The sequence below is a fragment of the Flavobacterium sp. genome, from assembly GCF_036405015.1.
GTDB lineage: Bacteria > Bacteroidota > Bacteroidia > Flavobacteriales > Flavobacteriaceae > Flavobacterium.
Genome location: NZ_DASWYK010000261.1, coordinates 1 through 40,737, shown reverse-complemented (window position 1 = coordinate 40,737; position 40,737 = coordinate 1). Strand labels below are relative to the sequence as shown.

At 34.9% G+C, this 40,737-nt stretch carries 34 protein-coding genes; 17 read left to right on the top strand and 17 right to left on the bottom strand.

The features are described 5' to 3' along the window. Both VGE71_RS22875 and VGE71_RS22870 read left to right on the top strand, forming a co-directional pair. The coding region (locus VGE71_RS22875; protein WP_331140397.1) for a helix-turn-helix domain-containing protein at positions 1–883 on the top strand (883 nt) is incomplete at its 5' end. Between the two features lie 95 nt (positions 884–978). Beyond that, positions 979–1,485: a hypothetical protein gene (locus VGE71_RS22870; protein ID WP_331140396.1), complete on the top strand. Its 507-nt coding sequence runs from the start codon at positions 979–981 to the stop codon at positions 1,483–1,485. 41 nt (positions 1,486–1,526) lie between these two features. Here the strand turns inward: VGE71_RS22870 and VGE71_RS22865 are convergent, their stop codons facing one another. The 8 genes from VGE71_RS22865 to VGE71_RS22830 all read right to left on the bottom strand — a co-directional run bounded on the left by VGE71_RS22865 (position 1,527) and on the right by VGE71_RS22830 (position 13,019). Then, the gene (locus VGE71_RS22865; RefSeq protein WP_331140395.1) at positions 1,527–2,309 is read right to left on the bottom strand and encodes a hypothetical protein; all 783 of its coding nucleotides are present in this window, start codon (positions 2,307–2,309) and stop codon (positions 1,527–1,529) included. Between the two features lie 88 nt (positions 2,310–2,397). Beyond that, positions 2,398–3,807: a TolC family protein gene (locus VGE71_RS22860; RefSeq protein WP_331140394.1), complete on the bottom strand. Its 1,410-nt coding sequence runs from the start codon at positions 3,805–3,807 to the stop codon at positions 2,398–2,400. A gap of 2 nt (positions 3,808–3,809) precedes the next feature. Then, entirely contained in the window at positions 3,810–6,965 is a 3,156-nt protein-coding gene (locus VGE71_RS22855; protein WP_331140393.1) for an efflux RND transporter permease subunit, read from the bottom strand. Between the two features lie 33 nt (positions 6,966–6,998). After that, positions 6,999–8,132: an efflux RND transporter periplasmic adaptor subunit gene (locus tag VGE71_RS22850; RefSeq protein ID WP_331140392.1), complete on the bottom strand. Its 1,134-nt coding sequence runs from the start codon at positions 8,130–8,132 to the stop codon at positions 6,999–7,001. 534 nt (positions 8,133–8,666) lie between these two features. Continuing rightward, positions 8,667–9,422, bottom strand: a complete 756-nt coding sequence (locus tag VGE71_RS22845; RefSeq protein ID WP_331140391.1) for a LytTR family DNA-binding domain-containing protein — start codon at positions 9,420–9,422, stop codon at positions 8,667–8,669. A 5-nt stretch (positions 9,423–9,427) separates the two neighbouring features. Continuing rightward, the gene (locus VGE71_RS22840; protein WP_331140390.1) at positions 9,428–10,522 is read right to left on the bottom strand and encodes a sensor histidine kinase; all 1,095 of its coding nucleotides are present in this window, start codon (positions 10,520–10,522) and stop codon (positions 9,428–9,430) included. Positions 10,523–10,556: 34 nt separating this feature from the next. After that, on the bottom strand, positions 10,557–11,603 hold the full coding sequence (locus VGE71_RS22835) for a beta-ketoacyl-ACP synthase III (protein ID WP_331140389.1): 1,047 nt from the start codon (positions 11,601–11,603) through the stop codon (positions 10,557–10,559). Between the two features lie 582 nt (positions 11,604–12,185). Further along, entirely contained in the window at positions 12,186–13,019 is an 834-nt protein-coding gene (locus VGE71_RS22830) for a universal stress protein (RefSeq protein WP_331140388.1), read from the bottom strand. A 234-nt stretch (positions 13,020–13,253) separates the two neighbouring features. Here VGE71_RS22830 and VGE71_RS22825 point away from each other — a divergent pair, with 234 nt between their 5' ends. Next, positions 13,254–13,628, top strand: a complete 375-nt coding sequence (locus VGE71_RS22825; protein ID WP_331140387.1) for a nuclear transport factor 2 family protein — start codon at positions 13,254–13,256, stop codon at positions 13,626–13,628. 6 nt (positions 13,629–13,634) lie between these two features. Beyond that, complete coding sequence (locus VGE71_RS22820; RefSeq protein WP_331140386.1) at positions 13,635–14,702, top strand: nitronate monooxygenase; 1,068 nt, start codon at positions 13,635–13,637, stop codon at positions 14,700–14,702. Positions 14,703–15,236: 534 nt separating this feature from the next. On the opposite strand, the gene VGE71_RS22815 is transcribed toward VGE71_RS22820, so the two are convergent. Continuing rightward, positions 15,237–17,747: a hypothetical protein gene (locus tag VGE71_RS22815; RefSeq protein WP_331140385.1), complete on the bottom strand. Its 2,511-nt coding sequence runs from the start codon at positions 17,745–17,747 to the stop codon at positions 15,237–15,239. A gap of 355 nt (positions 17,748–18,102) precedes the next feature. On the opposite strand from VGE71_RS22815, the gene VGE71_RS22810 reads away from it, so the two are divergent. After that, entirely contained in the window at positions 18,103–19,176 is a 1,074-nt protein-coding gene (locus VGE71_RS22810) for an ionic transporter y4hA (RefSeq protein ID WP_331140384.1), read from the top strand. Positions 19,177–19,301: 125 nt separating this feature from the next. On the opposite strand, the gene VGE71_RS22805 is transcribed toward VGE71_RS22810, so the two are convergent. The 5 genes from VGE71_RS22805 to VGE71_RS22785 are packed head-to-tail and all read right to left on the bottom strand — an operon-like array spanning position 19,302 to position 23,927. Beyond that, positions 19,302–21,065: a hypothetical protein gene (locus VGE71_RS22805; protein ID WP_331140383.1), complete on the bottom strand. Its 1,764-nt coding sequence runs from the start codon at positions 21,063–21,065 to the stop codon at positions 19,302–19,304. Positions 21,066–21,076: 11 nt separating this feature from the next. Continuing rightward, positions 21,077–22,036, bottom strand: coding sequence for a FecR family protein (locus VGE71_RS22800; protein WP_331140382.1), 960 nt, complete (start codon positions 22,034–22,036; stop codon positions 21,077–21,079). A gap of 17 nt (positions 22,037–22,053) precedes the next feature. Continuing rightward, complete coding sequence (locus VGE71_RS22795; RefSeq protein ID WP_331140381.1) at positions 22,054–22,656, bottom strand: RNA polymerase sigma-70 factor; 603 nt, start codon at positions 22,654–22,656, stop codon at positions 22,054–22,056. A gap of 36 nt (positions 22,657–22,692) precedes the next feature. Continuing rightward, on the bottom strand, positions 22,693–22,881 hold the full coding sequence (locus VGE71_RS22790; protein ID WP_186296557.1) for a hypothetical protein: 189 nt from the start codon (positions 22,879–22,881) through the stop codon (positions 22,693–22,695). 17 nt (positions 22,882–22,898) lie between these two features. After that, entirely contained in the window at positions 22,899–23,927 is a 1,029-nt protein-coding gene (locus tag VGE71_RS22785; protein WP_331140380.1) for a sterol desaturase family protein, read from the bottom strand. 410 nt (positions 23,928–24,337) lie between these two features. Between VGE71_RS22785 and gndA the strand changes: the two genes are divergently transcribed. Genes gndA through pgl form a run of 3 tightly spaced genes read left to right on the top strand, consistent with a single transcriptional unit; the run spans position 24,338 to position 28,007 of the window. Further along, positions 24,338–25,747 carry an NADP-dependent phosphogluconate dehydrogenase gene (gene gndA / locus VGE71_RS22780; protein WP_331140379.1) on the top strand — a complete coding sequence of 470 codons (1,410 nt, stop codon included), beginning with the start codon at positions 24,338–24,340 and terminating at the stop codon, positions 25,745–25,747. A 30-nt stretch (positions 25,748–25,777) separates the two neighbouring features. Beyond that, positions 25,778–27,307, top strand: coding sequence for a glucose-6-phosphate dehydrogenase (gene zwf / locus VGE71_RS22775; protein WP_331140378.1), 1,530 nt, complete (start codon positions 25,778–25,780; stop codon positions 27,305–27,307). Beyond that, positions 27,291–28,007, top strand: a complete 717-nt coding sequence (gene pgl, locus VGE71_RS22770) for a 6-phosphogluconolactonase (RefSeq protein WP_331140377.1) — start codon at positions 27,291–27,293, stop codon at positions 28,005–28,007. The genes zwf and pgl overlap by 17 nt, the downstream gene beginning before the upstream one ends. Positions 28,008–28,240: 233 nt before the next feature. On the opposite strand, the gene VGE71_RS22765 is transcribed toward pgl, so the two are convergent. Together VGE71_RS22765 and VGE71_RS22760 are read right to left on the bottom strand one after the other, a co-directional pair. Next, the gene (locus VGE71_RS22765; protein ID WP_331140376.1) at positions 28,241–29,278 is read right to left on the bottom strand and encodes a succinylglutamate desuccinylase/aspartoacylase family protein; all 1,038 of its coding nucleotides are present in this window, start codon (positions 29,276–29,278) and stop codon (positions 28,241–28,243) included. 113 nt (positions 29,279–29,391) lie between these two features. Next, positions 29,392–29,751, bottom strand: coding sequence for a nuclear transport factor 2 family protein (locus tag VGE71_RS22760; protein WP_331140375.1), 360 nt, complete (start codon positions 29,749–29,751; stop codon positions 29,392–29,394). Positions 29,752–29,990: 239 nt separating this feature from the next. Between VGE71_RS22760 and VGE71_RS22755 the strand changes: the two genes are divergently transcribed. The 7 genes from VGE71_RS22755 to VGE71_RS22725 all read left to right on the top strand — a co-directional run bounded on the left by VGE71_RS22755 (position 29,991) and on the right by VGE71_RS22725 (position 38,765). Further along, entirely contained in the window at positions 29,991–30,350 is a 360-nt protein-coding gene (locus VGE71_RS22755; RefSeq protein WP_331140374.1) for a hypothetical protein, read from the top strand. Between the two features lie 258 nt (positions 30,351–30,608). Next, the gene (locus VGE71_RS22750; protein WP_331140373.1) at positions 30,609–31,700 is read left to right on the top strand and encodes an efflux RND transporter periplasmic adaptor subunit; all 1,092 of its coding nucleotides are present in this window, start codon (positions 30,609–30,611) and stop codon (positions 31,698–31,700) included. 51 nt (positions 31,701–31,751) lie between these two features. After that, the gene (locus tag VGE71_RS22745) at positions 31,752–34,868 is read left to right on the top strand and encodes an efflux RND transporter permease subunit (RefSeq protein WP_331140372.1); all 3,117 of its coding nucleotides are present in this window, start codon (positions 31,752–31,754) and stop codon (positions 34,866–34,868) included. Positions 34,869–35,101: 233 nt separating this feature from the next. Then, a complete protein-coding gene (locus VGE71_RS22740; protein ID WP_331140371.1) occupies positions 35,102–36,592 on the top strand; it encodes a TolC family protein in 1,491 nt (496 codons plus the stop codon). Between the two features lie 150 nt (positions 36,593–36,742). Beyond that, the gene (locus VGE71_RS22735; RefSeq protein ID WP_331140370.1) at positions 36,743–37,303 is read left to right on the top strand and encodes a Crp/Fnr family transcriptional regulator; all 561 of its coding nucleotides are present in this window, start codon (positions 36,743–36,745) and stop codon (positions 37,301–37,303) included. 249 nt (positions 37,304–37,552) lie between these two features. Continuing rightward, a complete protein-coding gene (locus tag VGE71_RS22730; RefSeq protein WP_331140369.1) occupies positions 37,553–37,879 on the top strand; it encodes a multidrug efflux SMR transporter in 327 nt (108 codons plus the stop codon). 439 nt (positions 37,880–38,318) lie between these two features. Continuing rightward, positions 38,319–38,765 carry a GNAT family N-acetyltransferase gene (locus VGE71_RS22725; RefSeq protein ID WP_331140368.1) on the top strand — a complete coding sequence of 149 codons (447 nt, stop codon included), beginning with the start codon at positions 38,319–38,321 and terminating at the stop codon, positions 38,763–38,765. 1 nt (position 38,766) lies between these two features. On the opposite strand, the gene VGE71_RS22720 is transcribed toward VGE71_RS22725, so the two are convergent. Then, positions 38,767–39,630 carry a LysR family transcriptional regulator gene (locus tag VGE71_RS22720; RefSeq protein WP_331140367.1) on the bottom strand — a complete coding sequence of 288 codons (864 nt, stop codon included), beginning with the start codon at positions 39,628–39,630 and terminating at the stop codon, positions 38,767–38,769. A 63-nt stretch (positions 39,631–39,693) separates the two neighbouring features. Between VGE71_RS22720 and VGE71_RS22715 the strand changes: the two genes are divergently transcribed. Beyond that, entirely contained in the window at positions 39,694–40,215 is a 522-nt protein-coding gene (locus VGE71_RS22715) for a GNAT family N-acetyltransferase (protein ID WP_331140366.1), read from the top strand. 13 nt (positions 40,216–40,228) lie between these two features. Further along, on the top strand, positions 40,229–40,737 hold a 509-nt coding region (locus VGE71_RS22710; protein WP_331140365.1), incomplete at its 3' end, for a DMT family transporter.

The following is a 40,737-nucleotide window of genomic DNA, read 5'->3' as shown; positions in this document are numbered from 1 at the left end:
AAATTTCCTAAAAGCTTCACCAGAAATGAGCAAAATTAATACTTACACGCTCGAACATCATAAAAGCTTGTTTACCAATCAAAACGACAAGAAAGATTATTTTTATGTACAGATTGAAGATCATCCTTATATAGATATTCCGTATCGGGCTGAAAGTTATGCGATTGAATTTCTGAAAAAAGGAAGCATTATCATGCAAACACGATTGGATAAAATTGTCGTAGAAGCTCCTGCAATTTTGGCGCTGGGTCCAAATGTTATTAGAAGTTTCAGCAAAAACAGCGAAGAGATTTTAATGGATATTATCTTTTTTAAACCCAAGTTTTTTCTCGAAACACAAACCAATGTCTTCTTCCTTTCACAATATGATTTTTTTGAAAAAAGTGAGTTGCATGTATTTCCGTTAGAGAAAAAAACAAACCTAAAATTCGAACAGCTTTTTAATTTAATTCAAGAAAATCTTCAAACAGATCATTTTCATCAGGATTCTATTCTTAGAAGTTATTTGTACATTTTGATATTCGAATTGGATTCGATGAAAAAAAACCTTCCAAACAAAGAAATTCAAAATCCTTTGTTTGAAAAATTTAAGGAACTTTTGGTGAAAGATTTTATCAAACATCGTTCTCCGTCTCATTACGCAGAAAGTTTAAATGTGACAAGAAAATACCTTTCGGAAGTTATAAAAAACTACAGTGGTAAAACCACCCGCGAATGGATTGATGAAATGGTGATTTTAGAAGCTAAAGTTTTACTTCAAAATAAATCTCTAACTATTACTCAGATTAGCGATGTATTGCATTTTTCAAATCCATCTGTTTTTGGAAAATTCTTTAAAAATTATACACAGCTTTCTCCTTTAGAATATCGAAACGATATCTAGAAAACCGACTTTCTGACCAACATTTCAGACTTCTTTCCCTTTTCTTGCCAAACAAATAACCTCAATTTTGTATTGATAATTGAATACCAAAAAACATGTCAAAAAAAGCACAATTTGTCGTTATTGTACAAGATACCGCCACTTGGATGGAAGATCAGGCAAAAAAGTTCTATTCGAATCTATTTTTATCTGAAACAATTGGCGAAAAATATGTTGCCGAAACTCTTTCTATTCCTGCACTTTTTAAAGTTCAAAATGATTTTAATATTGAAGTTTTAATGGTTCATGAAAATGAAACTCCATCGTCTTTTCTGCAATTGAATTCTTCTCGAATTTTAAATGAAAAAATCGAAGCCTCAAAACCTATCTGTATCGAACATATTGTTTATTCAGATGCTGAAGAAATTCAAATACTTTTTGATCGAGCAGAAGTCATTGCCCAACAAAGAAAACACGATTTTATTTGGGTAAAACTCTTCGAATCTGATTTGATTTTGAAAGAAACTCTTATCGGAATGGGATACACTGCATTTAACTTTTCAGAAGCGATGACAGAAAATCTTCCTGTAAAACAGTTGCTTTTAAAAAAGGAAATCAATTAAATAAAAAAACTGCTGGCAAAATACAGCCAGCAGTTTCTATTTTATTCTTCCAGTGCCATTAGTTCTAATTTGGCTACAATTAGTGCCAAATTATCTTCCAACATGATACGTCCATCTCGCCATTCTTTTTTATCGGATTCCTTTGCTATTCTAAAGATAAAATCGCCTGTAAAAACATATTCTGTAGTTTCTCTTAAGCCGTTGGCCGTAATTCGTTTTAAAGCTTCTCTTAAATCTACTTTAATTTCGGTTCCGTTGCTAAAAAAAACGGTATCCAAACCGTGTTCACTTTTTCCAAATTTATGACCGCGGTATTCTATTAATTTTATAAAAGCATTCATAAACAACAAAGCACGATTGATGCTGTCAATAGAAACATTCAAGTCCAAAACATTAGATTTGGCTTCATAAATTCCATCATTTAAAACTTTACTGATCCAATGTTTTTCTGTTGCCGTAACAATAGGAAAAGGATTTTTCAGCTTTTTAGGAACTTGCAAAGGAGCGTTCTCATCGCTTTTAATTTTTTTGGCCAATTCTTGTAAAGGTGTCGGTTTGGATGCAGTTCTAAACTGCATCTCATACCTCTTTTTAAAAATGCTGATTTCATTATTTCCTTTATAATTGAAATCCAATTTTGGAATGCTCATACGCTTGTATTCTGGTCCTGTCCAATGTTTGTTTTTTGGAAGCGGAATTTCCAGTTTGGAACAGGCATTTTTAATTCCCATCGTAGAAATCTCATAATGTTTTGCAATTTGTACGAGTGGAAACTTCCAAACTAAATTATAAAGCTCTGAACGGGTAAAAGTAATTTTGTCCATATCAGTAATTCAAAATCTATTAAAATACAAATTCACCACCTCTCAAGTTTCCTTAAAGAGATAGTGAATTGCAATAAATTATTGGCTTCTACTCTACTCCGCCTCCTAAGGCACGGTAAAGATTAATGGCCGCGTTTAATTTTTCTAATTTTATAGTCACAACATCCAGATCATTTTGAAGTGAACTATTTTGAGCCGTAATTACCTCTAAATAATTCGCCATACCGCTTTTGTAAAGCAGTGAAGCATCTGCAGTAGCTTTGTCTAAAGACGCTGCTTTTTCTTCGGCTAAAACAATTCTTTCATCGGCATATTTTAATCTTGACATGGCGTCGTTTACTTCTCCAACAGCTGTAATAAACGATTGTTTAAACTGAACGACTGCTTTTTCTTGTTCTAAAACCGCTACCTCATAAGCTGTTCGCAATGCTTTTTTTCTAAAAATAGGCTGCGCCAGATTTACTGCTATCGTTTTAGTAATCGATCCTGGAAAATCAAACCATTTTTCAAATTCAAATGAATTCACTCCAATCGACGGATTTAAACTTAAAGCAGGATACATGGAAGCTTTTGCCAATCCTGTCTTTGCAGTGGCAGACATTACCGCATATTCGCTTGCTTTTACATCAGGTCTTCGGCTTAAAAGTGACATTGGAATTCCTGTTGGAAAAATAACGTTTATCTCTGCTGCATCAATATTTCCAGCACGTTCTACTTTATCTGGATATTCACCGCATAAAATCTGCAAGGCATTTTCCTGTACTGCGATATTCGCTTTCGCTAAAGGCACTAATAATTCAGCCGTTTTTTTCTGAGCTTCCGTCTGATTTACAGCCAAAGAACTAATCGAACCTGAATTGTACTGCAATTTCATCATATCCAAAGTACTTGTACTCAATTCGATATTTTTTTCTGCAATTTTAAGCTGTTCGTCCAAACCTAAAAGATTGTAATAAGCCTGTGCCACTTGAACAATAATTCGGGTTTTTAATGCCGAAAGATTTTCTTTTTGAGCAAAATACGCCGCTTTAGCATCTCTTTTCTGCATCGCTGCTTTTCCCCAAATATCAACTTCCCAAGAAAGACGCAAATTGGCACTGTAATCATCCATATAATCTTTACCAATAAACTGCGCACTTAACGATCCGTTTAAAGAGTTTTTTGACTGATAAGCACGACTTGCGCCAGCATCAAAATCAAGTGTTGGAAGTAAGGACAGCTTGGCTTGTTTGTAACTAAGGTCAAGCTGTTCCATACTTTTCATTGCAATAAGCACCTCGTTGTTTTTAACGAGGGCTTTTTCAATCAAATTAACCAACAAAGGATCTTTGTAATAACTTTTCCACGGCAGTAAAACCGTGTCTCCAGTAACAGCCATTTCCTCTCGGAATTTTTCTGGAGCATTCAAATCTGTTCGGGAATATTTTTTTCCTACCACACACGAAGTCATGATCGTTCCGGTAAGTAAAACAACTCCGATTTTATATAGTGTTTTCATTTTTATTCTTTTATCGTTTGAACTTGTGCTGGAATCTTTTTGCTGGATACTTTTTCTTGTAAATATTGGAATACAATGAAAAGTAACGGAATTACAAAAATTCCTAAAATCACACCACTTAACATTCCGATTGAAGCGCTGACACTAATAGATCTATTACCTACAGCAGTTCCTCCAGAAGCAAACATTAACGGAATCATACCTACAATAAAGGCCAGCGAAGTCATGATAATTGGTCTTAACCTTGATCTTGCTCCTTCGATTGCCGCTTCGACAATGCTTAATCCCGCGAGACGTCTTTGTAATGCAAATTCCACAATCAAAATGGCATTTTTCGCTAGAAGTCCGACCAGCATGATTAATCCTACCTGAACGTAAATATTATTGTCTAAACCAACCGCTTTAACTCCTGCAAAAGCACCTAAAATACCTGTTGGAATTGAAAGTAAAACGGCAAGCGGTAATAAGTAACTTTCGTATTGTGCAGCCAATAAAAAGAACACAAACAAGAGACATAATCCGAAAATCGCAACCGTTTGGTTTCCTCCTGCTTTTTCTTCCAAACTTAAACCTGTCCATTCGTAACTATAATCAGCAGGAAGTTTGTCTAAAACTTTTTCCAGATTCCCCATAATCTGACCGTTACTGTAACCTGGTAAAGCCATTGCAGTAATATTTACCGAATTATAAAGGTTGTAACGGTTTACCGATTCTGGTCCGTACACTTTATGGAATTTCACGATTGATTTTACTGGAACCATTTGCATATCAGCATTTCTTACGAAAATTTCATTAAACGCATCCTGATCCATTCTGAAAATTCCGTCTGCTTTTACATTCACTCTGTAAAACTTTCCGAATCGAGTAAAATCTGATGATTGATCTCCTGCAAAATAAGTTTGAATGTTTCCTAAAAGATCTTTTACATTCACTCCCATCTGGCGGGCTTTATCTTCATCTACTTCCAATTCCAGCTGTGGATAATCGGCTCTAAAAGTTGTGTAAGCGTATTGCACACCAGGCTGCTGCATAATTTGAGCAATCACTTTATCAGACATTGCTTTCAATACTTCAGGGCTTCTTGCCATTCTGTCCTGCAATACAATTTCGGCACCACTCGTTACACCAAATCCTTCCACTGGAGGCATTCTGAAAACCATAATCGAACCTTCTTTAATTGTCGATAATTTGGCCGTAACGCTATTCAAAATTTCATCAATATCTTTAACTTCACCTCTTTCTTTTTTAGGTTTTAGTTTGATAAACCCTAAACCATAAGCGGTGCTGGCACTGTTGCTCAAAATATTGAATCCCGTAATACTCGTATTAACATCAATAGCTTTTTCTGTTTCTAATATTTTCTCCATTCTCTCCACCACCGCAGTCGTGCGATCAAGAGCTGTTCCTGGAGGCATAGATAAACTGTACACCATGAATCCGTCATCTTCTAACGGAACAAAACTTTTTGGTGTAGACATCATCATATGAACTGCAAGTGCTGTAACTCCAGTAACTAACCCTGCAGCAATCCATTTTTTTCCGATAAGGAAACGAACGCCTTTAATATATCTTCCCGTAAAATTGTTGAAACTCGTATTGAATCCAATGAAGAAACGGTCTTTAAAACTGGTTTTATGCTCGTGATTTCCATGTTTATCTCCGTGATTCTTTAACAAAAGTGCACACAAAGCCGGAGTAAGCGTCAAGGCATTTACAGCCGAAATGATAATCGCAATCGCCAATGTATAAGCAAATTGTTTATAGAAAATCCCCGAAGATCCTGTCATAAATCCAATTGGAATAAATACGGCTGACATTACTAAAGTAATCGAAATTACTGCACCCGTAATCTCTGCCATTGCACCGTGAGTAGCTTCTTTTGCTGAAATTCCTGCATCTTCCTCCATTTTACTGTGAACAGCTTCGACAACAACAATCGCATCATCGACCACAATTCCAATCGCAAGTACTAAGGCAAAAAGCGTTAAGATGTTAATCGTAAATCCGAAAACCAAAAGGAAGAAAAATGTTCCCACAATTGCAACTGGAACCGCAATAGCTGGAATAATCGTCGAGCGAATGTCCTGAAGGAAAATAAACACTACGATAAATACCAGAATAAAAGCTTCAAACAATGTTGATTTTACCTGCCCAGTTGCTTCGTCCAATCTGTCTTTGGTACTCATTACGTTTACGTATTTAATACCTGGAGGGAAAGATTTCGAAAGTCTTTCTACTTCTTTATTAATTCCAATTTCAATATCATTGGCATTAGAACCAGAAGTTTGTAAAATTGCCATTGTTACAGCATTTTTACTATTCGATTTGTTGTCTCCACTATACGAAATAGAACCAAATTCTACTCGTGCCACATCTTTTAATCTTAAAACATTACTTCCATTATTTTTAACTACAATGTTTTCATATTGTTCTGGTTTGTTCTTTTTTCCTTTGTAACGAATTACATATTCTAAAGCCGCTTTGGATTCTTCTCCTAATTTACCCGGAGCCGATTCTAAACTTTGTTCTGCGATGGCCTGCGTCACATCTGAAGGAACTAAACCTGCATTTGCCATTTTACGAGGATCCAACCAGATTCTCATAGAATAATCTTTCTGACCAAAAATCTGAACTTGTCCAACACCTGGAACACGTTTCATTTGCGGTACAAGGTTTATATTCGCATAATTCTGCAAAAACAATTCGTCGTATTTGCTATTATCATCTGTATACAAGTTGAAAATAACAATCATACTATTTTGCTGTTTCGAAGTTGTAAGTCCCATACGGACAACTTCTTGCGGTAATTTTGGAGTTGCCTGCTGTACTCTATTCTGAACGTTTACAGCTGCCTGATCTGGATCTACTCCTTGTTTAAAAATGACACTGATAGAAAACGATCCGTCATTACTTGCAGTAGATTTAATATACTGCATATTTTCAACTCCGTTAATCTGTTCTTCTAATGGCGTTACCACAGAACGAATAACGGTTTCACTATTTCCTCCTGGATACGAACCGCTTACCATTACAGTTGGCGGCGAAATATCAGGGAATCTCGTTACAGATAATCTGGTAAGACCTATAATCCCCAATATTACCAATACAATAGAGATAACTGTGGCCAATACTGGCCTGTCTATTATTTTCTTTAACATGGAAAATGTTATTTTATATTTTTAAATCAAAAATTATTTGCTGCTTACGGCTTTTGAAGCGGTTTTCGGAACAACTTCCATACTGTCATAAAGAACATCGATAGAATTTAAAGCTACTTTATCTCCCGATTTTAAACCCGATTTTACGAAGTAATCTACGCCTGCGCTTCCTGCAATTTCAATTGGAACCATCGCTACTTTATTTCCTTCTTTTAAAACAAAGACGAAAAATTTGTCCTGAATATCTTTTACACTCGCCATCGGAACTGTAATTACAGATGATAAACTTTTGTTTAAGACAATTCTAGCAGAACCTCCTGCACGCAATTGTTTTTTCGGATTTGGAAAAATGGCTTTTAAAGAAATTGTACCTGTTGCACGATCAATATTTCCGCTGGCAACTTCCAGTTTTCCTTTTTGGTCGTATTCGCTGTCATCGGCCATAATTAAACTTACGGATTGATTAGCCCCAACATCTTTTGAAAAAGCCAGATAATCTGCTTCTGTAAGAGAGAAATACACAAATACATTGTTGATTTCTGAAAGTGTCGTTAACGGAACAGCATCGGTTGGTGTTACTAAGTTTCCAATACGATTCGGAATTCGGCTAATATAGCCGCTTACAGGAGCTTTAATCAAAGAGAAATCGGCATTAATCTGAGATGATCCTAAAGCGGCTTTAGCCTGTGCTACTTGTGCCGTTGCTGCTTCGTAATTGGCTTGTGCTGTTTTTAACTGCATGTCTGAAAAAACTTTTCCTTCTACTAAAGGTTTTATTTTTTCTACTTCCAGTTTAGCATTTGCCTGATTAGCCAAAGCGCTTTTATATGCTGCACGACTGTTGTTTACTTGTTCGGCATAAACATCGCCTTTAATTTTAAAAAGAGATTGTCCTTTGTTTACGTAATCTCCTTCTTTCACATAAATAGCCTCAAGATAACCTGATACTTGAGCTTTTATGTCAACATTTACAGCACCTTCGACAGTTGCTGGGTATTTTTTTTCTACTGCTCCCGTTTCTGAACTGGTTTGTAAAAAGTCTACTTCTGGCTTTGGAGGAGCCATTTGCGCATCTGCACTTTTTCCACACGAAGAAAGGGAAATGATTATCAATAAAACCGCAATCCTGCCAATTGCTTTGTTATTTTGAAAAAACTGTTTTGTCATTTTATTTTTCATTTTAAATGAATTACCTCAAATTTGAGCGCAAAATAACAGCAGAACAGCTCTTTTTTTTGGAAGAAAGTTACCCAAACGTAATTTTTCGATACTGAAACGGATGGGGTTTGTTTTTGCCACTAAGGCACTAAGTCATTAAGTTTTTTTTGCCACGAATTGCACTAATTTTCGCTAATTAGATTCTTATATGGAAATACTGATAGTATAATTTCTCGAATTTTTACCATGTGAAGTTTTTTCTGCCACAGATTAAAAGATTAGAAAGGATTTTTTTTTCGCAGTTTGTCATCCTGAGGAACGAAGGATCACACTAGAAACTCGACACAGATTGTCCGCTATACTTTACGGAATAGCATGTGTTATCCTTCGTTCCTCAGGATGACAATAATAAAATAAGGAAAAAATTCATGTAAATTTGTGAAATTGGTGGCAAACCTCTGAAGCTTTGAACCTTTGTTCCTTTGAGCCTCTGCAACTACCCCCCTTAGAACCTCAGCATCTCAGAACCTCAGCACCTTTACCCTATCTATCCATCCACTGTTTAAAGAAAGGTGTTTTTTCTCTACTGATGATCACCTCGCGTTCGGGATCTAGTTTTAATTGAATTTTTAGCTTTGCGTTGAAGTAATTCGCAATAGATTTGATGCTTTCTGCGCGAATGAAAAACTGGCGGTTGGCACGAAAAAAGATATTAGGATCCAATTCCTGTTCCAGTTCTTCCATTGTTTGGGGAATAGAAATAATTACGCCTGATTTAAGAAACAAATTGCTTGTTTTAAATTCAGAATATATAAAGTCGATATCTGAAACATCTACACTTTTATAACCATCACGATAGGTAACCAAAAAACGCATTCTAAAAACAGGTTTTTCAATCAGTTCTTTTAGAATTCCAGCGATATTGGTAACGCTGGTTTCATTTTTATTTAAAGATTTGAATTTTGTTAAGGCAAATTCCAATTCGTTTTTTTCGATGGGTTTCATCAAATAATCGATACTGTTTACCTTAAAGGCACGAATTGCATATTCGTCATAAGCAGTAGTAAAAATAACCGGACAAGTGATTTCGATTTCATCAAAAATAGCAAAACTTAATCCGTCTGCTAAACGAATATCCATTGTTATTAAATCCGGACATGGATTCGATTTTAGCCATGCAACAGTATCAACCACAGTATCGATAATATCTAAAATTTCGCAATCGGGTTCTAACTCTTCCAACAGTCTTTTTAATCTGCTGGCGTTAATACTTTCATCTTCTACAATTAAAATTTTCATAACTCTTAAATTAATGGCAGACGCACTTCATAATATCCGTTAGACTCACTAAAAATCGGCATTCTTTCGCATAAAATTTTATAGCGGAATTCAATATTCTTATTTCCTATTCCGGTTGAAACCAAACTTTTTCCCGCAGTTCTTTGCAGATTATTTCGAACAATAATATCACCTGAATCCGAAAAAACAGTAATAGTAAGTGGATTTGTCAAAGTCGCCATATTGTGTTTTACGGCATTTTCTACCAATAATTGCAAAGTTAATGGTGGTAAATGAAGTGCCAAAGAATCTGAATCAATCTCAATTTTCAAATCGATTTTTTCGCCCAATCTTTTCTTTAATAAATAAAAATAAGCATTCAAGAATTCTATTTCTTCTTTTACAGTAATCGTATCTTTATTCGAATTTGAAATCATATAACGATATACTCTCGTTATATTTTCTAAAAACGAAGCCGCTTCTTTTTGATCATCATAAATCAACTCTGTCAAAGTGCTGAAGTTATTGAAAACAAAATGCGGATCTAACTGCATTTTTAAAGATTCTAATTTCGAACGTGTAACAGCTTCCTGAAGTTCAGAGGCTTTAACTTTTAATTCGGCAGTTTCGATGGCATTCAAACGCCATCTGTTCAATAGAAATATTCCGGTATGAATGGCACTAATGAAGAGTGAAATAATCGCAGCCATAATTTTAGACTGCCATATTATAACCAAATCATTTTCTTCTAAAGCCGTGCACGGGTATAAATAATCCCAAAGACAGGAAAAGAAGTAATTAAGAAGAATATTTCCGGCAATTAAGCAGATAAATTGTGCTATTGCCCTAAAAGCTGGATTTTGTTCCCAGCGTATGTAATAATTTAATTTTCTGCCAACAAACAAAGTTAGTTCTGTAAGTATGGCACAATATAGAAGAATAATGAAAATATCGAAGGTCTGATCCACATCGAGCAGACCTTCCTCTTCAAAATTTCTATATGGATTTAAAAAATAATAAGATGACAGATAGACCAAGAAAACTGCCGGAATTACAATAACTCTGTAATATTTATAGAAAAAATTCTTGCCCGACTTTTTATTTTGGTTGCGTAACCTCATTTATTTCTTGTAGTTTGAAAAAATGCTGCAACACTTAATGCGCCACTAAAACATTTTCTTCTTCATTATTTGTAATTGTTTTTTCTACAGATTTTCTTTCACGCATTACGCCCCATTTCAAGCACGTAGCACCCCAAGAAAATCCTGCTCCAAAAGTAGTGATCAATACATTCTGTCCTTCTTTAAAATCGTCTTTGAAATCCCATAAACACAACGGAACTGTTGCAGATGTTGTATTTCCGTAACGGTCAATATTTACTTTAACTTTCTCAAAATCAATATTCAAACTTTCGCTTACAGCGTTGATAATTCTCAAATTAGCTTGATGAGGCACAACCCAGTCAATTTGGTCTGCTTCTAATTCATTTTTTACCAAAGCATCTTGCGAAACTTGGCTCATTGCTGCAACGGCTCTTTTAAATACAAAAGCACCATCTTGTTTTAAATAATGTGTTCTGTGTAAAAGACTTTGCATAGAAGTTGGATTTCTAGAACCTCCAGCTGGCACAGCCAAAGAAGAAACACCGCTTCCGTCTGTTTTCAGAATCGTTTTCATTAAACCAACTTTAGATTCTGATTTTTCTAACAAAACCGCTCCTGCTCCGTCTCCGAAAAGAATACAAGTGTTACGGTCTTCATAATCTACGATCGAACTCATTTTGTCTGCACCAACAATAATAAGTTTGCTGTAACGGCCACTTTCGATCATGTTTGCCCCCATTTCCAGTGCATATAAAAATCCACTGCAAGCGGCATTCATGTCAATTCCGAAAGCATTTGTCAAACCGCTTTTATCACATACAATACTAGCAGTTGGTGCTAAAATGTGATCAGGAGTTGCTGTTGCTACTAGCAAAGCTTCAATCTCGTTACGATCTACATTGTAATTTTCGAATAAATTCTCAATAGCAGCTGCAGCAAGATCAGATGTTGCTGTATCGTCGTCTGCGATTCTACGTTCTTTAATTCCAGTTCTTTTGATGATCCATTCCTCCGATGTATCAACTGTCTCTGAAATCTTTTTATTGGTCAGGATTGATGATGGTACGAAACCACCTATAGCTGTAATTACTGCGCTCATTTGTTTTTGTTTTTTTTTAAGCTTTGTACCCTTCGTACCCAATGCTTATTACTTCTTTTCTTCTTTTGAACCGTTCATTATAAATACCTAAAATATGAACCGTAAAAGCGGATTAAATCTTCTGACAAAACTTTTCTCTGAGAAATCTGTTAAAAAACCTGAACAAACTAAAAGTATTATACAAAATCCAATTAAAATAAATTAAAAACCTACACAAAGTGTTTCTCGGTGTTACTTGGTATAGAATTTTTAATTTATCTTATTTTTAAAATCATAAGATGCTTTTAAGCTTGTAGATATTTCCCAATTACAGCTATTGCCATACTGATAAAAAAATCTATCTGCATTAAGTTTTTAGAGTGCCACAAAATTAATTTAAAAAAATCTTAAACTAGCAGGTAATTAAGAATAATTAACAAAACTACCTGAAATGTTAAAATATAATTTTGATATCCTACAACAAACGGCAAAAATTATAGAATCCCTAAAATCAAAAAAGAATCTGTTAAAATTTATTTTGATAAAATTTCTTCAAAAAAACCTTGTAATTTTTATATCATTGTTTTTAAAACAAATTAATTTCTAATAATTTGGAAACGACAATAACGGGATATCAAGCCCTGCTGCCAGAATCCTAGTTTTGCTTCTGTGAACCAAAGAATCCCAAAAACCATATTTTTGAGGCACCATAATCAAAAGATTGGCTTCATAATTCTTGATTTCTTTCTTAATTTCGTTAATTACGGCATTTGATCTTACACTTTTATACAAATATTTAACATCCTCAAATTCTTTTTCAATATTCGAATTCATTAAAATTCGGTGTTGTTCTTCTTTCAAATCATCTAGTTTTTCGTCTACACTAAAAAACTCGATTTCTGCACCAAAGTCTCCTAAAGCATTTTTAATCCAGCTGAATCTTTTAATTGCCGAAAAACTTAAGCTATCGCATGCATACAATACTTTTTTAATATCAATGAAACGTGCATTTTGAGGAACTGCTAAAACTGGAATATGCAGGTTTTTGATTGCCGTTGTTGTCGAATTCCCTAATAATTCCTGCTCAAAAGAACGTTCTGCCATTCCCATTACAACAACATCTGCATTGGTTTGTGTTATAATTCTCGGAAGTTCATCTTCCAAAAAAGAATAAGTACAAATGGCTGATATTTCTATGTTAAATGAATCGGCTGTTTCTTTGGCTAAATTTTCAAGCCTAGAAATTGCTTTTTCAATTTGCTTTTGCATCGCATCTGCGGTTATATGTGAGTTTGCACTGTGCACGCTCAAAGAAAATGAATTAAATAAAATCAATTTTGCTCCGGTAGCTTTTGCAAGTCCAGCTGCATAAGAAACTGCGTTATTTGCAATAGCAGAAAAATTTGTCGCAGCAATTATAGTAAGAGGTGAAATCATAAAAATAGTGATTAAGCTTTGTGGCAAAATTGCTTAAATAAATGTTTCAAACCTTTTTTATATAACCGAAGAATCATTTTTTACGACTCAACCGTAAAATTTCATTCCTGAAAACACAAGCTTTCTTTTTTTGTTTCTTACTTTAAAAACGATGAAAATAATTGAAGCTAACGTCTTTAAATAATAGTATTTTTACAATTCAATAAAACTGAACAGTCCATTAAAATTTAAAACATGAAAAGTTCTGATACTAAAGAAAGCTCCATTAGAGCTGTACTTACGAATTATTTTAACGGGATTTACAACGGTGATGTTCCTTTATTACAAAGTGTTTTTTATTCGCAGGCCATTATTGGCTTTGATCTCAGTGGAGAAACGCATTTTAAAACCTTAAATCAATATCTGGAAGGCGTGAAAAATCGCAAAAGTCCGAAGGAATTGGGAGAAGAATTTAAAATGAAAATCATATCTTTAGAAATCATCAATAATACTGCGATGGCAAAAGTTCAGGTTCCAATATTCGAGTATGATTATTATGACTTTTTAAGTCTTATCGTTGTTGATGGCAAATGGGTTATTAGTAACAAATTAGCATCAAAAGTAAATTAAAACACAATGTGGAATTCAACCAAAATAACACAATTACTAGGCATTGAGTATCCAATCTTACAAGGTCCGATGGGCGGAGGTTTTTCCACTCCTTCACTTTTAGCAGCGGTAAGCAACGCAGGCGGATTGGGCAGTTACGGCGCTTATACGCTCACACCAGAAGAAATTCGACAGGCTGGAAAAGATATTAAATTGGCCACTTCTAAACCTTATAATATCAATTTATGGGTTAATGATGTGGACGAAAGTCTTCTAAACTATCCTTCAGAAAAATTAGAAAAAATCAAGCAGAATTTTAAACCTTATTTCGATGAATTAGGAATTTCACTTCCAGATTTATCTTCTGATATTCCTTCTAAATTTGAAAAACAAGTAGAAGTTGTATTCGAATTAAAACCTAAAGTTTTTAGTTTCATTTTCGGAATTCCGTCAAAGGAAATCCTTCAAGAAAGCCGAAAACTTGGTATCAAAACTATTGGTGCTGCAACGACTTTAGAAGAAGCACTTGCTCTAGAAGATGCCGAAGTTGATGCAATTGTCGCCGCAGGATTTGAAGCTGGGGGACACAGACCTTCTTTTTTAAAACCTGCACAAGATTCTTTTACAGGTTTATTCAGTCTTATTCAGCAATTAAAAGCAAAAACCAAAACGCCAGTTATTGCAGCTGGCGGAATTATAGATGCAAAAGGAATCGCAGCCGCGATGACTTTAGGTGCTGACGCCGTACAATTGGGGACTGCTTTTATGGTTACTGATGAATCTGCTGCTGTTCATTTACATAAACAAGCATTGTTTGCAAATCCGAATATTCCAACCACGGTTTCAAAATCGCTTACGGGAAGAATGGGCCGAATGGTTTGCAATACAATATCCAACAATGTTCCTTTTGAGGAAGAAGTGCTTCCTTTTCCACTTCAAACCAGATTGATGGCGTCTTTAAAAACCGTAGCTCTGGCTCAAGGAAGAACTGATTTGGTTAATTTCTGGTCGGGACAAAACACAAGCAATTTAAAACATCATAAAGCAAGTGAGTTGATGCAGGCTTTAATTGTTGAGACATCTGCTTTACTTTAATTTTTTTAACCGCAAAGCACGCTAGGATTTTTTACTAATAGGACTTTCTAAAAACGCAAAGAGCGCAAAGCTTTGTGTTTGTTTAATATTTGCCACAGATTAAAGGATTAAAAAGGATTTTATAATCTGTGTTAATCTGTGTAATCTGTGGCTAAAATTTTAACCGCAAAGCACGCTAGGATTTTTTATATGCAAAACTTCATAAAAGCGCAAAGAACGCAAAGCTTGTGTTTGTTTAATATTCGCCACAGATTAAAGGATTAAAAAGGATTTTAAATCTGTGTTAATCTTTGTAATCTGTGGCTAAATTTTTTAAACGCAAAGTACGCAAGGCTTTTAATCTCGCAAAGTCGCTAAGACGCAAAGTTTATTCACTTAGCTTTGCGAACTTTGCATTTTATAAATCCTCAGAAGCAAAAATCTTTGCGTGCTTTGCGGTTAAAAAACAAAAAAATCAGGCACAGTATTTCTACCATTCCTGATTCTTTGAATTATAACTAACTTTTATTCTTTACTCTTTACTCTTTATTCTTTCTACCTTCTTCCTCTAAAGCCACCGCCGCCTCTAAAACCGCCGCCACCGCCTAAACGACCACCGCCATCTCTTTGGAAGTTTTGGAAATTACGGGTTTGGGATTCTCCGCGATCTCTTGAAAAAGCAGAGCGATCAAGATCGTTTGTAATATCTGGACGCCCCGCTTCTCCAAGTGGTTTATTAGGTTGTCCTAGTGTTTGATCTGCTTTAGGGAAATTATCACGCTGTATTCCTTCACCAATTCTGGTTTCACCTCCTAAATTTTGATTGGCTTTCGGTTGAATTCTTTCTCCTGCTCCGTTTGCTCCTAATCCTTGATTTGTTTTATCACGCTGAATTCGTTCTCCAGCTCCATTGGCGCCAAGTCCTTGATTGGGCCTATTTTGAATCCCTTCACCCGATTTTTTGGATGAGCCCAAAGTTCCTGCTTGCGTCCAACCACCGTTTCCATTATTATAGTGACTCCAATTTCCGTTTGCATCTTTTTTATAAACATGTCCGTCGTGGCCTGCATAGACATTATTGTTGGTATGAATTGTTGTTCCTCCGCCTCTTCGATGTGTAATAACACCTTTATTTCCTCCCGAAGTTTCGTAACCAATTGCTGTTCCGCGTCGAGTTGTAATATGTCCCGTTTGTGCCCACTGATTTCCGTTTGTCGCTGCTGAATGTCCCCATTGCGCATACGCATTATGTCCTTGATTGGTTCTAGCATAATTTCCTGTCCACGGATTATAGGTACTTGCAGCCGTGCGACCACCATACCAGCCTTGCACACTTGCAGAACGTCCGTATCTTCCTGTTGCTGGATTATACCAAGCCGAAGTTCCCGCAGCGCCATAAGGTCCGTAAACACGTCTTCCGGCAGCATAACCACCCGTCCACGGATTGTAAACTGCTCCTCCTCCATACGCATAAGGCCACGGACGATAAATTGGATACATTCCGCCATAATAAACATAAGGCGGATAATACCATCCTGTTCCATAAGTCAAGATAGCGCCAAATGTTGCTCCAATAATAAAAGCACCTAAATAACCCGCAGTAGAACTGCTTTCTACCGTTGTATCGGTTGTCGTTTGCGTTACATACGTTACATTATATACAGGCGAACTTGGCGGAATGGTATAAATTTCTTTCGGAACAGAATCGGCTGTTTTCCAAGGTCCGTTTGGACTGGTTGACATGAACCAAACCGCCTGAAAACATAAATAATACAAATCGCCTACTTTTATAATCTTTTCCTGCGTATTGCTTGCGTATTGCATTTTTGTGCCTTCAATAGGTTTAAACTGAGCCGTTCCACCATCATAAGCTACTTTTACTTTTGCCTCAGCATCCGATTTTTTCAAAATAGCAGTTGTGGGAACTTGAGCCAACATAACGGCATCTTTTGCTTCCTGCGTTCCAGGTACAGATGATAATACATTGGCACGTGGAGAATCTTTTGGAATCTTAGCAAAATCAGCTGGTAAATTATTTCCTGCATACGACCAAGGTCCAGTTAAGGCTTTCGATTTAAACCATCTTCCCGATAATAACACATAATACTGACCATCTCCTTCATTCGCAAAAACATCATTTTCAGTATTATCAATATACATTAATTTGGTTCCGTCGATTTTAACGAATTTCGGACTTCCGTTTACTGCAATCAATTCTGCTGGTTTATTGCTGTAGAAAACCTCTGGAGCATTTCCAGAAGATGGCGGCGGAATCATTTTTTTGACCTCATCATAATTCTCTCCCGAAGGTAAATTACTTAAACTTAAAGGTAATTTAGTCGTTTTCGTCCATTTGCCCGCAATATCTTTAGAAGTCAGCCAAATGTTATCAACTAATAGATAATAATCTTTTGCCGTTTTATCATAAAACACATCCCAATTCGTATTGACCACAAATTGAATATCCGATTTATCTATAGGAACCAAAACAGGTTCTCCCTGTACTATCAGCAAAATTGCTGGATTGGTGCTGTAAAAAATGGCAGGTGGATCGTTTTTAGTAGCAATCCCTTTTGCTGGACTTTTGGTATGACTTAAATCGGCCAAAATACGATCTACCGAAATCGGATCTCCGCTTTGAGGCAGCGTTTCTTTAAACAGTTTTTCCATTTCGGGAACTTTCTTTTCATCCAAAGCAGGAAAGCGAATATCGGTTACTTGAATATTTTTAATAAAAGCGCTTCGGTTGTCTTTGTCTACCAATGTTTCCGCTTTTAAAGAAGCTACACCTAAAACCTGTTTTCCATCTTTTGGCGTCAGCGAAAAAGCCACACGCGCCGTAAGATCTTTAAAATCTTTCCAATCGTCTACCTGAGGCTGATAATAAACCAGTTTTGTACCGTTATTTTCGGCTTCTCTCGGCCAGCCATTATCGGCAATTAGTTCCGATTTGGTAGTATCCGACTTTTCAGTTTCTGTATTTAATTGATCTGTATTTTTATCTTTTTTGCAGGAGAACAAAATGGAACTCAGACAAGCTGCAAGTACTAGAAAAGCATTTTTCATAAATTTAAAAGTTAGGTTATTCATTAAAAATTTATTCTTCTGGTCGTCTTATAAAATTGTTTCCATAAAATTATATTCACCGAATAAAAAAAACTAAAAATCAGCACGTTACTTTGTTTCAGATTGTAATTTGAAACCAAATAGTGGGGAAATTTTTGTTTTTTTAGTTGACCTAAAATTTAAAATCTGTGGTTTGAAAAATAAGCTTTGTTCTAAAACCTATCTCCAAACCTTAAAAACTCCTTAAAAATCCCCATTCCAAAAAAATCTTCCCCATAAAAACCGTATATTACAAACTCAAGCCGGTTCTGTTGGCCCTATCGGCTATTGCTATAATTTTTAAAAACTACAAAAAATGAAACAATTATTACAATGGACCATCATTATTCCGATTCTATCTTGGGCGCTTCTTTTTAGCGGACTGATAGCAAACAGTACTATTTTTCAAATCGCGGCGAGTATTTTGCTTATTCTAAGTGTTATGTCGGCTGTGCATCATTCTGAGATTATTGCAGAACGCGTTGGAGAACCTTACGGAACGATTATTTTGGCTATTTCGATTACTGTAATTGAAGTTTCGATTATTGTTTCTTTAATGCTTTCTGAAGGTTCAGAAGCCACTTCTTTGGCCAGAGATACGGTTTACGCGGCAACGATGTTGATCTTAAACGGAATTATTGGTTTGTGTCTTCTTATTGGAAGCATCAAACATTACGAACAGAATTTCTCTACTTCTTCGGTAACTATTGGCTTGGTTTCGCTGGTTTCAATTATTGTATTTACTTTGGTTTTTCCCACTTTTACAGAAAGTGTTCACGGTTCCTATTATTCAACGCCTCAGCTTATTTTTGCTTCTATTGCTTGTTTGGTCATTTACGGTTCGTTTCTCTTTGCGCAAACCAAAGGCTATCGCCAATATTTTCTAACTAACGGAACGGATGAAGACGCTAAAATTCATCCCATAGAAATCAATAATAAAACGTTTTATACGAGTCTTATTTTTCTGTTGGTTAGTTTAGGAATTGTGGTTTTACTGGCTAAAACGCTTTCTCCCACTATTGAAACGATTATTATTGGTTACCATCTTCCTAAATCTCTTGTCGGGGTTATTATTGCGATTATCATTTTATTGCCCGAAGCGATTGCAGCCATTATTGCAGCAAGAAAAAACAGACTGCAGACGAGTTTAAATCTGGCTTTAGGTTCTGCCCTTGCGAGTATCGGATTAACGATTCCGAGTGTGGCAGCAGTTTGTATTATCATGAATATGCCAATTGTTTTAGGTCTTGATATTAAATCTATTGTTTTATTGGCTTTATCGGTCTTTACGGTAATGCTTTCGTTAAGCAAAGGCAAATCGAATATTGTGTATGGTGTGGTGCTTTTGATGAATTTGTTTGCTTTTATGTTTTTGATGATTTATCCTTAAATGTTTTTTTCAACACATAGAAACATAGAATTTTTCGCTTTTAAAAGAGATTAAAAAAGAAACTCGTTTCTACCACATAGCTTAAAATGCCTATAAACTAATATTTACAGTCATTTTTTATTCGTTTAAAACAATGTCAATCCAAAACTCCATCCTATCCATCCCAGAATATCTTTGCTGTTGTTGTCAATTACAGTATAACGTTTGGTACGATCCTGAACAAAAGTCGAAGTGTTTGCATTTCCGTATTTATCTTTTTTCTCAGACCAATACAGATTAAACGAAGGTCCTGCAGATAGCGCTACGCCTTTGCATAATTGAAATGAAAACGAAGAATCGAATTTAGTCAAGGAATTGTATACATCCCAATTTCCTAAATAAAGATATTGCGTGCTGAATTCGGGATTATAAGTAAAACGTTTCCCTAACGGAATGTTCTTCCCTACTCCAATTCCGAAAGAAAATAGTTTTTCTTCATCGCTTCGATCGCTTCTTCCTGCCATTAAAATCGTATACATTTTATGATCTCCCGTTTTTACAGAAACATTTATATCTGAAATTTCGTTGCTTGTAATGCTGATTTTCTTATAACCGCCTTTTTTAAAGTTTAGTAAACCAAAACTATATCCCGATGGCGAATCGGTAATGTTTATTAATCCAAACTGGACTCCGTCTAATTCTTTTGCATAATTAAAAAGTCCTGAAATTTGGGCACCTCGCACAGTATCTTTTCCTATATTATATATTCCAGAAAACTGCAATCCGTTCTGAGAACCTTTTACTGTATTACCAATTCCTGCAATTTGAAGCCCTTTAGAATCTTTATATACATTGTTATAAATACCGCCCATTTGTAACCCTATTTGCGAACCTTTTACACTATTATGAATACCGCTTAACTGCAAACCTCTTAAATTGCCAAAAACATTATTATAAATTCCAGCTAACTGAACTCCGTTTACAGATCCACCAACAGTATTAAATATTCCTGCCATTTGAAGCGCTTCAACATTCATACGGTTGATGTTGTAAAGCCCGGCCATTTCTAATCCGCGGACACCGGCATTATAACCTCCTAAAATATTTAAAGAAAAATTATTGACAATCTGTGTATTCATCATTCCCCGCGTGCTGATACTCGGAATAAGAGAAGCCTGTACAGGAACTTTAGAAATGAATCCTCCCAGATTGAGCGCTTGTATTCTTTGTTTGGAAGAAATAAAGAAACGCCCGATTCCTGATCTTTCTATTTCAGAAAAATCTCCATCAATATAATCGGTTTTATTTTTTTTGTCTCCCATCTGAATTTTAATTTCAGAAAGAAATACCATTGTCACTGTTTTATAATTCTCTTTAACGGCTGTCAGTTCTATAGCTTGAGGTGCATTTTTTAATCGAAGTTCAAAAAAACCATCTCTATTGGTTAAGGTAGACAGCAGCGCATTCTTCTCCAGCACACTCACATTTTCAAGACGATTGTTAGTTTTTGTATCTACAATATAGCCGTTAACAATTTGCTGTCCGTCACTCATAACGGTGTTTCTTTCTAATACAAGAGCCAATTCTAAAGGAGCATAACGAACAATAACAAATCCTGGAGATTCTTTGTATTCGTATTTTGTGCTTAACAATTGATCTAAAACTCCTTTTATAGTCGATTTTTCAGCATGAATGCTAACCACGCTGTCTTTAATCACTAATTTGCTGTAATAAGCAAATCTAAAATTTCCTTTTTCTTCCATTAAGTCCAAAATACTGCCTAATGGTTTTCTATCTGCATGAACAGAGATTTCGTTATCTAATATAGATTGCGCATTTACTTTAAAAAAGACGCCCGAAATAAGAATCAATAAAACGGGTGCAAAAATAAACTTGATTTTTGTGAGCATATAAAAAAGAATTACTCTAATATGATTTGATTGTCTTTTCGTTCTATTTTAATCGTAAAAGTTTCCTGAATTACTTCTAAAATCTGATCCAGTGACTGATTTTTAAATATTGTCGTTAATGGTTTTTCCTGTAAAGACGCTGTTTTAATGATAATATTGACGTTATATATTTCGTTAAGAGCATCGACTAATTCCTGCAATGGTGTTTGGTCGCAAACTAATTCTTTATTACGGTAATAATTGTATAAACGGCCTTTACTGACACTTTTTAATAAACCGGTCTGTTTGTTGGCAATGACTACTTTTTCGCCTTTTCTTAGTTCTACTTCATCTTTGTTTCGGCTGACTTTTACAATTCCTGTTTCGACATTTACAGTGGTTGTACCGTTTTTGTTTTTCACATTAAAAGATGTTCCTACTACTTTTACCTTAACATCATTCACATAAATAATAAAAGGTTTAGTTTTATCTGGAGCAACTTTAAAAAAAGCTTCTCCTTTTAAAGTTACAGGTCTGGTATGGCCTGCAAACTTTTTATATGATAATGAAGAATTTTGGTTTAACGTAACTATCGTGCCATCTGGTAAAGTATCATTTATAGTACTATTTGATGCATAAATCTGAATCAATTTATCATCTGAATTATTTTCAAAATAAGAATACCCCAACCATCCTAAAGTAGAAATCAAGATAATCGAAGCCGCAATTTGCAACCAGCGACTGTATGATTTTTTTGGAATCTTTATAATATTATCTTTTTCATGAATTCTATTTTGAAAGCGTTTCCAGGCTTCATCTTCATTTATAGTCGTTTTTTGAGACGCGATTAAAAGACTCTCTTCCCAGATTTTCTTAAAATCGTTGTAATATTTTAAATTGTTTTCGCTGGCATTCAGCCAGTCTTTTACGATTGCAGTTTCGTCTGCATCAGTTTCGCCAACTAGATATTTCACTAGTAAATCATCGTTCATATTCATATTGTTTTGGCTCATGATCTTCGAAATAAATTTATCATAAATAATAAAAATGGAAGATATTCTATTAGTTTAGAGCGCATTACTTTAAGCGCTTTTCCCATTTGATTTTCTACTGTTTTGATGGAAATATTCAATTGATCGGCGATTTGCTGATATTTTAACTGTTCAAAACGACTCATTTGAAAAATAATTCGGCATTGCTGTGGCAATTCATTTATTGCTTTTTCAATTTCGGTTTCGAGTTCAGTGGCAATCATTTGATTTGACGAATCTTGATTTGAGGATTCCATATTTCCTGAATACTGCAGTTGAAAAGAAGTTTTTACTTTTAAATGTTTAATGTGATTCAGACTTTCGTTATGAACAGATCGGTACAAATACGATTTTAATGAATCATCAATCTGTAATTGTTCTTTTTTCTCCCAAATCCGAAAGAATACATTTTGGACAATTTCTTCAGCCATAACATCATCTTTTACAAAAGTATAGGCAAATGCATGAAGGCCTTTGAAATAAGTTTTAAAAACCTTTTCAAAAGCGGCTTCATTTTGATTACTAAGACTAATATGATCTGTATTAGTATACTTCACAAAAACGGTTTGACATTCAATCAAAGATAGATACTTTTTATATTTAATATATTTTTTTAGTTAATTGAAAGACAAATTAGACTGTTGGTATATAAAATTATGATTTGCCAGAAGTTTTATAAAAGGATCAATCGTAGCATCAAGGTCCAAATCGGTATTTAAACTAAATTCATAACAATGTACAATACAGCTGTTATCTGAAAGATAGGTAAATGATAATCCTTTATCGGTTCCTTTTGTAATGATCATTTCATTCTCGAGAACGGCTATACGGTTATCTTTTCGGTTAAAGTATTCGAATAACTGTTGTTGAAATTGCTTTCGTTTTTCGTTTGCTCGCATGATACAATTGATTTTATAGGTTGAACGGTTTCTTTTTTTAATTTCTGTTTGGCAATAACATCTGGACTTGCAAAAATGTAATACATCTTTTTTCGAAATCCTTTTGCTCGTTTTACATCTGAAATAATATCTTGAAATTCATGAATATTTAAATACAGCGGATTGAGTTTACTTTTTAATAAACTAGTAATGCCATAGCGTGGTTTTTCGTCTTCGTACTGAAAGGATCCAAACAAATGATCCCAGATCATGAATACAGCGCCAAAGTTTTTGTCTAGATATTTTTCCTGACTTCCGTGATGTACGCGGTGATTGGATGGAGTTCCAAAATATTTTTCGATAAACGGATGCAGTTTCCCAATGGCTTCTGTATGCACCCAAAACTGATACAAAACACTTAACTGATTGGCAATAAAAAATACAGCGGGATGAAAACCAGCCAAAATCAGCGGAATAAAAAAGATGATTTTACCATACTGAAACCAACTTTGTCTAAAACTGACTGTCAAATTGTAATGTTCTGCCGAATGATGCACCACATGCGCCGCCCAGAAAAAACGGCAATAATGAGAAATTCGATGTGTCCAATAAGAGCAGAAATCATAGAAAATAAAACACGGAATTAAACTCCACCAGCTAAATTCCATTCGATAAGGCAATATATTATAAATCCAAACTACAGCATAAAGTAGTAAGGTCTTCATAAACAAATTGACGGTTAGATTTCCTAAGCCTATCAGTACAGATCCTATCGTTTCTTTTTTGTCGTACTCTTTTCTTTCTAAAAAATAAAAAACAACAAATTCGAGAATGGTAAAAAATAATACAACTGGAAGTGCATAAACAATTAAGTTTGGAGCACTTTTTTCTACTTCATTAATTTTTTCTAATGCAATGGGTTCTGCTCCAAAAAATGTCAATTTGATAAAGAGATAATTGATGATTTTAACCATGATTAAGAATCGTTTTTAATTAATTCTGCTTTTGTTACAGAAGTAATACAACCGAATCCTATTTTACCCCTATCCTCTTTTTCATATTTTTTTTTAGATGCTGTCTAAAACTCATTTTCAACGTAGTAAACCGATCAGATCGAAATGAAGTTGATTGTAAAGTTTTATTTCAAATTTTAAAATAAGTGTATTTTTAACACCTAAAAAGTATCACAATAAAGACCAAAAGTGAACGATTTTACTCCTCCTTTTTCAGCATTTTTCTCTAACTTAGCGGTCTACATTTTGAAATGTAAGATTAAAATAAACTGTGTTTTACTGCAAAACATTGAATAAAAAAGCTTTACTGTTTTTTCTCTTACTTTTTTTGCAGTCAGACATTCTTCTAATAATTTAGTTAATTGAAAACTATGAACAAATTTGATTTTGGAATTGTAGGACTTGGTGTAATGGGCCGTAACTTACTTTTAAATATCGCCAGCCATAACTTCGCGGCTGCAGGTTTAGATTTAGATACAGAAAAAGTCAACTCTCTTCAACAAGAAGCCGATGCCAATCACACTATCGAAGCAACAACAGATGTAAAACATTTTGTAGAGCTTATTCAACAACCAAGAGCGATTATGTTATTGGTTCCTGCGGGAAAACCAGTTGACAGCGCAATTGCTAGTTTACTTCCTCATTTAGATAAAGGTGACATCATCATCGACGGTGGAAACACTTATTTTACAGATACTGACAGAAGATTTTTAGAATTATCTGAAAAAGGAATCCACTTCTTCGGAATGGGTATTTCTGGTGGTGAAAAAGGAGCTCGTTTCGGTCCTGCTATGATGCCAGGTGGAGACCAGAAAGCATATGAAAGACTTCGTCCTATTTTTGAAGCAATTGCAGCAAAAGTAGATGATGAACCTTGTGTAGAATATTTAGGAAACGGTTCTGCTGGAAACTATGTAAAAATGGTTCACAACGGAATTGAATACGGAATCATGCAGTTGATTTCTGAGATTTATGACTTAATGAAAAGAGGTTATAACTTGGATGATGAAACGATTCAGAAAACTTTTGCTGAATGGAATCAAACTGATGATTTAAGATCTTATTTAATTGAAATTACTGGAAACATCTTAAAACAAAAAGATGAAGATGGAACGCAATTAATCAACAAAATCTCGGATTGGGCAAGATCTAAAGGTACAGGGAAATGGACTTCGCAAAACGCAATGGATTTACAAGTTCCAGTTCCAACAATCGACGCTGCTGTAAACATGCGTGATATGTCTAAAACAAAACCAGAAAGAATTGAAGCGGCTAAACAATTAGTTTGGAATGCTGATGAAACAACAGTTTCTCAAAGCGAAGCCATTGCGTCTTTAAAATCAGCTTTGTTCTTTTCTATTGTGGTGACTTATGCTCAAGGTTTAGCTCAACTTCACACTGCGTCTAAAGAATACAACTACGGATTAAATCTAGAAACAGTTGCTAAAATCTGGCGTGGCGGATGTATTATTCGTGCTACCATTTTAGAAGATTTCAGAAAAGCATACGTGGCAAAAGCAGATTTACCAAACTTACTTTTAGACGGTGGAATTGCTTCAAAATTAACAGAAAACCAATCAGGAATGAGAGCGGTTATTCAGTTTGCCGTTCAAAAAGGATTACCGGTTTCAGGATTAATGAACTCGTTGGCTTATTTTGATGCTTACCGTTCTGCTAATCTTCCAACCAATTTAATTCAGGCACAACGTGATTATTTTGGAGCGCATACTTACGAGCGTATCGATAAAGAAGGCGTTTTCCATACACAATGGGCTGAATAAACAATTAAAGCAACACAACTAAACCACACAATGACTAAAAATAAACTAAAGAATCCAACAATTATAGTAATTTTTGGAGGAACTGGAGATTTGGCAAAGAGAAAACTCTTTCCCGCTTTTCAAAATCTGTACCTTGACGGACGTATGTCTGAAAAGTTTCAGATTATTGCTCTCGGTAGAGCTGAAAAAACCAATGAAGATTTTCGCTCTTATGTTGCTGAAAATCTAAATCTGTTTTCAAGAAGAAAAGCAGACAATGATCCAGAAACAGAAAAATTTCTTTCGCATATTACTTACCACAGTCTTGATATTGACAAAGAAGAATCGTACATCGGATTAAACGAAAAGATCAACAATTTTGATCTGGCTTTTGGCGAACGCGCTAATCGTCTTTTCTATCTTTCGATTACGCCTTCTTTCATTTCAACAATTTCAAGCAATATCAAGAAAATCGGATTGGCTGCAAATCCGAAACAAGATCGTATTATTATCGAAAAACCTTTTGGTTACGATAAAGCTTCTGCCATTGAACTGAATGAAATGCTTTCGCAGACTTTCAAAGAAGAGCAGATTTACAGAATCGATCATTATTTAGGAAAAGAAACCGTTCAGAATATTTTGGCTTTCCGTTTTGGAAATTCTATGTTTGAACCTTTATGGAGCCGTAATTTTATTGATTTCGTGCAAATTACCGTTGCAGAAGAAGTCGGCGTTGAAGAACGAGGCGGATTCTACGAAGGTGTTGGAGCCTTAAAAGATATGATTCAGAACCATTTGTTTCAGATTTTATGTATGACGGCAATGGAAGCACCTGCTTCTTTAAATGCAGATGATATTCGTAATCGAAAAGCAGATGTTTTAAAATCGATTCGCCGAATCAAACCAGAAGAAGTAGATCATTATATCGTAAGAGGTCAATATAATGCAGGAGAAGTAAAAGGCGTTCCGGTTCCAGGTTACCGTCAAGATAAAGGTATTGCTCCAGATTCTAATACCGAAACTTATGTAGCAATGAAGATTTATCTGGACAACTGGAGATGGCAGGGAATTCCGTTCTATTTGCGTTCTGGAAAAAGAATGGAAGAAAAACAATCTTCGATCATTATTCAGTTTAAACCAGTGCCACATTCTTCATTTTCTTACGGAAAAGAAGGAATGACACCAAACAGACTGATTATCAATATTCAACCTTCAATGGACATTAAACTGCAATTTATGACTAAAAAACCAGGTTTATCCATGTCTTTAAGACCTGCTGAAATGGTTTTTGATTATTTTGCTTGTTCTACAATGTCACCAGAAGCATACGAAACATTGATTGCAGATGCATTATTAGGAGATCCTACTCTATTTATGCGTTGGGATCAGGTAGAAGAAGCTTGGGACGCAATCGAAACGATTCAACAAGTTTGGAAAACAACTGCTCCGAAGAATTTCCCAAATTACAAAGCAGGAAGCTGGGGACCAGAAGAAGCAGACGAATTGTTGGCTCGTCAAGGTCACGCATGGATTCCGAATACACAAACAAAAGAAGAAGTTTTAAATGATACAGATTTATAATAACACCGAAGAAATTAATACAACAGCTGCAGACCTTTTTGTAGCTTCTGCAGAAAAAGCAATTGCTGCAAAAGGCAAATTTACAGCTGTTCTTACAGGAGGTTCTTCTCCTGCAGGAATTTACAGATTATTGGCTTCTGATGCTTACAAAAACAAAATCGACTGGAGCAAAGTTTATATTTTTTGGGGAGACGAAAGATGGGTTCCGTTAAATGATGATTTGAGTAATGCAAAAATGTCTTATTCAACCTTATTGAGCCACGTTCCGATTCCGCAAGAGAATATCTTTGAAATGTACCAAGACGGTGTTACTCCTGAAGAATATGCAGCAAGCTACGAACAATCAATCAGAACTGTTTTAGGTGAAGAAGGAAAATTTGACCTGATTTTACTAGGTATGGGAGACGACGGACACACGGCTTCTCTTTTCCCTGGTGAAGCTGTTTTAAACGAACAAACCAAATGGGTTGACGCTTATTATTTAGCTCCGCAAAAAATGTATCGCATTACGCTTACTGCACCACTAATCAATAAAGCAGAAAAAATTGTTGTAGTGGCTTTTGGCGAGAAAAAAGTTCATGCTTTGAAAGAAGTTACAACTGGAACATATAATCCAACTTTGTATCCAATGCAATTGATTAAACCAGTTTCTGGAGAGTTATTGTTTTTGGTGGATAAAGTTGCTGCTGGAACAAACTAAGAAATTGTTTTATCATTATAAGATTAAGGTTTATGCTGAAAAGTATAAACCTTTTTTTAGCGCAATTTCATTCCGTAGGAATGGCTGGTTGGTAGAAATGAAATTGGAAATATCACGTGTCCCTACAGGACACAACGGAAAATGACATTATTTTTTTACCAACGAGATATTCCTACGGAATATTAATGTTTGTTGTAGGTGTCAATTTATTACGCAGAAATGTTTTGTCAATGCTAAAATCCAATACAAAAAACGGTTTCCCCTTTATTCACTGGCGGCGTTCCGATTTTATACAAAATGACTCCAGTTGCAGGAGATTTGATTTCAATTAAAACTTTCCCGAATTCATTCGAAATAAAACCAATTTTATCTTCTTTTTTAATGTAATCACCGCTTTTTAAGTTGCTGTGAAAAATGCCAGCCAATTCTGCTTTTACATATTCCTGATTATTCAGATAAACCGCTGATGGATTTTTAACTGGTGTTGTGCCTTTATTGTACATTTCCATATAATTAAGCATATTGTAAACTGCTTTTTTAATCAAATGAACCGATTCTGTCTGCACATTTCCTAATTTTCCAGCTTCGATACTTAAAGCCGTTTTGCCATTTTGGGAAGCTTGTTTAAAAGCATATTTTGCAGGTTCTGTTTTAGTAATGGTGTATGGATAAGAAACAATATGATTGATTCCCGAAATCTCCGAAAGTTTGTGACTCATAAGAGTATTCTTTTCTTCTAATGTATTGTTATAATAACAAACAAAAGGTAATAAATCTTCATTAGCATCTCCTGCATGAATATCCAGAAAAACATCTGAATTTGGAATTATATTTTTTGTAATATAATTGGCAATTTGTCCTGTAATAGTTCCTGATTCTGAACCAGGAAAAGCATTATTAAGATTTTTATGATCTGACGGATTTACAAATGGTGTTCTTTTATAAAACGAGCCCACATTGGCAATTGGAACTACAATCAAAGTTCCTTTCAACTTCTTCGGATCTATTTCTTTCATTAACTCCTGAACCGCTGTAATTGGTGGATATTCAAAACCATGTATTCCGGCAATAATGGTAAAAACGGGTCCTTTTTCTTGTCCAGAAATAATCGTTAAGGGCATGTAATTATAAGGCGAATCGGTTTTGAAATGCATTATGGTATCGATTCGTTTACCGCTATTTTCTTTTACTATTTTATCCAAATTCTGACCGAAAGTAATCACAGGTATAAGCAAAATTAATTTTATGCTTAAAAGCTTTAAATAATTCACGTGGTATTCTTTTTATCAAGGAAAAACAAGTTATTTCCTTTTATATATTCTTAAAACGCAAAGATAAAGAACTTAAATAGTTTAGACCAAAATTAAAGGTTACGATATTTTCATTAATTCTCTACTAACTCAATATCCATAGTTTTTATCAAACCATCTTCAAAAGTGTAAACATGTTTTACCAATCCGTCAAAAATCAGATTTCCTTGTAGGTCTTTTACGTTTTGTTGCACCAAAACTTCTAGACTTCCGTTATTTCTTTCTACAAAACCAACCGGCTCTACTTTCGGATTAATTTCTGCCCATTGTCTTGTCCAATATTGTCTTATTTCGTCGTGACCACTTATGTAACCGCCTTCCCAAGCTTTTGACCATTGTACATCTTCCTGCATAGTAGACAAACAATCGTCTATGTTTCTTTCGTTAAAAGCGTTGTAGGCTTTTGTAATTACTTCTTTGAAATGATTTAGCATTTTCGTTCATTTTATAATTGATTTCATAAAGTTAAAGCACAAATAGTAACTTTTAAAAATTAATTCGCATAAAAATCAAAATCTCAAAAATCAACTTCTATTATTATCAAATTTTTAAATTTAATCGGTTTTAAAATAATTTTAAGAAACCTTCCTTTTCAAATTACTATATTTGGCGCACCATCAAAAAATACAAACCTTTTTTTCTGATACTAAATTATTAATCCGATTGGCTTTAAATGAAACCTAGTAAGTTCATATATATCGTTTTACTTTCGTTGCTTTCTTTTTTTAGAGGCACCGAAACGTATACGATTCCTGTTGAACTTAATCCCTGCATTACATTAGATAGTGTTGCAGCAGATGACGTACTAAGTTTTTCTTCGGACTTTTCTTCTTCCAAAACAATTGATCTTCATTGTATTGCAAAAAAGAAAATGAAATGCAGGGCGACTACTTTGGAACAAAGTACCATCAAAGCTCCTTATTTCAGTAATTTAGTCAACTTCAAACTTCATAAAGAAAGTTTAATTTATGGTATCGCTTCAATATACCATATTGAAAGACATCCTCATCTTCATTTGTACCAGTTATTCTAGACTAAACTCTCGGCGTTTTTTTATATCTAAAATTTAGAAGTTTTCTGAATGAATTCCTCATATACGTTCACCTCGTATTTGGAAAAAATTATTTATATAAAAAACATTCTTGAAACGGTTATTTTCAAAAGAGAATTTCTCGTACACATTTTTATTTTTTTATTCCGATTGTTTTTCGGAAAACAAATCCAAATTCATGCTCCCTGTATCCAAAAACAAGGGAGAACATCTATTTATTCAAAAATTTAAAACCTAATGATGAGCACTTATAAAAATAAATTTCTTTTATGCACCCTGGCTTTATTCGTTTTAGTCTCGTGCGGTGATAAAGCAAAAAAGAATTCAGACAACATTAAAACAGTTCCTGTTTATAAAGTTACCTTAAAAGACACTATCGTTTCGAGCAAATTTGTTGCCGACGTACATGCTAAAAACAATGTAGAAATACACGTTCGTATTCCTGGTTTACTAGATAAAGTGTATGTAAGCGAAGGACAAAAAGTAAAAAAAGGACAAATCCTTTTCAAAATAAGCGATGTTGAACTTCAGATTCAATTGTTAAAAGCCGAAGCCGTTTATAAAAGTTCAAAAGCCGATTTACGAATCGCTACAGTAGAATTAGAACAAGCACAAACACTTTTTAACAAAAAAGTAATTGCAGATAAAGAATTAGAATTATCTAAAGCAAAATATGAAGCCGCTTCTGCGAAAGTAGCTCATGCACTTGCAGAAAAGAAAGCAATCGACCAGCAGATTAATTTTACCACAATCCGCGCGCCATTTGACGGAACAATTGATAGAATTCCGTTTAAAGAAGGAAGTTTAGTAGAAAACGGTTCTTTATTGACAACAGTTTCTCAACTAGACGATGTATATGCGTATTTCTCAATTCCTGAAAACACTTATTTCCAGATGATGGAAGACAAAACCTTAAATACCCAAGGTGATATCAAATTAATATTGCCAAACGGACAAATTTATGATCAAAAAGGAGAATTAAGAACTGCTGACGGAGAAATCGATAGACAGACGGGTTCTATTCAATACAAAGCTAAATTTCACAATCCACAAGGATTTATCAAACACGGGACTTCTGGAAAATTGATTATTTCAGAGCCAAAAACCAATGCAATTTTAATTCCGCAGAAAGCTGTTTTTTCTATTCAGGACAAACAATACGTTTTTCGCGTGAACAAAGATGGAGTAGTTAAAATGACAAATATTACAATTGAAACCACTCTTGATGATGTGTACATCTTAAACGATGGACTAAAAAGCGATGACCTGATTGTACAAGAAGGCACGCAATCATTAAGAGACGGTGATAAAATCAATATGAAACAAATATAGATTTATTGATCTGTAATACAGTTATTTAATTATTTATCTAAAAAATTTAAAATGATAGAGCTATTTATCAGAAGGAAAATATTATCATTAATCATCTCGGTTATGATAGTCCTTCTGGGATTGCTGGCGTTGTTTCAGCTTCCCATTACCCAATTCCCAGATATTGTACCACCGTCTGTAACCGTTACAGCAAAATATACAGGAGCAAACGCAGAGGTTTCTGCCAATGCCGTCGCCCTTCCGTTAGAAAGAGCCATAAATGGAGTTCCTGGAATGACCTATATGTCAACCGTAACTTCTAATGATGGTTTGACTTTAATTCAGGTTTTCTTTGAAGTAGGAACCGATCCCGATCTGGCTGCCGTAAACGTGCAGAACAGGGTTACCACGATTCTGGACGAACTTCCAGAAGAGGTAATTCGTGCCGGAGTTACGACTGAAAAAGAGGTAAACAGTATGTTGATGTACTTGAATATTACAAGTACAGACAAAACTCAGGATGAGCAGTTTATCTTCAACTTTACGGATATTAATATTCTTCAGGAATTAAAACGTATTGATGGTGTCGGTCGTGCTGAAATCATGGGTCAAAAAGAATATTCGATGCGTGTCTGGTTAGATCCAGAAAAGATGCTTTCGTATAATATTTCGGCAAATGAAGTAATTGCTTCGCTTCAAAAACAAAACATTTCTGCCGCTCCAGGTAAAGTTGGTGAAGGTTCAGGACAAATGAACAATCAGTTGCAATATGTAATTAAATACGGCGGAAAGTTCTTTGAACCAAGCCAGTACGAAGAAATTCCGTTAAGAGCCAATCCAGACGGAACGATTTTAAGATTAAAAGACATTTCGAAAATTGAATTTGGTGCGATGAGTTACGGAATGGTTTCTAAAACCGACGGAAAACCTTCTGCATCCATCATGTTGAAACAGCGTCCGGGTTCAAACGCTTCTGAAGTAATTGCGAGCGTAAAAGAAAAAATGGCCGAATTAAAAGGTTCGTCTTTTCCTCCTGGAATGGAATACAACATTGCGTATGACGTATCTCGTTTCCTTGACGCTTCAATTCATGAAGTATTAAGAACATTGGTTGAAGCCTTTATTTTAGTAGCATTCGTAGTTTTCCTTTTCCTTCAAGATTGGAGATCGACTTTAATTCCGGTATTAGCGGTTCCTGTTGCGCTTATTGGTGCGTTTACTTTTATGTCAATGATGGGATTCTCGATTAACTTATTGACTCTTTTCGCCTTAGTACTTTCAATCGGAATTGTGGTCGATAACGCGATTGTCGTCGTTGAGGCCGTTCACGTAAAAATTTCCGAAGAACATATGGCACCAATGGAAGCTACCATTAGCGCCATGAAAGAAATTACAGGTGCCGTTATTGCGATTACGATTGTGATGGCTGCCGTGTTTATTCCGGTTGCTTTCTTGAGTGGTCCAGTTGGAGTTTTCTACAGACAGTTCTCGTTAACAATGGCAATTAGTATCGTGATTTCGGGTATTAACGCCCTTACGCTTACTCCTGCCCTTTGTGCGATTATGCTGAAAGCACACGATCCGAATAAAGAGAAAAAATCACTTTTAGATCGTTTCTTCCAAAGATTCAATCATTGGTTTGATAATATTACTTCAAAATACATCAAAATATTAGTAAAATTTGCTGATCGTAACACCGTTACCGTTGGCTTGTTAGTGCTGTTTTGTATTTTAACTTGGGGAACAACAAAATTTTTAGCCTCAGGATTTATCCCTACAGAAGACCAAGGTATGGTTTACGTGAGTGTTACAACGCCACAAGGAGCAACGGTTGAACGTACTGAAAAAGCTTTGGACGAAGTAACTAGAATTGCCAAAGAAATTAAAGGTGTTGATAACGTAACGACTCTTGCTGGATACAGTATTGTAACCGAAATCGCCGGAGCTTCGTACGGAATGGGAATGATCAACTTAAAAGACTGGAGCGAACGTGATATATCGGTAACCGAATTTATGGCGGAATTGACCGAAAAAACAAAAAACATCACCGATGCACAAATCGAGATTTTTGCACCGCCAACCGTTCCAGGTTTTGGTAACACGAGTGGATTTGAGCTTCGTTTACTAGATAAATCTGGAGGAAGCATTACCAATACCGATAAAGTAACCAAAGAATTCATCAAAGAATTAAATGCTTCGCCTGAAATTCAGAATTCATTTTCAAGTTTTGATGCCACTTTCCCGCAGTATTTAATTCATATTGATTACGATTTAGCAGCCAAAAAAGGAATTTCGGTTGACAATGCCATGAGTACTTTACAGACGATGTTGGGTTCTTTTTATGCGACCAATTTTATTCGTTTCTCTCAAATGTATAAAGTAATGGTTCAGGCAAGTCCGCAATTTCGTCAAAATCCAGAAAGTATTTTGGATATGTATTTGAAGAATGAGGCAGGCGAAATGGTTCCGTTTTCTACTTTCATCAAATTAGAAAGAGTTTACGGTCCAGAGGTTTTAACACGTTACAACATGTATATGTCGGCGATGATTAACGGTGAACCTGCTGAAGGTTACAGTTCTGGAGACGCCATTGCTGCCGTTGAAAGAATCGCTGCCGAAAAACTGCCAAGCCGTTTCGAATTAGAATGGTCAGGTATGACACGTGAAGAGATTCTTTCTGGTAACCAAACCATATACATTTTTGCACTTTGTATCCTTTTCGTTTACTTATTATTAGCGGCACAATACGAAAGTTTATTGCTTCCGTTCCCAGTATTATTGAGTTTGCCTGTTGGAGTTTTTGGTTCTTACATTGCACTTTTAATGGTTGGACTAGATAATAATATTTATGCCCAAGTAGCACTCGTCATGTTGATTGGTCTACTCGCGAAAAATGCCATTTTGATCGTAGAATTTGCCATGGCGCAAAATAAAATCGGACGTGATATTGTCGAAGCTGCGATCGAAGGAGCGAGACTTCGTTTCCGTCCTATTTTGATGACCTCTTTTGCTTTTATTTCAGGATTGATTCCGCTGTGTATCGCTTCTGGCGCGGGTGCAATTGGTAACCGTTCCATCGGTACCGCTGCTGCAGGTGGAATGTTAATCGGAACTGTATTTGGTCTTGTGATTATTCCAGGACTTTACATACTGTTTGCAAAATTGGAAAAACGAATGAGTAAATCTTAATGCTTAATTTTTTTAAACACATAGAATCATAGGATTTTGAAGGCGTGGAAAGGCGTTTCTCTTAGTTTAAACAAACATAACTAAATGATAATCTTCAATACGAAAGAGAATTTATGTATGGCTATGTGTTAGAAACTAGTTTCTTTCCATTTCCTTCTACAGAAAGAAAAAAAATCTATGTTTCTATGTGTTAAAAAAACTAAACGATAGATTGAACAAAATAAATTTAAACAATGAAAGACCTATTAAATCAATATAAAAATGCTGATGTTCAGTTTCTAAGGACAACTAAAAGTGCCGTTGTCATAACTGGTGTTTTACTTTTGACAGCTTGTTCTGCGCCAAAAGTCAGCAGTAAATTAGACGCTGCAAAACTTCCAGAAAATTTTGATGCACAGCGAAAAGAAGTTTCTAAGGATGATTTTATTCCATTAAAAACAGAAACCTTTTTTAAAGATCCTAAATTAGAAGCATTGCTAAAAAAAGCTATTGCCAAAAATCCGGATTATTTAATCATGCAGGAAAGAATTTTAATTGCCAATTCTCATTTAAAAGTGGCGAAACTGGCACTTCTTCCCTCTTTAGATCTTGCTGCAGATGCTTCTGGATCACATTTCGGAAAATATACCATGGAAGGTGTCGGAAATTATGATACTAACTTTTCTCAAAATATTACCGAAAAACAAAGAATCAACGAAGATGTTACCCCTAACCTATTTTTAGGCGGAAAAGTTTCTTGGGAAGCTGATATTTGGGGAAAACTAAGCAATCGTAAAAAAGCCGCTCAACAACGTTTTTTTGCTTCTCAACAAGGAATGCGTTTGTTACAAACTCGTCTTTTAGGCGATGTTGCCGATTTGTATTTTAAGCTTGTCGCTTTAGACAAACAAGCCACTATTTATGATGACAACTTAAAAACACAGGAAAGAGCATTGGATATTGTTTCGGCTCAAAGATCGGTTGGAAAAGCTACAGAATTGGCGGTACAACAGTTTAATGCGCAAAACAATAACATTCACGCTGAAGCTTCAGAATTAAAACTAAGTATCGATCAAACAGAAAAAGCTTTATTAACTCTTTTAGGAGAATACGGCGGAAAAATTGAAAGAAGTTCAGACTTTTTAGCTGGACATCTAGAAGTTTTAAACCAAAAAATCAGCGTTGATTCTATCATTCACAAAAGACCTGATGTTTCTGAGGCTTATTTCGAATTATTAGCGAGCAACGCAGACGCAAAATCGGCTCGTGCAGCCTTTTTCCCGACTGTAAATTTGGGCGGTTATGCAGGATTCAATTCGTTTTCTTTCAATACACTTTTTGATGCAGGATCTTTCGCTTGGCAGATTCTAGGTGGTTTAACAGCGCCTGTTTTTAATAAAGGTCAGATCAAACAGGAGTTTTATGTTTCGAACAGAAGACAGGAAATCTCCTTTCTTCAATATCAAAATACAATAACAACAGCTTTCAATGAATTAAGTGCTTTATTGCATCGAAATGAAGCTTATGAAGATGTTTTGAAATACAAATTAAACGAAATTGATCATCTTGAAATTGCTGTAAATGTCTCAAACGATTTGTATTTGAGCGGTTATGCGAATTATCTAGAAATCATTAATGCCCAAAAAAACAAATTGCAGGCAGAACTTGATTTTGTTGACATTCAATTGCGAAATGCAAACTCACAAGTTTTATTGTATAAAGCTTTAGGTGGCGGAATTAATTAGTGCTTATATATTGGTCAAAAATGCCTCTGTTTTTTAGCTCATCGCAGAGGTAATTTTAAATCCCATTTCTATGAAATGGGATTTTTTTATGAAAACAACTCTCATTTCCCGTTTACTTTTTACCTTTATTCTAAAATACTAAAATTCCATATGGATATTTCCAAAATACTTGATTTCATATACCAACTTCCCGAACAGTCAAAATTGGCTTTGCAAAATAATGTCACTGAAATTATTTTCCCGAAAGGGCATATTCTATTAAAAGCCAATAAAATAGAATCCAATATTTATTTTATAAAAAAAGGATTAGTTAGAGCTTTTGTAGAAAGAGATAATGAAGTAACGTTTTGGTTTGGAAAAGAAGGCGAAACGATTATTTCAATGAAAAGTTATGTGGAAGATCAACCTGGATATGAAAATATTGAACTTTTGGAAGACTGCGAATTGTATGAACTTAAAACCGAAAATCTCAGAAAACTATTCAGTGAAGATGTTCACATTGCGAATTGGGGAAGAAAATTTGCGGAAAAAGAATTAATTAAAACCGAAGAACGTTTAATTTCTAAACAATTCAAAAATGCTTCTGAACGTTATTTGGAATTAATGAAAGATCATCCTGAAATTATTAAAAGAGTACAATTAGGACATATTGCTTCTTATTTAGGAATTACACAAGTTAGTTTAAGTAGAATTCGTGCAGAATTAAAATAACTATAAGGTGATTTTTTAAACTTACCCATCAGATTATATTAAAATCTTAATAAATCTGCTTTGATCTGTGTAGATCTGCGTGAAAAACCTATACGCAAAAATATTTCACGCAGATTATAAAAGATTTTGGCAGATCAAATTAGATTTATTTACTATATAATTCAATTTATAAAATAATTTCATTTTTTATCATTTGTTAAATTTTTTCTGCGTTTCATAAAAGAACTTTGCACCACAAATTTTTACTATATGAACTGGATTATTTTAATCATTGCAGGCTTATTTGAAGTAGCCTTTGCATCATGTCTTGGAAAGGCAAAAACAACAACTGGAACTGAAATGTATTATTGGTATATTGGATTCTTTATTTCCTTAACTGTAAGTATGCTTTTACTAATGAAAGCTACAGAAACACTTCCGTTAGGAACGGCCTACGCTGTCTGGACAGGAATTGGAGCAGTTGGAACTGTTTTAGTCGGAATCTTTGTTTTTAAAGAACCTGCAGCTTTTTGGAGATTATTTTTCTTAGCCACTTTGGTGGGTTCTATTGTTGGTTTAAAAACGGTTTCGCACTAAAAATATATTTTACGTTTACATTTAACTTTGTCAAAGTTCTAAACTTTGACAAAGTTTTTTTGTTTTTAAACACATAGAAACATAGATATTTCTACCTCAAAAAGGAAGTAGAAAGAAACTAGTTTCTAACACATAGCTATGCGCATTACCTCCCCATTCTTCTCATTCCGAGGAACGAGGAATCTCCGCAAGAAACTCTATAAAGATTGGTAACTTTCTATACGGAGCTACTTGTGGAGATTCCTCCTCCGTCGGAATGACATACTGTTGGCAAAAATTTTCAACTTTAGGATTTAAAATTTTGCATTTTGGAATTTAAAATTTAAAATTTGAGATTAAAAAAACTAATGCATTTCTTGCATCACATGATAAAAAAATAGCATTTCAAAACATTATTCTCTATAGTATCTTTGTCAAAAATTAAAGCCTAAAAGTAAACATGACATTCAGCCATTCCATTAAATCTTTTGATGAATTAAGCAATCACGAACTTTATGATATGCTTCGTTTAAGAAGTGACGTTTTCGTAGTCGAACAAAACTGTCCTTATTTGGATTTAGACAATAAAGATCAAAAAAGTTTTCATTTATTATATTATGTTGATAACGAATTAGCTGGCGTAACACGCTTACTTCCAACTGGTTTATCGTATAATGAAATTTCAATTGGAAGAGTCGTAATCGCAAGATCTCACCGCGGATTAGGTTTGGGAGTAAAACTGATGGAAGCTTCGATAGCAGGCTGCGAAGAGAAATTTGGAAAAGGTCCAATTCGGATCAGTGCGCAATATCATTTATCAAAATTCTATCAATCTCTTGGTTTTGTAGAGCAAGGCGAAGTTTATGATGAAGACGGAATTCCACACATCGGAATGCTTAGAGCATAAGTTACGGAACAATCAATTTTAAAACATTGGCTAAAACAGGATTATGATCTTCGGTTCTCCAATTGATGTACAAATCGGTTTCTAAAGGTAATTGGATAAATCGTAAACCAGGAATTTCATGAAAAAGATACGAGTCTGGTAAAATTGCAATTCCGAGTCCTTTTCGAACCAAAGCAATGATTGCCGAACCGAATTCTGAATGAAGATATACTTCTGGAGCGTTTTCCAGAGAATTGAATAATCTTCGAATAAGATCGCTGTAACTACTGCCTTCATCGTTTGTTGGCAATATGAATTTTTGAGAAGCAAGCGTTTCTTTAGTCAGATCTTCAGGCGTCTGATACGGATGATCTTCGGGAACTACAAGTGCTAAATGGTCAGTGTGGATTTTTTGTGACTGAATATCTTTAGAGGTATTAATATCTCTGGTAATCGCCAAATCGATTTTATAATTGCGAAGGAAATCCTGCTGATTTTCATATAAAACCTGAACCAATTTGATTTTAAGTTTCGGAAAAGCCTCAGAAATACGAGATAAAATTTCAGGCATTAGAGAAGCCGAAATAGAATCGGGATGAGAAATGGTAATAGTACCGCTTTCTCCTAACTGGATCTGACGAGCAGATTGATGAATGAATTCGAGTTTGTTCAATTCGACTTCCCATTTTTCTTTTAAGAATTGGCCAGCAGCAGTAAGTTTGACATTTCGTTTATTACGCTCAAACAACTGAACACCAAGCTGATTCTCTAAAGATTGAATCTGGCGGCTCAATGCTGATTGGGTAATATTCATTTTTCCGGCGGTATTCCAGAAATGAAGCTCACGAGATAAGGCTAGAAAATATTTTATTTGCTGTAAATCCATTAATGCAATTTACGCATTTATTAGAAACAAAAAACAAGTTTCAACGCATTAAAAAGTTATAAAATGAATTCATTAGAAATAAAAAAAGCAACTTTAGAAGATTTAACTGCTCTTCAATTAATTGGAAGACAAACTTTTTCAGAGACATTCGCATCAGTAAACAGCGAAGAAAACATGATCAAATATCTGGATGAAAGTTTTGCTGCTGAAAAGCTAACCAAAGAACTCAACAATCCGAATTCGTATTTCTTTCTGGCTGTTTTGGACGAAAAAACAGTAGGTTATTTGAAATTAAATACAGCTGATGCACAAACTGAAAAAGAAGACGTAAATGCATTGGAAATTGAGCGAATTTATGTGGCAAAAGAATTTCATGGTAAAAAAGTTGCCCAAGCATTATACGCTCAGGCTGAAAAAACTGCCGAACAACTAAAAGCAACTTATATGTGGCTTGGCGTTTGGGAAGAGAATTTTAGAGCCGTAAGTTTCTATAGCAAAAACGGTTTTGTACAATTTGACACGCATATCTTCCGATTAGGAGATGACGAGCAAACTGATTTAATGATGAAAAAAGTCCTTCTGTAATACAATTTCAAACATGGAAAAAAGAAAATTTATATTGCTTTTGTTAATTCTTGGTACCGCGTTTTGGGGTATTTCGTATTCGGTAACCAAAATGGCGATTGGCGGAAATTCAGGTAATGTTTTTTTATTTTATCGTTTTTTTCTAGCGGTAATTGTACTCAGCATTATTTTTTGGAAATACGTTAAGGATATTAATTTCGAAGCTATTAAAACTGGATTTATACTTGCTGTTCCTATGTTTGCAGGTATTCAATTGCAGACTACTGCGCTAAAATATACAAGTGCTTCGCAATGTGCTTTTATAGCTGGGTTAACAGTTATCCTAATTCCATTATTAAAATTGACATTTTATAAAACCAATACCCCTTTAAAAATTTGGATTGCTGCTTTTACAGCTTTAGCTGGTTTAGCCATTATAGCTATAAAAGACAAATTCGTAATAAACTTAGGAGATTTGTTTACTATTGCGGGCGCTTTTGGTTTTGCAGTTTATTTGATTGCAGTTGAAAAACATTCGGCAAC

Excerpts from the sequence above, each read along its gene's own strand:
- gndA (WP_331140379.1), top strand. The coding sequence starts at position 24,338 with ATGAACAAATTTGATTTTGGAATTGTAGGACTTGGTGTAATGGGCCGT.
- VGE71_RS22745 (WP_331140372.1), top strand. The coding sequence starts at position 31,752 with ATGATAGAGCTATTTATCAGAAGGAAAATATTATCATTAATCATCTCG.
- VGE71_RS22850 (WP_331140392.1), bottom strand. The coding sequence starts at position 8,132 with ATGACAAAACAGTTTTTTCAAAATAACAAAGCAATTGGCAGGATTGCG.
- VGE71_RS22760 (WP_331140375.1), bottom strand. The coding sequence starts at position 29,751 with ATGCTAAATCATTTCAAAGAAGTAATTACAAAAGCCTACAACGCTTTT.
- VGE71_RS22830 (WP_331140388.1), bottom strand. The coding sequence starts at position 13,019 with ATGATTTCACCTCTTACTATAATTGCTGCGACAAATTTTTCTGCTATT.
- VGE71_RS22740 (WP_331140371.1), top strand. The coding sequence starts at position 35,102 with ATGAAAGACCTATTAAATCAATATAAAAATGCTGATGTTCAGTTTCTA.
- VGE71_RS22750 (WP_331140373.1), top strand. The coding sequence starts at position 30,609 with ATGAGCACTTATAAAAATAAATTTCTTTTATGCACCCTGGCTTTATTC.
- VGE71_RS22845 (WP_331140391.1), bottom strand. The coding sequence starts at position 9,422 with ATGAAAATTTTAATTGTAGAAGATGAAAGTATTAACGCCAGCAGATTA.
- VGE71_RS22805 (WP_331140383.1), bottom strand. The coding sequence starts at position 21,065 with ATGCTCACAAAAATCAAGTTTATTTTTGCACCCGTTTTATTGATTCTT.
- VGE71_RS22835 (WP_331140389.1), bottom strand. The coding sequence starts at position 11,603 with ATGAGCGCAGTAATTACAGCTATAGGTGGTTTCGTACCATCATCAATC.
- VGE71_RS22715 (WP_331140366.1), top strand. The coding sequence starts at position 39,694 with ATGAATTCATTAGAAATAAAAAAAGCAACTTTAGAAGATTTAACTGCT.
- VGE71_RS22790 (WP_186296557.1), bottom strand. The coding sequence starts at position 22,881 with ATGATCATTACAAAAGGAACCGATAAAGGATTATCATTTACCTATCTT.
- VGE71_RS22820 (WP_331140386.1), top strand. The coding sequence starts at position 13,635 with ATGTGGAATTCAACCAAAATAACACAATTACTAGGCATTGAGTATCCA.
- VGE71_RS22860 (WP_331140394.1), bottom strand. The coding sequence starts at position 3,807 with ATGAAAACACTATATAAAATCGGAGTTGTTTTACTTACCGGAACGATC.
- VGE71_RS22725 (WP_331140368.1), top strand. The coding sequence starts at position 38,319 with ATGACATTCAGCCATTCCATTAAATCTTTTGATGAATTAAGCAATCAC.
- zwf (WP_331140378.1), top strand. The coding sequence starts at position 25,778 with ATGACTAAAAATAAACTAAAGAATCCAACAATTATAGTAATTTTTGGA.
- VGE71_RS22810 (WP_331140384.1), top strand. The coding sequence starts at position 18,103 with ATGAAACAATTATTACAATGGACCATCATTATTCCGATTCTATCTTGG.
- VGE71_RS22870 (WP_331140396.1), top strand. The coding sequence starts at position 979 with ATGTCAAAAAAAGCACAATTTGTCGTTATTGTACAAGATACCGCCACT.
- VGE71_RS22755 (WP_331140374.1), top strand. The coding sequence starts at position 29,991 with ATGAAACCTAGTAAGTTCATATATATCGTTTTACTTTCGTTGCTTTCT.
- pgl (WP_331140377.1), top strand. The coding sequence starts at position 27,291 with ATGATACAGATTTATAATAACACCGAAGAAATTAATACAACAGCTGCA.
- VGE71_RS22825 (WP_331140387.1), top strand. The coding sequence starts at position 13,254 with ATGAAAAGTTCTGATACTAAAGAAAGCTCCATTAGAGCTGTACTTACG.
- VGE71_RS22720 (WP_331140367.1), bottom strand. The coding sequence starts at position 39,630 with ATGGATTTACAGCAAATAAAATATTTTCTAGCCTTATCTCGTGAGCTT.
- VGE71_RS22840 (WP_331140390.1), bottom strand. The coding sequence starts at position 10,522 with ATGAGGTTACGCAACCAAAATAAAAAGTCGGGCAAGAATTTTTTCTAT.
- VGE71_RS22785 (WP_331140380.1), bottom strand. The coding sequence starts at position 23,927 with ATGGTTAAAATCATCAATTATCTCTTTATCAAATTGACATTTTTTGGA.
- VGE71_RS22735 (WP_331140370.1), top strand. The coding sequence starts at position 36,743 with ATGGATATTTCCAAAATACTTGATTTCATATACCAACTTCCCGAACAG.
- VGE71_RS22865 (WP_331140395.1), bottom strand. The coding sequence starts at position 2,309 with ATGGACAAAATTACTTTTACCCGTTCAGAGCTTTATAATTTAGTTTGG.
- VGE71_RS22800 (WP_331140382.1), bottom strand. The coding sequence starts at position 22,036 with ATGAACGATGATTTACTAGTGAAATATCTAGTTGGCGAAACTGATGCA.
- VGE71_RS22730 (WP_331140369.1), top strand. The coding sequence starts at position 37,553 with ATGAACTGGATTATTTTAATCATTGCAGGCTTATTTGAAGTAGCCTTT.
- VGE71_RS22815 (WP_331140385.1), bottom strand. The coding sequence starts at position 17,747 with ATGAAAAATGCTTTTCTAGTACTTGCAGCTTGTCTGAGTTCCATTTTG.
- VGE71_RS22855 (WP_331140393.1), bottom strand. The coding sequence starts at position 6,965 with ATGTTAAAGAAAATAATAGACAGGCCAGTATTGGCCACAGTTATCTCT.